The sequence below is a fragment of the Bradyrhizobium nitroreducens genome (assembly GCF_002776695.1).
GTDB lineage: Bacteria > Pseudomonadota > Alphaproteobacteria > Rhizobiales > Xanthobacteraceae > Bradyrhizobium > Bradyrhizobium nitroreducens.
This window is the reverse complement of sequence record NZ_LFJC01000003.1, coordinates 2135124-2191602: the sequence shown is the minus strand read 5'-3', so window position 1 is coordinate 2191602 and position 56479 is coordinate 2135124. Positions and strand designations below refer to the sequence as shown.

Sequence of the window (56479 nt, the reverse complement as noted above, 5' to 3'; positions counted from 1 at the left end):
ACCTCGCGGCGCTGGTACTTGTGGCGGTTGCGCGTCCAGTTGACGTAGCCGAGCGCGCGCTTGCCCGCGAGCTCGATCAGCCGCGGCTTCGGCAAGGGCGCGAGATGCGGATCGGACAGATGGGCGAGCGTGAAGGGGGCCAGTGTGTTGGGAGTCATGGCGCGCGATTGCCTCGCTATTGCTCTGCTGTAATGGCAAGGTCGCAGGGAACGCGCAAGCAGGGCCTGAACCGGGGCATCGAGGAAGCCTGATGGGAGAACGTCTGAACCGGATCCGACGGAAATGCGAGCCGCTGCTGCGGCGATTCTTCCACGCCTATTTCCTCGTCGTCCGCGGCATGACCCTCGGCGTCCGCGCCGTGGTGCTGGACGCCGAAAATCGGGTATTCCTGGTCAGGCACAGCTATGTCAGCGGCTGGCACCTGCCCGGCGGCGGCGTCGATTTCGGCGAGACCATGGAGCAGGCGATGCGGCGCGAGCTCAAGGAGGAGGGCGATATCGACCTCACCGGCGCGGCCGAGCTGCACGGCATCTTCCTCAACAGCCACGTCTCCCGCCGCGACCATGTCGCCATCTACGTGGTCAGGCAGTTCAGGCAGGACCGCCTGCCCGCGCCCAACCGCGAGATCGTCGAATGCGGGTTCTTCGCGATCAATGCGCTGCCGGAGGGGACCACATCCGGTACGCGGCTGCGGATCGCGGAGGTGCTGGACGGCCAGCCGCCGATTGCGACGTGGCGCTGAGGGCGGCCTGTGCTAGTAAGCTGCCCGAAAGAGCGCCACCGGATGAAGATTGCCAAGCTCGCCTTCGGCCTGATCTGCCTTGCGATCCTCGCCAGCAACATCGTCACGATGTCGCGCTGGAGCGAGGCGCGCGGGGTCTATGACGACATCTGCTATCTCCGGCAGGCGCATCTGTTCCAGCGCCTCGGCGTCGGCGGGCTCAACACCAATGTCGCGCTGGATTACGATCATTATTTCGAAGGCAAGCTGAAGGAGATCGCGTTCGCCGAGTGGAGCGACCAGATGCGCTGGCCGTGCCACAATCCGATGCCGAATGGCAAGATCGTGATGCAATATCCGCCGGGCACCGGATTCCTCTTGGCGTTGTTTCCGGAAGGCCATCAGGTTGTGCCGCTCTATGTTGCTGCCAGCCTGATCGTCTGCGGCCTCGCGCTATCGGGCATCGCCATGGCGCGCACGCTGCCGTCGGTCGTCGTTGCCGGCCTGTTCGGCGCGCTCACGGTCTATCTCATGATCAACCCCGCGAAGGCGAGCTATTCGGTCGCGCCGACCATGGCCTTGTGCGCCGTCACGGGCTTCCTGACGGCGCTGTGGCTGAGCAGGGACAAGCGCAGCGTCCTGCTGATTGCGCTGATCGGCCTTCTGCTCGGCGCGTCCGTCAATTTCAGACTGCCGAACACGCTGCTCGCGGCCGGCTATTTCCTGTTCCTCGGCATTCCATTCCTGTGGACGCGTTCGCTCGCGACGTTCGTGCAGGGCCTCGGCTTCGGTGCCGGCGTGATCGTCGGCATGATGCCGACATTGATCGCCCAGGCCATCAATGCCGGCAGCCCGCTGGCCACCACCTATGGCAGCGTCGACGTGGTCGCGCCGGCCTTCGATCTTGTCGTGCTCGGCCATTATCTGCGCGACATGCAATTCGTGCTGATCGTGCTGGCGATCGGTTCTACGGCCTGGCTGCTGCGGGTGGGTGAGGGCAGCGTGCGGCAGGTGGCCCTGGTCGTCGCCGGCAATCTCGCCGTCAACCTCGTCTTCTTCCTCAGTCATCCGATCTTCACGTCCTATTACATCGTGCCGATCGCCATGCTCTCGCTGTGGAGCGTCTCGTTCGCCTGGCTGATGCAGCAGGCCGCGCCGCTCGGGCGCGAGCCGGCAAGCCTCGAGGCGTCGTCGCGATGACCTCAACGCAACTCCGGATCGCGGTGCTGGTGCCCTGCTACAATGAGGAAGCGGCGGTCGGGACCGTCGTTGCCGATTTCCGCAAGGCGCTGCCGTCGGCCACGATCTACGTCTATGACAACAATTCGCGCGACCGCACCGCAACGCTCGCGCGCGACGCGGGTGCGATCGTGCGCAGCGAGCGCCGGCAGGGCAAGGGCCACGTCGTGCGCCGCATGTTCGCCGACGTCGAGGCCGACGTCTATGTGCTGGTCGACGGCGACGCCACCTACGACGCACCGAGCGCGCCGCGCATGATCGACAGGCTGCTCGACGATCACCTCGACATGGTCGTCGGCCTTCGCGTCGATCAGGTCCAGGCCGCCTACCGGCTCGGCCACCGCACCGGCAACCGCATGCTGACCGGCTTTCTGGCGTCGACCTTCGGTCACGCCTTCAAGGACATACTGTCCGGCTACCGGGTGTTCTCGCGCCGCTTCGTCAAGTCCTTTCCGGTTCTCTCCGACGGCTTCGAGATCGAGACTGAGCTGGCCGTCTATGCGCTGGAACTCTCCCTGCCCGTTGCCGAGATCGAGACCCCCTATTACGCGCGCCCGGAAGGCTCGTTCTCCAAGCTCAACACCTGGCGCGACGGGTTTCGCATCCTCGGCACCATGCTCAAGCTCTACCGCTCGGAGCGGCCGCTGCGCTTCTTCACGGCGATCGGAATCCTGCTGGCGGTGGCCGCGGTGATCCTTGCGATCCCGGTTCTGATCACCTTCATCGAGACCGGCCTCGTGCCGCGCCTGCCTACCGCGGTGCTGGCGATGGGCCTGATGATCATGGCCCTGCTCTCGGTGTCGTCGGGGCTCGTTCTCGACACGGTGACGCGAGGACGGCGGGAGATGAAGATGCTGGCCTACCTGTCCCAACCGGCGTTGAAAAGGAGCTGAGCGGCTTTGCTGCCCAATGGACCGCGCTGCGTTCAGGTGCTATCCCGCGATTGACATGACTGATCTTTCACTCACCATTCTTCCCGAAGCCGCCGGCGATGCTCAGGCGATCGAGCGGCTGCATGAACGTACCTTCGGTCCCGGCCGCTTCGTGCTCAGCGCCTACCGAATCCGCGAGCATGTCGACCATCTGCTCGAATTGTCGTTCACCGCCCGCATTGGCACGCTGCTGGTCGGCTCCGTCAGGCAATTGCCGGTGCTGGTCGGCGAGACGCCGGCGCTACTGCTCGGGCCGCTCACGGTCGAGCCGCCGTTCCGCGGCCGCGGTGTCGGCCGTCTGCTGATGGAGCGCGCGCTGAAGGACGCGAAGGCGAAAGGCCACCGCCTCGTGCTGCTGGTCGGCGACGAGCCCTATTACAGCCGGGTCGGCTTCAAGCCGGTCCCGAAGGGCCGCGTCACCATGCCGGGTCCGGTGGACGCGGCGCGCATCCTGGTGTTCGAGCTCGTCGATGGCGCCTTCGAAGGTGTGTCGGGAGCGGTGGGCCCCGACTGGAGCAAGGCGCGAGTCGGGTAGGCCGACCCGCGGCAGTGCGTAGCCCGGATGGAGCGAAGCGCAATCCGGGAAACCTGTTGCTCCTGAGGCGCTGCGCCCGGATGTCGCTGCGCTCCATCCGGGCTACGGCGCTCGCAATGACCTAGAACTTGAAGTTCGCGAACGCGCGCACGCCGATGCCGGGCATCAACACCTCGTCCTTGGTGTAGGACACGGAGTTGCGGATGTTCTCGTTGAGGAGATTGTTGCCGACGATGCCGGCCATCATCTCGCGCGCGCCGAACCAGTTGCGGTCGAGCTTGGTCTTGTAGCTCACCTCGGCCTTCAGCAGATTATAGCCCGCCGTCGGCGTCTCCGCGATCACGGCGACGTTGTTCTGCGCGAAGGCGTGCAGCAGGTTGACGCGCATCAGCCAGTTGTCGTCGCGCCAGAACACGCCGCCGCCCATCCGCATCGGCGGAATCCGCGGCACGTTGGTGCCGTCGCTGAAGGTGGCGCGGACCATGTCGAACTGGTTCTCGATGCCCCAGATGCCGCCCTGGAAGGCGGCGACGTCGAGCTGCGACTGGAATTCGCCGCCGCGGAAATTGGCATTGCGCTGCGAATACACTGCCTGGTTCAGCTCGGCACCCGGATTGCCGCAGGATGCGAAGTCGTCGTCGCAGGACACGCCGGTGAGGCGGCGGTAGATGAAATTGTCGAAATGCGTGTAGTAGACGGTCGCCTCGAAGCGGAACGGCCCCGTCGCCCTGCGCACGCCGAGCTCGACCGATTTGGCGGTCTCGATGGTGAGGTTTGGATTGCCGATGTCGAAGGTCGCCGTCGCATCGTGGCCGCCGCGGGAAAACAGCTCGGCCGCCTTCGGCGCGCGCTCGACATATTGCGCGGTGATGCTGCCGACCATGCCGCCCGGCAGGTCCTGCAACAGGCCGATGCTGCCGCTCTTCGGCGTGAACGATGGATTGCGCGCGATGCCCGCCTGCGGCGTGCCGTCGGGCAAATAATCGGTCGGGAAGTTTGGCGTCGTGCCGTGCAGCTCGACATGCTCGATGCGGCCGGCGATCTGCGCCCGCGTCGCCTCGGTAAACTTGAACTCGTTGAAGGCGTAGCCGGCAACGCGGTTGCTGTTGTTCGGGTCCCACAACCCGTTGAACAGCGTGCCGGGATTGTCCGGGCTCGGCGCGCTCAATTCCTGATGTCCGACCTGGAAGCCCAGCGCCGTCGTCACTTCGGCGAAGCGCGCGTTGAACGGCATCAGCTGCACCTCGGTGCGGATTTCCTGCTCCTTGTTGGTGAAGGTCTGGCGGATACCGTCGCTGTTGAGGTTGGCGGGATCGGCAAGGCCGATCTCGTTGTGCCGGTAGTCGGTCGCGCCGGCCCAGAAGCGGATCGTGTCGATCGCGAGCGCGTCGGGGCGGTACTCGCCCTTGACGTTGATCTTGGTCTGGTGGCCGTCGATCCGCGTGTTGTGGTCGGCGCCGTCGATGCCGGGGATGTGGTAGAGCGAGTCGTTCTGCGTGATCGACGCGCCGATATACCCGCCCTGGAAGAAATAGGAGCCGCCGATCGAGGCGCCGTCCGAGCGCGTCGCCGAGTTGGGCTGGCGCCCGTTTACGGAGCGCGACTGGTCGTTCAGATAGGGATAGCCGGGGATGGAGTAGTCGGAGGTCGTGCGGCCGTAGGCGTCGGCGTGGAAGGCAAAATTGCCGCCGCCGGTGTCGAGCAGCACGCCGCTTTCGACGCCGCGATCGACCGACGAGAACGCGGTGCGCGTCTCGGCGGTGACGCAAGGCGATGTCGCTGCGCCTGCGAGCGGCGCCTTGGTCGGCAGGCCGTAAGCCTGGAACGACGGTGCGCAGGACGGCAGCGCGTCCGGAATCCGGTTGTTGGTGGCGCTGACGACACCGCCGATCGAGGTCGAGCCGTAGCGCAGCGCCGCCGGCCCGCGCACCACCTCGACCTGGTTGGTCGCGAGCGGATCGATCGGGACGAAATGATCCTCGCCAAGGTCGGATGCGCCGCCGGAATTGGTGCCGTTCTCGACGATGCCGACGCGATTGACGTCGAGACCCCGGATGATCGGTCGGCTGGAGGCGCCGGGTGCGAAGCTCGATCCGGTGATGCCGGGCTTGGAGAACAGGAGATCGCCGAGCTGGCCGCCGCCCTCGCGGCGGATCTCCTCGTTCGGCACCACGGTGACCGTCGCGAACTGGTTGGTCACCACGGGCAGCACGCCCTGCTGGGGTGCGGCGGGCGCGGAGCTTGCCGGCGTTGTGTCCGCGGTCTGCTCGCGGTTGCGCGTCCGTGCGGTCCGCGTGCCGCGGCCTGCGTTACGGGACGGCACCACCGCTCTGCGCACGATCGGGCTCGGCGCCGTCACGGTGACGGCCGGGATCTCGGTCGACGATTTGTCTTGCGCAGGTGCTTGCGCGAACGCGGGGGAAGCGGCGGCGCCGAGCAGGAGCAGGCTTGCTCCGCCAAGACGCTGCGCGCGTCGCAATTGAAATGACATGGTCCTGATTCCAGTCAGGCGCCGTCCGGAAGATGCTTGCTGATCGGAGGCGGCCTGCCGTCGCGGTACGACGGAATTCGACTTCAACGGATCCCAGGCCATCGCCTGAAAGCGGCGAGGCTGGGTGTGATCAAGCGTTGGAGGTCAGGACGCGGGAGGCGCGCGCGGCTGGAACGCCGTGCCGGCCGATTTCAGATGGATGAATTCGGCATCGGTGGTGCGGTAGAGCAGGTCGATCGCCTGCGGCAGCTGCAGCAGAGGCGGCGTCGCGAACAGGATCGTGCCCGCCATCGCGACCAATGCGCAGATCGCGCAATTGTCCTCGCCCGGCTGCTCGCGGTCGGGGCTCGCGGGCGATTGCTTCTGGACCGCGGCGCGCTCGACCGCAGCAACGCTCCTGACGCCGTTCTTGGCGCCGTCGGTCTGCTGCAGCGTGGCTTGGGCCAGCGGAGCAGCCTGCGCGAACCAATGGCTGTGGCCGAACGTCAGCGCGAACTGCACCAGCATCGCGAAGATCGCGAGCCGGGCGCCGTGCCTGATATTCGACCGGAACCACTTCATCTGGAAACGCCACCCCACATCGCGAGGCACCGATCCCCTCGGCATTCTGCGATGTTATAATGTAACATCGCAGGAACGGCCGGCTTATGTCAACGGCGGTCAGGCGATCTCGCGCGGGTGGCCGCGCGATGTGTCGTCCGGGCAACTCAAGCTTAATGAGCTGAAGTCGAACCGCCGAGTGCGGGCTACATCGGTGCTCTCTCCGTTCCCTCCCCCCTTGTGGGGGAGGGGCAGGGAGGGGGGCCCACACGGGGACTCTTTCCGTCGCGCACCTGCACGCGATGTATCGCTAACAATCGGCAGCTTTTCCTGGGCCACCCCTCTCCCTAGCCCTCCCCCACAAGGGGGGAGGGAACGCACCGCCGTCGCAGCGCTAGGCGAGTCTCATCTCGTTGTGCCCCAAGACTTCACCGTCCTTCGCGCACCCAGGTCGCCGCAAACGCCCCGAGCAGCAGCAGAAGGCCGATCAGGCCGGCAAAGATCGGCAGCACGCCGACGCCCTTGACGACGCTGGCATCGCGCATCCGCACGCCCATCCAGCCGTCGCCGGCGAAGACGCTGGCCGAACGCACCGGTAGGATGCGCGGCAGCTCGACGCTGGCACTGTTCGCCACGCGCACGGCGCTGCCGCCGGTTGCCTGCGTCAGCGGCTTCAAGGTCTCGACCGTGGAGGTGACTTCCGAAAACTCCTTCGGATTGGTCGGGCCGACATTGATCAGCGCCTTCAGCGTGCCGTCGGTGGCTTGCCACAGCCCGAGCTCGCTCGCCGGCAGGTTGGCGCGCCATTCGCCGGGCTCGCCGGGGCTCAGCGTCAAATCGCGCGACACGCCGGACGGCGAGGTCACGCTCACCGGCTGGACGCTGTCCGCCATGGTCTGGCGCACCACGACGAGATCCTTGCCTTGCACCTGGAGACGCAGCGCCTCCTCGTCGAGGTCGGGCTGCTTCATCAGCCAGTGCGACATCCGTCGCAGTAGGTCGAGATGCGGCCCGCCGCCCTCATAGCCGCGCGCCCACAGCCAGATGTGATCGGAGAGCAGAAGCGCGACGCGGCCCTCGCCGAAGCGCGACAGGAACAGCAGCGGCTTGCCGTCCGCCCCCGTCATCACCGGCGGGTTGACGGAATTGCGGGTGTCGACGGTGCGGAAGAACCGGCTCCAGCGCGGCGGCTCGGAGGCCGAGCCCTCCAGGGCGCGCGTGACGGGATGGCGTTTGCCGATGTCCGACAGATGCGCATAGAACGGCTTCTCGGTCACGCCGACCGGCTCGGCCGGCAGCACCGAATCCAGCGGCGTGCGCCAGATGCTGGTGTTGGAGGCGTAGTCGGGGCCGGCCGAGACCAGCACGGCACCGCCCGAGCGCACATAGCGCGCGATATTGTCGAAATAGGCGATCGGCAGCACGCCCTGGCGGGCATAGCGGTCGAAGATGATCAGCTGGAATTCGTTGATCTTCTGCTGGAACAGCTCGCGGGTCGGAAACGCGATCAGCGACAATTCGTTGATCGGCGTGCCGTCCTGCTTCTCCGGCGGACGCAGAATGGTGAAGTGCACGAGGTCGACGCTGGCGTCGGACTTGAGCAGATTGCGCCAGGTGCGCTCGCCGGAATGCGGCTCGCCCGAGACCAGCAGCACGCGCAGCTTGTCGCGCACGCCGTCGATGGCGACGACGGCGCGGTTGTTCACCGGCGTCAGCTCTCTCTCCAGCGGCGAGGCCTCGATCTCGACGATGTTCGGGCCGGCGTGCTTGATGTCGACGTCGACGCTCGCGCTCTGGCCGCTCGAGAGCGTGCGCTCGTTGATGACCTCGCCGTCCCTGCGGATCGTGACCTTGGCGCGCTCGCCCGTCACGCCCTGGTCGTCGAGGCGGTAGGAGATGGTCTGGGTCTGGCCGACGATGCCGAAGCGCGGCGCGGCCGTGATCGCGATGCGCCGATCGCGCTCGTCCTTCTGGCCGGTGATCAGCGCATGCACCGGCGCCTGGAAGCCGAGCGCGGCGGCGTTCGCCGGAATGTCGTGGACGCGGCCGTCGGTGATCAGGAAGGCGCCGGCGACGCGGTCGACCGGCACGTCCGATAACGCCGAGGCGAGCGCGCCGAACAGTTTTGTGCCGTCGGTCTCGCCGTCGGCCTGCCCGGCATCGACGACACGCACCTCGAGCCCCTTGATCTTCTTCAGATTGTCGACCAGCGCTTCCTGCGCCTGCGCGGCCTCGCGGTTGCGGCTGCCGAAGTTCTGGCTCGGGCTCTTGTCGACGACGATTGCTGCGACCGAGGTGAGGGGCTCGCGGTCCTCGCGGGTGAAGGAGGGGTTGGCGAGCGCGAGCAGGAATAGCGCCAGCGCGGCCACGCGCACGGCGGCGCCGCGCGCACGTGCCACCAGCAGCACGATCGCAATGACGACGATCGCGGCGAGCGCGATCCACAGCACGATCGTGGGGACAAGCGGCGTGAATGCGATGCCGTAGTTCATCTCAATCCTATTGTCCCAGCCGTTCGATCAGGGCCGGTGCGTGCACCTGGTCGGCCTTGTAGTTGCCGGTCAGCGTGTACATCACGATGTTGGCGCCGGCGCGGTAGGCGAATTCGCGCTGGCGGGTGTCGCCACCGGTCACCGGCAGCATGGCCTGGCCGTCGGGCCGCACGGCCCAGGCGCCGGCAAGATCGTTCGAGGTGATGATGATCGGCGAGACGCCGTCGCCGCCGCGCGCCGGCCGCTGTGCGCTGTCCTCGTCCTCGTCTTCGCGCGGCAGGGTCTCGACCCAGGTCTGACCGGTAACGAAGCGGCCGGGGAAGTCGCGCAGCAGATAGAAGGTCTTGGTCAGCACGTGCTCGCGCGGCACCGGCTCGAGCTCGGGCACGTCGAGCGAGGACAGGATCTCGCGCAGCGTCTGCATGCCCGGGGTCTGCGCCGCGCCGTTGGCGCCGGGCGGCGCTTCGATCGCGTCGCGGGTGTCGAACAGCACGGTGCCGCCCTGCTTCATGTAGGCGTCGATCTTGTTGATGGCGTCCTGCGGCGGCTTGGGCGCGCCCGGCACGATCGGCCAGTAGATCAGCGGGAAGAAGGCGAGCTCGTCGCGCGCGGGATCGATCCCGACGGGGTCGCCGGCCTCGAGCGCGGTGCGCTGCGCCAAGAACAGCGTCAGTCCGGACATGCCGGCCTTGACGATGGAATCGACGTCGGCATTGCCTGTCACGACATAGGCGAGGCGGGTCTGCGCCGTCGCTCTCATCGCGAAATCGTCCGCGGCGCTGTCGGCGCGTGACGGCGCCGGGATGAGCGCGACGAGGCCCGCGAGCACGAGGCCAAGGACGATCATGGCGGGCGCGGCGCGGCGGCGCAGCAGCGCGGCTAGTCCGCCGCCGAGCACCGCGACGATGATGGCGTCGATCAGGAACAGCGCGAGCGCCGTCGACAGCAGCCAGCCACGCAGATCCCGCGGCTCGGCATTGGTGTAGGTGGCGTGCCGGGCGCGCAGGCTCGCGGTGTTGAGGGCCGCGATGCGGTCGGCGGCAGCAAGCGTGTTCACGGCGAGCGGTCCTTCGGCCGGCCCATAGAAGCCCGGCGGATGATCTGATGTGGCGCGGTCGCGGTAGTCCGCGGGCAGGGGCTTTGCAGTCACCGGCGGCGGGCCGAACGCACCAAAGCCGTCGAGGATGTGCAGCGGCGCCACCGTTTCAATGGTCGCTTCGCCGGCGACGCCTGCGCCGGGCTTGGACGTGTAGCCGGACATGTCGACCACCCGCCGCAGCATCTCGACGAAGGTGCCCGACATCGGCAGGTCAGACCAGCGCATGTCGGCGCTGACGTGGAACAGGCTGACGAGGCCCTTGCCGCGATGCTCGCCGGTGACGAGCGGCGTGCCGTCCTCCAGCGAGGCCCAGCTCTTGGTGGCGAGCACCGCGTCGGGCTCGGCCAGCACCTGGCGGCTCACGGTGACGTCCTTGGGGACCGCGACGCCGGCGAACGGGCCATCGCCGGCGAAGGAAGCCAGATGCTGCGGCTTCTCCCAGGTCAGGCTGCCGCCGAGCGTGCGGCCGCCCTTGCGCAGCTTGACCGGCACGAGGTCGTCCTCGGCCTGCGCCAGGCGGGGCCCAGCGAACCGCACCAGCACGCCGCCCTGGTCGATCCAGGCATTGAGGCGCTCGCGCAGCTCCGGCGCGATGGTGCCGACATCGGCGAGGATGATCATCGGCAGCTTCTGATCGAGGAATTGCGTGATGCCCTGCTGCGGCGAGCCCTTGTCGGCGAGCCTGACGTCGGCGAACGGCGCCAGCGCGCGGGTGAGATAGAAGGTCGGCGCCAGCAGCGGCTGCGCGGTCTCGCTGGTCGAGCCCGAGACGATGCCGATGGCGCGGCGGCGCCAGCGCTTGTCGAGCAGCTGCACCGCGCCGGCGGAGCGCTCGCCCGAGATTTCGAGCCGGGTGATGTCGTTGCGCAGCTCGACCGGCAGATCGAACGCGGCGTCGGTCTCCTTGTCCTGCGGGCCGAACGAGAAGCGCGCCTCGCCGATCGGCGAGGCCTTCTGGTCCAGCGCGCGCACGGTGCCGACCGCGATGCCGCTGTCGGTGCGCAGCACCTTCACCGTCATCCTGGCGGCGGCGTTCTCGGCCGCAACCAGCGCCAGCGGCGCGGAGGTGCCGCCTTCGAAGATGGTCAGGCTGCGCTCGCCGATGGTCTTGCCGAGGGCGGCCACGAAGTCCTCGCCGCGGCCGGTATCGACGCCGTCGGACAGCCAGGCAATCTCGCAATCGCCGGTCGCTTTGAGGAAGCGGTCGACCGCAGCCAGCGTCTCGACGCGGTCGATCGAATAGGGCTTTGGCGCGAGCTGGCGCAGCGCGACGCGGGCCGCACCCGCCGGCATCAGCGTGATGTCGCGGTTCGGCTCGGACAGCGGCACCAGCGCGATGGCGCGGCGGTCGTTGTCGGCGTTGGCGATCAGCTCGTCGGCGGCCCTGATCCTGACGTCCCAGTGCGAGGCTGCGCTCCAGCCGTCGTCGAGCATGATCATCAGCGGCGCCTTGCTGCCGGCTGCGCCGACTTGCGGATTCCAGATCGGGCCGGCGGCGGCGAAGATGACGAGCGCTGCGGCGAGCAGGCGGAGCGCGGTCAGCCACCACGGCGTTCGCGACGGCGTCTCCTCGCGCGGGGCGATGTCGAACAGCAGGCGCGTCGGCGGAAACTCGATCCGGCGCGGCCGCGGTGGCATCACGCGGAGCAGCCACCACAGCACCGGCAGGCTGACGAGGCCGATCAGGAGCAGCGGTTCGGTGAAGGCGAGCGGCAATCCCATCATGCGGCCGGCCCCGCCTTGATCGTGGTGGTGCGGGCGCCCGACTTGCTCACCTGCATGCCGGCATGCAGGAACAGCAGAAGCTCCGCCGCGGAGCGGTCGGTGGCGTGCGTGGTGAACAGCCAGTCGAGCTTGCTCGTCTCGGCGCGGATCTGGTCGCGGTGCAGTGCGAGCCGCGCGGTGTAATCCTGCGCCCAGCTCTCGGCGCGGCCGGCGGTGATCACGCCGAAGCCCTCGGGCTCGACGAACTCGACGCGGCCGGAATAGGGGAACGATTCTTCGGCGGGATCGACGACCTGCACCAGCGTGCCGTGCGCGCCGGAGCCGGAGAGTCCCGCGAGCGTCGTCCTGATCTCGGAGATCGGCGACCAGAAATCCGACAGCACGATGATCTCGGCGAGCGCGGAAGGCACGAAGGACGGCGGCAGGCTCAATCGGTCGGCATCGTCATGCAGCATCGCCTGCGCCATCTTGTCGATGACGCTGCGGCTCGCCGTCGGCGCCATCAACCCGGGAATCCCGACGCGTTCGCCACCGGAGACCAGCAGCTCGGCCAGCGCAAAGGCGACGATCAGCGTGCGCTCCAGCTTGGATTCGCGCGCGGTCTTCGAGGCGAATGCCATCGAGGGCGAGCGGTCCGGCCAGATCCAGACCGTGTGCGAGGCTTCCCATTCGAGCTCGCGGACATAGAGATGGTCGTCGCGCGCCGAACGGCGCCAGTCGACGTTCTGCGCCGGCTCGCCGGAAACGAAGCGGCGGTATTGCCAGAAATTCTCGCCGGAGCCGGCGCGGCGCCGTCCATGCAGGCCGTGGATGACGTTGGCGGCGATGCGGCGGGCCTCGAGCACCAGGCGCGGCAAGGAGGCTGCGAGCGTACGGCTTTCGCCATCGGCACGTCGGATCGCGATGATCTCCTTCGCCGTGTGCCCGGTCTCTGCGGCCATCAACCGATCCGTGTCTTGAGCTGCTTGATCACGTCCGGAATCGTGCGCCCCTCGGCACGGGCCTGGAACGTCAGCGCCATGCGGTGCTTCAGCACGGGCTCGGCGAGGTCGAGCACGTCGTCGATCGAGGGCGCGAGGCGCCCGTCGATCAGCGCACGCGCGCGCACCGCCAGCATGAGGGATTGGCTGGCGCGCGGGCCGGGGCCCCAGGCGATGAACTTGCCGGCTTCGCCGGCGTCCGGACCCGGGCGGGCCGAGCGCACCAGCGACAGGATGGCTTCGACCACGGAATCGCCGACCGGCAGGCGGCGGATCAGCCGCTGCGCGGTGATCAGCGCGTCCGCCGTCATCGCGCCCTTGGCGAGCGTCTCCTCCGCGCCGGTGGTCTCGAACAGGATACGGCGTTCGGCGTCGCGATCGGGATAGTCGACGTCGATTTCCATCAGGAAGCGGTCGAGCTGCGCTTCGGGCAGCGGGTAGGTGCCTTCCTGCTCCAGCGGGTTTTGCGTGGCCAGCACATGGAAGGGCTTTGGCAGATCGTGGCGCGCGCCGGCGACGGTGATGTGCTGCTCCTGCATCGCCTGCAGCAGCGCCGATTGCGTGCGTGGTGAGGCGCGGTTGATCTCGTCGGCCATCAGGAGCTGGGCGAAAACCGGACCCGAAATGAAGCGGAAGGCGCGCTTGCCCGCGGTGCTCTCGTCCAGCACCTCGGCGCCGAGAATGTCCGACGGCATCAGGTCGGGCGTGAACTGGATGCGCTTGGCATCGAGGCCGAGCGTGACGCCGAGCGTCTCGACCAGCTTGGTCTTGGCAAGGCCGGGCACGCCGATCAGCAGCGCATGTCCGCCGGAGAGGATGGTGACCAGCGTATTCTCGATCACCCGATCCTGGCCGAAGATGATGGACGCGATCGCATCCTTCGCAGCGCGAACCTGGCTCGACACCTGCTCGGCCGAACGGACGATCCCGTCCTCGAGTTTCTCGACACTCTCCGCCATCCGTTCGCTCCTTAAAGCCCGCCATGCGGCCTGGGCCGTCATGTCACCACATCGCGCAGGTCATCATTTCAGCTCATGGGCCTTATGCTAGACTTGCAGGAAGGCCATGTATTCGTTGAATTAACCTATCCCCACCTTATCGGCTTCGGGTTATGTACGGCATCACGAAGTGGCGACTTCCACACCGGGCTAATCCGGGGTGGAACCGTTGACCCGATTACAACGTAGACCTGCACCAATCGTGCCAAGGACAAAGTCAGGGCAAACCATGGCGAACCAAGGGCAGAGCGCCGATCGCGGCCTCGAGGGGCTGACGGTCGCTGCCAAGAATGCTGCCAACGCCGAGGGCGGGAAGAAAGGCCTGCCGCCGGTACATCTGTGGAATCCGCCGTTTTGCGGCGATCTCGACATCCGAATCGCCTCCGATGGTACTTGGTTCTACTTGGGGACGCCAATCGGACGTCCGGCGCTGGTGCGGCTGTTCTCGACCATCCTCAAGCGCGAGGGCGACAAGCATTTCCTGGTCACGCCGGTGGAGAAGGTCGGCATCCGCGTCGATGACGCGCCCTTCATGGCGGTCGAGATGCAGACGGACGGCGAGGGGAAGCATCGCGTGCTGCGCTTCCGCACCAATGTCGACGACTGGGTGACCTGCGATGCCGCGCACCGGCTGCGCTTCGAGCAGGCCGCGGACGGCGGGCTGACGCCGTACCTGCACGTCCGTGCCGATCTCTGGGCCAAGGTCACACGGGCGCTCTATTACGACCTGGTTGACATGGGCGAGGAGCGGATGGTCGATGGCCAGCCGATGTTCGGCGTCGAATCGTCAGGCGAATTCTTCGCCATGGCCGATGCGGAGCAGGTGAGGGCCGCGCTTTGAACAAGCCTATCCTGAAGAGTGATCCGGTTGCGCTCGGCGCGGCGGATTTCTTCGCCCGCTCGAAGGCGAAGCTCGGCTTCGACGTGCCGGCCGGCCTCTACGATCCCAACATCATTCCCGCCTCGGGCGATCCCGGCACCGACAAGATGCTCGAGATCGTCGCGCGCGAGCAGCCGGTGCGCCCGGCGGCTGTCCTGATCGCCGTGGTCGACCATCCCGAGCCCACGATTTTGCTGACGCAGCGTTCGGCGCATCTGAACGACCATGCCGGCCAGATCGCCTTTCCCGGCGGCAAGATCGACGCGACCGATTCCTCGCCGCTCGACGCGGCGCTGCGCGAGGCCGAGGAGGAGGTCGGGCTCTCCAGGGATTTCGTCGAGCCGATCGGTTATCTCGATCTCTACGGCACCGCGTTCGGCTTCCGCATCCTGCCGACGGTCGCGCGGGTGCGGCCGGGCTTTTCGCTCACCATCAACCAATCCGAGGTTGATGACGCCTTCGAGGTGCCGCTATCCTTCCTGATGAACCCGGTGAACCATCAGGTGCACAGCAAGGAATTCCGCGGCATGGAGCGGTTCTACTACGCCATGCCGTTTGCGGAACGTTACATCTGGGGCGCGACGGCCGGAATGCTGCGTGTGCTGTATGAGCGGATCTATTCATCATGATCCGGCCGGTTCTGACCGAGATCGGAATCTTCCTCATTCCCTTTGCCGTCTATGCGCTGTTCCTGGCCGCGACGCGGTCCGGCCTGTTCGCACGTTCGTCCTGGCCGGTCACCATCGTCGCGCGCCTTGTCCTGGCTGCGCTCGTGCTTGTCATCGCGGGACTGATCGGCTTTGCGCATTTCTCCGGCGCCGCCCCGGATTCGACCTACGTTCCCGCCCATATCGAGAACGGCAGGCTGGTGCCGGGCGTGGAGAAATAGGGACAGCACGATGAGCGCGGAGCCGATACTTGCGCCGATTCTTGCCGATGCCCCCTGGCTGACCGCAGGCGGGACCGCGCGCGTCCTGGCGCTGCTCAATGCCGGCGGCGAGGAGGCGCGGGTGGTCGGCGGCGCCGTGCGCAACGCGCTGCTCGGTCTCAAACCCGGCGACATCGACATCGCGACCACGGCGCGGCCCGAGGAGGTGATCCGGCGCGCCAAGGCCGCCGGCATCAAGAGCGTGCCGACCGGCATCGATCACGGCACCGTCACGCTGGTCATCGACAGCCATCCCTATGAGGTCACGACGCTGCGCGAGGACACCGAAACCTTCGGCCGCAAGGCCAAGGTCGCGTTCGGCCGCGACTGGGTGAAGGATGCCGAGCGGCGCGACTTCACCATGAACGGCCTGTCGGTCGACGCGCGCGGCGTCGTCTACGATCATGTCGGCGGTATTGCCGATGCGAAAGCGCGCCGCGTGCGCTTCATCGGCGATCCCGACCAGCGCATCGCCGAGGATTATCTGCGCATCCTGCGCTTCTTCCGCATCCACGCCGCCTTCGGCGCCGGCGATCCCGACCGCGACGGTACTCTCGCCTGCATCCGCGGACGCGCCGGCCTTGCCAGCTTGTCGGCCGAGCGGGTGCGGATGGAGATGCTGAAGCTGCTGGTGACATCGGGCGCATCCGCGGCCGCGCTGGCCATGGCCGAGGGCGGCTTGCTGCAGGCGCTGGTCGGCGGCGTCGTCTACACCGGGCCGCTGACGACGATGATCGCGATCGAGCGCGAGCTCGGCCTCACCGCGAGCAGCACGCGGCGCCTCGCCGCGCTGACCGTCGCCGTAACTGAAGATGCCAAGCGCGTCGCCGCGCGCCTGCGGCTCTCAAATGCCGAGACCAAGGCGCTGGATTCGATGGGCCACCGCTGGTGGCGCCTCGCCGCCAAGGACGAGGCCAATGCGCGGCGGCTGCTCTACCGGCTCGGTGCCGAGCGCTATCACGATCGCGTGTTGCTCGGCTGGGCGAGGAGCGGCGGCGACGTCACTTCAACGCACTGGCGTGCGCTCGCCGAGCTGCCGCAGCGCTGGATTGCGCCGAAATTTCCGCTGAAGGCCGCCGACTTCATCGCGCGCGGCCTCGCCGAAGGACCCGCGCTCGGACACGTGTTGACGCTCGCCGAGGACGCTTGGCTTGCGGCGGATTTTCCCTTAGAGGAAGCCGCGCTCGCTTCCATCGCCGATCAAGCTGCGGCCCGCATCAGCCGCGACGAGAGAACGTGACCATCGTCTCAGCCTTCGCCGACATCTCGATCTTTCAGCTTCTGCTGGTCGCGTTGATGGCGTTGTTTGCTTCGATCATCGGAGGTCTCGCCGGCTACGGCACCGGCGCGCTGATGCCGCTGGTGCTGGTGCCGCTGGTCGGCGCCGAGCCCGTGGTGCCGATCATCGCGATCTCGGCCATCTTCACCAATTGCAGCCGCGCGGTTGCTTACCTGCGCTACGCCGACCGCCGCCGCGCGCTGATCGTGCTCGCCTGTGCCGCGCTGACGACCGCACTCGGCGCCTACGGCTACACGCGGCTGACCAATGCCGGCGCCGCCCTCGTGATCGGCACCATGCTGATCCTGAGCGTGCCGTTGCGCCGCGTGCTCCGCCGCCGAAGCGTGCGAATCGGCGATGGCGGTCTTGCCGCCGGATCCGTCGGCTACGGCGTGCTGGTCGGCGGCACCTCCGGCTCCGGCGTCATCCTGCTCTCGCTGTTGATGGCCGCGGGCCTCGAGGGCGCCGCCGTGATCGCGACCGACGCCATGATCTCGCTCGGCACCGGCCTCATCAAGATCTCGGTGTTCGGGCTCGCCGGTGCCGTCACGGCGCAGGTGCTCGCCTTCGCGCTGCTGATCGGAGGGATCGCGATCCCCGGCGCCTTCCTCGCAAAGGCTTTCGTCGAGCGGATGCCGGTGCACATCCACACCGCGATCCTGGATGTCGCGGTGATCACGGGCGGGCTGGTGATGATCTCGGCGGCGGCGAGGCAGCTCCTCGGGTAGGTGCTTCCGGCCTACTCCGCCTTGTTTGCACCCACGGGCTCCGCGGCGACCGGAGCACTGCTTGCCCAGGTGAGCAGCGCGTCGATCGCAGGGCATGGAGCCTGGCTCCACTCCGTCAGAGCATACTCGACCTTCGGGGGCACCTGATGATGTGCGATAAGTCGGACGATCATGCTCGAGCAAGGCTCGTGCGCAGGCGCTTTAGCCGTGCCTACTCTTCATCGTCGTCGTCGTCCTCGTCTTCATCCTCTTCCTCTTCCACTTGCACAAGCACGGCAAGCGGCAGCGTCTCGCGGAACAGGTCGCCTTCCATACCCATCCAGAGGCAGAGCGCCTCGTCCTGCTTGACTTCCGCAACCGTCAGCGGCTGGCCGCCCGATTTCAACATCACGACGTCGCCGGCTTTCAATTCCATGGAGTGCTCCTCTCGAATGATCGACCCGGAGGAACCTAGCAAGCGGTCATGACATCCCGATCACGCCGCCGGCCGCGTCGGGCTCCGCCGCCAGCATGCCGCAGCTAGCTGTTCGTCAGCAGCAGAAGATGCGGCACGGCCTCGGTGTCGGGGGCCGCGCCCAGGCGTTGGTAGAATTGCATGGCCGACGCGTTGTGCTTCCAGACATCCCAGCCGAGCTTCGTGACACCCTGGCCGGAGGCCCACTCCTTCGCCTTCATCATCAAGGCCTTGCCGACGCCTTTCCGGCGCGCGTCGGCATGCACTGCGATGTCGCTGATGTAGAGGCCTGCCTGAGCGCTGTAGAGCTCGTGGGTCAGGATCCAGGCGATCATGCCCACGACGCGATCTTCGAGCAGCGCGACAAAGAGGTGCATCGGCGCGTGCTCGCGGACATAGAAGGCGACATAGCGGTCGAGCGTCAGGGGTGGCGGCGGCTCTTCGATATGGGCCGCCAATGTCTCCGCGAGGCTACGGACGGCGGCATAATCGCTCGCCTGAGCTCTCCGGATGCTCAATGCTTCCCTCACGATACCGTGCCCTCCCTTGCGCCTTGCTTGAATCTTCCGCGGGTGCTGAAAGCATCCGCAGGGTCATCTACGTGCAAGGTCGAGCGGTCGTTACGTCAGCAGGTGGAATAATTTGTGACGCTCGATGCCGCACAATCCGGCGCTTCGCCTGTCCTCGCTCATCATGATCTGCGATGCCGTCCGCGCCGGGGTCGGCGACGCGCGCCTTCCCGTGTCGCTCGTCAGTCACGACCTCCACGCCGGCAGGCTCGTCCATTGGGGCGATGTCGAGGGCCCGCCAATCGCGCTCTGGGCGCTTTACCCCTCGCGTAAACTTCTGAGCGCTCGCGTCTCGGCGTTCCGCGACTTTCTGAAGGAAGCCTTTCCCGCCGGTACGCCCGAGGAACTTGCGGCTTTTATCGATTAGGGCGCGTCTTCGGCACCATCAGGCAATGCGCGTCGGATGACGACGCGTCACGATAAACTTGCCGCCATCATTTCGCATTCATCCTACTGCTCACTTAGGCTATGCTCGCCTCCGAAAGAGTTCGCCCCTAGTTAACCGGCAGAGCGATCGGATGTGGCCGAGGCGGCTTGGAGCGTCGGTTTCTCCTTCGCAATCTCCCACGGAAGACGTCGAAACCGGGAACGTCAATGTCCGCCGTCAATCCGCGCTCCAAGCATCTCCACGCCGTGTTGTATGTATCTGGCGCTGTCGCACTGTTCGCGGCTGCTGACGCGTTGGCCAAATATCTCGGTCAGCTATACCCAATTCCGTTCGTCGTATGGGCGCGATACGTCTCTCAGTGCCTCGCAATGGTCTTGATATTTGCACCGAGACTCCGTTGGGATCTGGTCCAGAGCGAGAACAGAAAAGTTCATCTAATTCGCGGTCTTCTCTTGTGGGCTACAACCGCACTGTTCTTCGCTTCGTTGAACTTCATGCCGCTGGCCGATGCGTCGGCCATCGCCTTCATGTCGCCTCTCATCGTCGTCATCCTCTCGCGTACCATGCTTGGCGAACCGGTTTCTTCCAAGATATGGCTTTGTTGTTTCGTCGCTGTTCTGGGGATGATCGCCATAATTCGACCAGGCACCGGATCTTTCTCGTTGGCTGCTCTACTCCCAGCGGCGTCAGCGCTTTGTTATGCAGTCTACCAGATACTCACCCGAACGGTTTCTGCACGGGACAGCATCGTCGTGGTCCTTTTCTTGCCTACCCTTGTTGCAAGCTCGATCAGCACTCTTTCGGTCCCGTTCTTCTTTCATGCTCCGACGGCAACAGGTGCCATTGCATTGGCTGGCCTCGGAGCCCTTGGCGGTGGCGCTCATCTCATGCTGACCAAAGCCCTTCGTTCTGCTCCGGCGTCGCTGATTGCGTCGCTGATGTATAGCCAGCTTGGTTGGGCCGTCCTCCTTGGCTACGTTGTTTTCAACGATCTACCCGACCGGATCGCCGTTTTCGGTATTCTCATGATCGGCGCTGCCAGTTTTTATGCTGTTAAAGACCATGACGCCGTGAAAGCCCATGATTGATCAGGGGGCGTTCACTTCGTCGCTTGCGGATTCCAGTATCCCTTTATCCAATCCCAACGAAGCCGCCGTCCACGTCAGTGTCGACCAGGTCTTATCGTCGATCGAGATGCCGGTCTTGCGGCGTTGAATACGTTGCATGCTTGCGTTCTCGCCGGGCAGTCGAACGGCATTTGGACCGACACGAGGCGAAGCCTTGACGAACTGCGAGAACCGCTCGATCTCCGTCCGCCAAGCCATTTCGCTACCGACGATATCTCGGCTTATGTAGATCGAAAGCATGTTCTCGCCCTGTCGCGTGGTATCACTACTGGATCCACCACCGGTGACGAGCCCGGTCAAAAGGTCAACCAGGACGTTGAGGCCGAAACCCTTGTGTCCGGACATCGGCAGGAGCGCGCCCCCCGCGAAAAAGTCCTCTGGGTTGGTGGATGGTCTGCCGCTGGCGTCCACGATCAACGATTCGGGAAGGGAAGCGCCCATGTTCTTGGCCAGCTGGACTTTTCCGACGGAGGTCGCGGAAGTGCTCGCATCGAATACGAGCGCATTGCCTGCATCGATCGGTAATCCAATGGCTATTGGAGTCGTCCCCAGGCGCCGGTCACTTCCCCCGAACGGGACCATGACGCGAGCCGCCGGCCCGTTGACGAAATGGAGCGATGCCATTCCGTGTGCGGCAGCAATCTCCGCCCATGCTCCGATGCGTCCCAGATAACCAGCATTGCGGATGCCAACCAGTGCCAGGCCACTCTTCGCCGCTTTTTTCGTACCGGCGAGGACAGCGGTCTCTGCCGGCATTTGCCCGAGCCCAAAATTGGCGTCGAGCAGCAGGATGGAACTCGTTTCCAGCAATGAGACGGCCGTGCGATTTGGAAAATATGTGCCCGAAGCTATCCATTCGACGTAGTTCGCAAGGCGTATCACTCCGTGCGAGTCGTGACCGCAAAGATTCGCATCGATCAGATGCTGCGCGATGGCGGCAGCCTCGTTTTCGCCGCACCCCGCTGCCTGGAGGATAGTCGTGGTGGCCGACAGTAACGGGTCACATCGAACAACAGGCATCGCAAGCCCTCTTTGATTGACACTAATGTTGCAGCAGTCGTTAGGGCGCGTGAACATCAAGTCTGGTTATCGCGCCCCGCTGCACGAGTTGACTGAAATACTCGACTTCCCGAGTGTAGGCGTGATTGTCGTACTGGTCGGCTCGCTGCGGATCCCAATAGTAGGTACTGGACTGAAAGCCATCAAAACCCAAAGCAAGCAGCTCCGCACTTGGGTAAAGATGGCGCGCGAGCGAAAGGGCTTTCAAACCCGTCGTTGGCTGTACGACCTTGCCGTCTTTGCCGATCATGATCCCCGCGCGTTCAAACTCCATCGCGCGCACCAGATCGATCATCAATGACTGGCTGAAATACTGCATGGGACGCGAAACGAAGGATTCCAGTGCGCGGGCGTGGATTTCAGGAGACGCCTCCTCCGGAAGAAGATCGAGATGCCACCTCGTAAGGTATTCCAGCTCGAAGCCCGCGTACTCCGTTGCCATCCTTGTCCATGACTTGGGATCCGGAAAGGCGAACCACAAACACTGGCCAGTTCGCCATTCGTTGTCCCGGCCGGAAATCCTGGTCCAACTATTGACCATGTGGATATCGAGGCGCGAGCCGACCGATTCCTCGTAGCCGCTGGTTCGGAACTCGTTGATACGAACGACTCGATCGCACCTGTCAATCAATGGCCCCAGCTTCATCTTGAGCGGACCGCCGCCATTTCCGACAATTGCGATCCTCATTCATAGTACTCCTTGAAGGCGTCATACGAAGCTTTGCCATGCAAGGTCCCGATGACGTCGCAAGTGTTGCATGGCGTGAGGCTCCGCCGCTCTTCGAGCAATTCTCTGCGGTACGCTTCCATGGAAGGTGACAGCCAAAGTTCGCGAATGGACTGCTCGTTCACATTTCCGGCTACGCTTGCGCGGCGCCCCCAATCGTTGAAGCACAGAAGATGGTTGCCATTCCAATCAATCATCATCTTGTAGAAGGGCACATAACATGCGCGCTCGGCAGGTTTTGCCAAAGGGCCGCGGATACCAACCAAGCCGGTACGGTTGTTGAGGGTCAGCCCGTAACTGTCTTCCGCGCCGAGGTAGTGATGGCGTAGGATGTATCGTGCCGGTGGGATGCCCCTGAACCGCTCTTCAAAGTCCGCTATTTGATGCGCGCCGTCGTAGAGGTTGACGAGGATTGTATTTACGCCGCGATTCAGCAGCGATCGAATCAGCTCGACCGAGAGGAAGTCGCCGTTGCAGATCAGTTCAATGTAAACGCCGGGAAGATGTCGCCGGAGCTTGGCGATGATCTCCACGATGTCGTCGTTGAGCAAAGGCTCGCCGAAACCGGAAACGGAGATCTGACCCCTGTAGCCAAAGTTGATCTCGGCGAGGCCTTCTGCGATACGCTCTGCCGTCGCCAAGGACATGAAGCGCTTGCGATTCTTATATACTTGCGGATCAGCGCGCGGACAAAATACACATGTCCTGTTGCATAGTTCGGTTGGGTTCAGCTCGATGACCGTGAGCGTTGAAAGGATATTCGACGCATCCGCGTCAGATTCGAGCGATTTGCGATGGTGAAAGATGGGATCAACGAAGCTTGCCATCGATAACTCCCACGATTGCGCGAACCGAATGAGGATCAGTCGCCGTGACGCGTACGAAGTCAGCGTCATCGAGAGCGAACGAGCGAACGGCAGCGATCTCTTGCAGATGCGAGATCACTCGGGATCCGCTCGCGAAGAGTGAATAGTTTCCCCAGGAAGGAATTGACGTAGCGCCTCTCGCAACCAGCTCGCTCTCAAGCTGCGCCTTCCCCTCACGGAGAGACGCGATCGTCGCCTTTACGAGGTCGATGTTGTCTGCGACGAACTTGAGGTAGGTGCATGCCAAGCCGCTCACCTCGTACATGGGCTTGTCTTCGTAGAGGCGTTCGATATTCGAAGCTTGACTGTATACGGCACCAAGTCGCAGGCCCGCAGCCGCGCCCATCTTGCTGAAACTCAGCGTAATAAACACGTTGGCGTAACGATCTACGAGCGCTTGCTGGGTCACGACGTCGGCATCCGCAAAGTCGACGTATGCGTGGTCGACTATGACGGTTGGACCTGAAGCAGAAATGCATTCGAGAGCTGCGGACTCCAGACATGTTCCCGTCAAGTTGTCCGGGCCGGCAAGATAGACGATGTCGTCGGGGCCTGCGGTGAGAAATGCGGACCAGTCGAGCAAGAAGCCCGGAACTGAAGGATCGTAACGATAGGGGATCGGCGCCAAATCGTAGCCAAAAAGCTGACCGTAGACCGCGACCATCGCATAGGTAGGCTCCGCATAGAAAAGCCGAGGCGCAACGCGGTGAGAAAGCTTCATGGGCGAATGTGCGTACAGCACGGCGCGGATTGCCTGCTCCGAGCCGGCAGAGAGCAGAAACCGCTCCGCCGGCAAGTGCGCTATCTCAGCGAGCTTCTGATATGCGCCATGTAGATCGGGATATTGCCACAGCACGTCCGATGCCAAGGTAGGGAGAAACAATGCCTCCAACTTGGCGTGGTATCCGGCATCGCAATTCTCGTTCCGATCCAAGCGAAACGCATGAGTGCTGCTGATCTTTTGGTCGCTCCAATGCGTGCGATGAACCAAGCGGCGCATCTGGATCACTCCTGCAGGAGACGCGGGTTATCTTACGGAGACGGGTTATCTTACGGAGAGGCCGCTTGGTGGAGGAACAGCAGGGCTTTGGCCGAGTGCAGTTCGTCCCGCTGCATTCGGCCAACCGTCTGTCGTTGGTCCTCGATATACCTACAGATCAAATCGCGCCGTAATTGTGACAGCAGGCAAAATGCCGCAGTAGTTGTAGTTGATCGCAGGTTGTGTTCGAATCGCGGCCCGGACACGCGCCGTCCATGGCGGGCGTCGTTGCCGTTAAAAGGAGGATGGAGGAACGCAAGACGACTGAATCGGCTTCGCAGTGCCGGGAACCGCGGCTCATGCGTTGCGCGAGAGCTGGAAGCATTCATACGCGAGGAAGTGATCAGGCGGATCTGTGTAAGTCGGCCGGCCTGGCAAGCCAACAAGAAGAACAAGGTGAGGAGGAAGTCCGTGAACGTTAGGGATAGAATGACTGCAGTCATCAATGCCGAGGCGAAGGCAATTCAATCGGTCATTATCGATGATGGATTCGAAAAGGCGGCAAATGCGATTGTAGTTGCCAGGGGAAAGATCGTTACGACGGGAATTGGAAAAGCCGGACATATCGCCAACAAGTTCGCTGCGACTCTTTGCTCGACGGGAACCCCTGCTGTCTTCCTTCACGCGGCGGACGCCGCGCATGGCGATTTGGGCATAGTTGAGCCGAGAGACGTACTGGTCGCGTTCTCGACAAGCGGAAAATCAAGAGAGGTTCTTGAACTTCTCGAATTGGCCACAAGCATAGGAGTGAACAACACGATCGGAATCACCTCTCATCCTGACTCCTCGTTGCGGAAGTTATGCTCGATTATTCTCAATATGGGGCCGATACAGGAAAGTGCTTGTCCGATCGGGCTCACCCCGACGTCGACCATAGCAGTCATGCTGGCGATCAGTGATGCGATTGCAATGGCTGTTATGGAGGTCAAGGGGATAACGAAGATGGATTATGGCCTTCGGCATCATGCCGGCTATTTAGGTCGCGCCGCACGAGGCGAACTGCTGTAGCACAGCATGAGATAAGGTCGCTGCCGAGTCCGTCACCATATGAGCTGGAAGTCTTCACCCGAGGGAAACGCGATGAAAGCATCCGCAAATCTCGCCGAGAAGCTCGCAACGTTCACCGATCGCTTCTCCCCGCGCACGGTGGCGACCTATAACGACAACGACATCATGGTGGCCAAGCTCGAGGGGCCGTTTCATTGGCACAAGCACGAGGACACGGACGACTTCTTTCTCGTGCTCAGCGGGACGCTCGACATCGAGCTGCGGGACCGCACGGTCACCCTCAACCCCGGCGACGTTTTTGTCGTGCCGAAGGGCGTCGAGCACCGGCCGGTGGCCCGTGGGAACCGACCGGGACACCGAATTCCGGCGACAGAGCCGCCGCGGCGCCTCGTATCCTCGTCTGATCAACCGGCGCCCGCCATCAGTGCCGCGGTGAGGCCGTCGACGCACGCCAGGCGGGCTGCCGGAAATCGCGCAGGCCGAGCCGTGAGCGGCTGGCTATGGCTCAGGCAAAAATCCGTCCATCGCGGCTTTCGACGATGACATCATACCCCCGTTTTGCCCGACGGATCGAAGCCCGTTTCGTAAAATCAGCAAGCCCTTGATTCTGCTGGGGCCGTCTACTGTGCATGGGGTTGTTTTCGCGTTTTTTGTTTTGGACCCTGCTCAGGACCGGCCCGGCACCAGCTCGGTCAGCGAGCGGATGATGCGGTCGGGCTTGATCGTCGAGCCTTCCGGCAGGCCCTCGCCATGCACGTCGATCCAGATCGAGTAGATGCCGAGGCGCTGCGGCGTCACGACTTCCCATTCCAGATTGTCGCCGATCATCCAGGTGTCCGCAGGCGTGACGCCGAGCGCCTCCATCGCATGCAGATAGGCGCGCTCCTCGGGCTTGCCGAAGCCGTGCTCGCCTTCGATCTGGATGTGGTGGAAGCGATGCGCCAGCTTGAAGCGCTCGACCTTGGCGCGCTGCATGTCGGCGGCGCCGTTGGTGACCAGCGCCAGCTTGATGCCGAGTGCCTTCAACTGGTCGATCGCTTCATGCGCGCCTGGGAAGACGAACATCTCCTCCTCGCGATAGGCGGTGAAGCGGTCGGCGAGGCGGATGGCGAGATCGTCCGGCAGGGCGCGATGGCCGGCGGCGGCGAGCGCGGCAAAGCCGCCCTTGACCGTGAGGTGCCGCGCCTCGGCAAGCCTCATCCGCCATGCAGCTTCCGCGTTCGCCCAGAAGTTTCGCGCGAAAGCGAGGACTGTCGTTGCGACCAGCTCGGGCGGTAGCGGCGCAAGCTCGTCGGCGAATTCCTTCGCGATCGTGTTCCAGGCGATCTCGGGCCGGCCATAGGCCGACAGGATGGTGTCGTCCATGTCGATCAGCATGGCGCGGGGGAGGGGCTTCGGGGCGGGCTTCATCGTCGTCACGGCCATTTCACCTCGGGCGGCATCGACGACAGGATCGAATCGACATTGCCGCCGGTCTTGAGCCCGAAGATGGTGCCGCGATCATAGAGCAGGTTGAACTCGACGTAGCGCCCGCGCCGGATCAACTGCTCCTCGCGGTCGGCCGCGGTCCAGGGGCTGGCGAAATTGCGCCTGACGATCTCGGGATAGATCTTCAGGAAGGCGCGGCCGACGTCCTTGGTGAAGGCGAGATCGGCCTCCCAGTCGCCACTGTCGTGCCAGTCGTAGAAGATGCCGCCGATGCCGCGCGCCTCTTTCCGGTGCGGCAGGTAGAAATACTCGTCGCACCACTTCTTGTACTTGTCGTAGTCGGCAACGCCGTTCGGACCGGTGCAGGCCTCCTTCATCGCGGCGTGGAAGGCGATGCTGTCGGCATCCTCCTGCGTGCGCCGTCGGTCGAGCACCGGCGTGAGGTCGGCGCCGCCGCCGAACCAGGCTTTGGTGGTGACGACGAAGCGGGTGTTCATGTGCACGGCGGGCACGTTCGGATTGCGCATATGCGCGATCAGCGAGATGCCCGAGGCCCAGAATTTCGGATCGTCCGCGGCACCGGGAATCTGGGCCCGAAATTCGGGCGCGAACTCGCCGTGCACGGTCGAGCAATGCACGCCGACCTTCTCGAACAGCCGGCCGTGCATCATCGACATCACCCCGCCGCCGCCGGGCGCGCCGGTATGATCAGTGCGCTGCCAGGGCGTGCGCTTGAAGCGGCCGGCCTCGCCGGGATAGAGACTCTGCGGGGCGTCGTCCTCGAGCTTCTCGAAGCTCGCGCAGATGTCGTCGCGCAAGGCCTCGAACCAGGTGCGGGCGCGGGCCTTGCGGTCTTCGATCATCGACATGTCCATCTGCATTCGAGGGTCGCGTCCTATCTGATGCCGAGCGATTTATGCGTCTGCACGCTGAGCCGCCATTGCGGATGGCGCAGACAATAGTCGATCGCGCGCGCGGTATTCTCGATCACCCCGGGGCCGTCCATCGGCTGCAGTGAGAAGCGCTCGAAGGCGAGGTTCTCGAACGTCTCGGGCGCGGCGAGGGCCTGCGGATACACCAGCTTCAGCTCGTGGCCCTGACGCAGCACCAGCTCGCTGCCGCCCTTGGGGCTGACACAGATCCAGTCGAGCCCCTCGGGCGCGGCAATGGTGCCGTTGGTCTCGACGCCGATCTCGAAGCCGCGGTCGTGGAGCGCCTCGATCAGCGCAGTGTCAACCTGGAGCAGCGGCTCGCCGCCGGTGAGCACCACGTAGCGGTTGGCGTCCGAGGCCGTCCACTGTGCGGCGATGGTGTCGGCGAGCTCCGCGGCGGAGCCGTAGCGGCCGCCGAGGGTGCCGTCGGTCCCGACGAAATCCGTGTCGCAGAACTTGCAGGTGGCCTCGAGGCGGTCGGCCTCGCGCCCGCTCCAGAGGTTGCAGCCGGCAAAGCGGCAGAACACGGAGGCGCGCCCGGCATGGGCGCCTTCGCCTTGCAGGGTCAGGAAGATCTCCTTGACCGCGTAACTCAATGGTCTCTCCTCAACCTGTCAGCCTTGAACCTGTCAAACGTGCGGGTTCCGGGTCTGCCGCAGCGCCTCGCCCGCGGCCATCGCCGCCGACATGGCGACATTGAGCGACCGCAGCCCGGCCTTGATCGGGATCACCAGCCGCGCATCCGCGGCCTCGACCACCGCGTCGGTGACGCCGGCGCTCTCGCGCCCGAATAGCAGGATGTCCGACGTCTGGTAACGGAAATCGCGATAGTCGGTGGCGGCCTTGGTGGTGAACAGCAGCAGGCGGTAGCCATGGCCTGTGCGCCACTCCTCGAATTTCAGCCAGGAGTCATGCCTGACGATGCTGACATGGTCGAGGTAATCCATTCCCGCCCGGCGGAACGCGCGGTCGGAGACCGGGAACCCTGCCGGTTCGATGATATGGGCGGCCAATCCCAGGCAGGCGCAGAGCCTGAGAATCGTGCCGGTGTTCTGAGGGATGTCGGGCTGGAAAAGCGCTATCTGCATCGAGGCCGGCGGGTTGGTTGCTGGGCGGAAATGTCTCAATAAAACATCGCCTGCCCGGGAATTCGTGCATGGCACGCTCCCGCGCCGATAGCGGGCTTGCGCTCGCCGGGCAAGGGTGCCAATAGAACGATTCTGGACTGCTGTTTCGCCTGTTTAGAGGCGAATGAGCGAAGTTCTGCCGCCGCGGGGGGCCGCGGGCGCCGGCAGACTGTTCCGGGGACCTTGGGGGCTCCTGGAGCGGTTCCACCGGTGGCATAAGAAGAAAGGGTTGGAATCGTGACGACAGCGTCTTCGGCGGACCATCCGACACGCCGTGATTTCTTATTCGTTGCAACCGGGGCAGCTGCAGCAGTAGGGGGCGCAGCTGCGCTCTGGCCCTTCATCTCCCAAATGAATCCTGACGCCTCGACCATCGCCGCCGGTGCGCCGATCGAGGTCGATCTCAGCCCGGTCGCCGAAGGCCAGGACATCAAGGTGTTCTGGCGCGGCAAGCCGATCTACATCAGCCACCGCACCAAGAAGCAGATCGACGAGGCGCGCGCCGTCAACGTGGCGAGCCTGCCCGATCCTGAGACCGACGAGGCCCGGGTCAAGTCCGGCCACGAGCAATGGCTGGTCGTGATCGGCATCTGCACCCATCTCGGCTGCATCCCGATCGCCCATGAAGGCAATTACGACGGGTTCTTCTGCCCCTGCCATGGTTCGCAGTACGATTCGTCCGGCCGCATCCGCCAGGGGCCCGCGCCCGCGAACCTGCCTGTGCCGCCGTACCAGTTCGTTTCCGACACCAAAATCCAGATCGGCTGAGCCTCGGACCTTCATCCGAAGCTTCGCGCCGTCTCGTCGTATTATTTCCTCAGGATCGCATCATGAGCGGACCATCCGACTACCAGCCGAGCAATCCGGCCCTGCAATGGCTCGAGCGGCGCCTGCCGATCCTCGGCCTCATGCACTCTTCCTTCGTCGTTTATCCCACCCCGCGTAACCTGAATTATTGGTGGACCTTCGGCGCCATCCTCTCCTTCATGCTGGGGATGCAGATCCTGACCGGCGTGATCCTGGCGATGCACTACACGCCGCATGCCGACCTCGCCTTCAAGTCGGTCGAGCTGATCGTCCGTGACGTGAACTACGGCTGGCTGCTGCGCAACATGCACGCCTGCGGCGCGTCGATGTTCTTCTTCGCGGTCTACGTCCACATGCTGCGCGGCCTCTATTACGGCTCCTACAAGGAGCCGCGCGAGGTGCTGTGGATCCTCGGCGTCATCATCTACCTCCTGATGATGGCGACCGGCTTCATGGGCTACGTGCTCCCCTGGGGCCAGATGAGCTTCTGGGGCGCCACCGTCATCACCAATCTGTTCTCCGCCATTCCCTATTTCGGCGAGAGCATCGTGACGCTGCTCTGGGGCGGCTATTCGGTCGGCAACCCGACGCTGAACCGCTTCTTCTCGCTGCACTATCTGCTGCCGTTCCTGATCGCGGGGGTCGTCGTGCTCCACGTCTGGGCGCTGCACGTCGCCGGCCAGAACAATCCTGACGGCGTCGAGCCGAAGACGGAAAAGGACACGGTGCCGTTCACGCCGCACGCGACCATCAAGGATGGCTTCGGCGTTGCCTGCTTCCTGCTGCTCTACGCCTGGTTCATCTTCTACATGCCGAACTATCTCGGCGACGCCGACAACTACATTCCGGCGAACCCGGGCGTGACGCCGCCGCACATCGTGCCGGAATGGTATTACCTGCCGTTCTACGCGATCCTGCGCTCGATCCCGAACAAGCTCGCAGGCGTCATCGGGATGTTCTCGGCGATCATCATCCTGTGCTTCCTGCCCTGGCTCGACGCCGCGAAGACGAGGTCGTCGAAGTACCGCCCGCTGGCCAAGCAGTTCTTCTGGATCTTCGTCGTGGTCTGCATCCTGCTCGGCTATCTCGGCGCGCAGCCGCCGGAAGGCATCTACGTGATCGCCGGCCGCGTCCTGACGGTCTGCTACTTCGCCTACTTCCTGATCGTGCTGCCGCTGCTCGCGCGGATCGAGAGGCCGCGGCCGGTGCCGAACTCGATCTCGGAGGCGATTCTCGCCAAGGGCGGCAAGGCTGTTGCTTCCGTTGCGGTCATGCTCGTCGCCGCCGGCGCGCTGTTCCTCGGCAGCATGCAGGATGCCCGCGCCTCCGAAGGCAGCGACAAGCCGCCGGGGAACAAATGGTCGTTCTCGGGCCCGTTCGGCAAGTACGATCGCGGCGCGCTCCAGCGCGGCCTGAAGGTGTACAAAGAGGTCTGCGCCAGCTGCCACGGCCTGTCCTACATCGCCTTCCGCAACCTCGCCGAAGCCGGCGGACCCGGCTATTCCGTGGCCCAGGCGGCAGCGTTCGCCTCCGAGTACAAGGTCAAGGACGGCCCGAACGATGCGGGTGACATGTTCGAGCGTCCCGGCCGGCCGGCGGACTATTTCCCCTCGCCATTCCCGAACGAGCAGGCCGCTCGCGCGGCGAACGGCGGTGCGGCGCCGCCCGACCTGTCGCTGATCACCAAGGCGCGCTCCTACGGCCGCGGCTTCCCCTGGTTCATCTTCGACTTCTTCACCCAGTACCAGGAGCAGGGCCCGGATTACGTCTCGGCCGTGCTTCAGGGTTTTGACGATCACGTCCCCGAGGGCGTCACGATCCCGGAAGGCTCGTACTACAACAAGTACTTCCCGGGCCACGCCATCAAGATGCCGAAGCCGCTCAGCGACGGGCAGGTGACCTATGACGACGGCTCGCCGACCACGGTCGCGCAGTACGCCAAGGACGTCACCACGTTCCTGATGTGGACCGCCGAGCCGCACATGGAAGCGCGCAAGCGCCTCGGCTTCCAGGTCTTCGTGTTCCTGATCCTGTTCGCGGGGCTGATGTACTTCACCAAGAAGAAGGTCTGGGCCGACTCGCACTGAGCGGCGCTTGCCGAGACTAGAAATGGAAAAGCCCCCGCAAGGGGGCTTTTTTGTCGCCGTCATTCCGGGGCGATGCGCAGCATCGAGCCCGGAATCCATTCAGCGACCGACTCTGCCGCCCGATGGATTCCGGGTTCGCGCTATCGCGCGCCCCGGAATGACGACAGTGTGGATTGCGCCGCGTGCCCGCACCGGCGAAGATACCACCAACCGCTCCCCAGAAACTCATCGGAGGACACCATGGGAACCGCCATCACCTTCAAGCGTCCGGACGGCAAGGACGCCTCGGGCTATCTCGCCAATGCCGCGCGCGGCAACGCACCGGGCGTCGTCGTGATCCAGGAATGGTGGGGGCTGTCGGACCAGATCAAGGGCCTGTGCGACCGCTTTGCGCTGGCCGGCTTCGATGCGCTGGCGCCCGATCTCTACAAGGGCAAGGTGGTGCCGTATCACGACACGGACAGCGCCAACAAGGAGATGAACTCGCTCGACTTCATGGACGCCACCACGCAGACCGTGCGCGGCGCCGCGCAATATCTGTCGCGCAACGGTGCCAAGGTCGGGCTGACAGGCTTCTGCCTCGGCGGCGCCGTCACCATCATCGGCGCGACCAAGATCCCGGAGCTCGCGGCCGGCGTCGTGTTCTACGGCATCCCCCCGGAGCAGGCGGCCAAGCCAGCCGACGTCAAGATCCCGCTTCAGGCCCATTTCGCCAACAAGGACGATTGGTGCACGCCGGAGCTGGTGGGCGGCTTCGAGACGGCCATGAAGGCCGCCGGCAAGTCGCTGGAGCTGTTCCGCTATGACGCCGAGCACGCCTTCGTCAACGAGCAGCGCCAGGCCGTGCACGACCGCGAAGCCGCCGAGCTCGCCTGGGGCCGGGCGACGGAGTTTTTCAGGAAGCATCTGGGTTGAGACGGGACAATCGACCAGGGGCAGCGAGCGAATGTCGACATCGTCTCTCACGCGCCGCGTGCTCGGCTCGATCGTCCGACCGGTGATCGTCCTTGGCGCCCTGCTGCTGACGGCAGCTCAGGCGCCGGGACAACAAGCCTTCGTCACGCTGAACGGTAATCTCAAGACCGAGGCCTGGTGGGTCATCGCGGACTTCCAACCGTTCACGACGGAGGTTCGCGGCATCCCCGCAAGCCAGATCCGCAAGAGCTGGTGCAAGGCGACTGAATTCCGCAAGGACCTGATCCCCAAAGAGCTGATGTTCGAGAACGGCGCCGACGCGATGAAGGGCGCCGGCATGTCCTTTGCCATCGAGGGGCGCTTCGACGGCGGCGCCACGAAGCAGATCGCCGTGGTCGGCGTGTTTCAGGAATGTGCGGGTCAAAAGGGCAGGTTCATGCTGGTCCTCGATCAGCCCGACGGCGAGAAGCCGAGGATCCGCTTTGTCGACGCCGTACGCACGAACCGCCAGTTCGCCGCTCTCTCGAAGGGCAAGGGCGGCAAGCTCGTCCTCTGGGGATGCATGGAATGTGACGGCTATTCCGTCCTCAAATGGGATCGGAAGAAGAACAGGTTCGGCTGGGAGCCGCAGGCCGAGGAGCCTTGAACCAGGCAGGGGCGGCAGCCGGACGCTGTGCGTCCCGGCCGCGAGGAGCGGGTTTTCTCACCTTGACGCCGCCCCCGCGCCATGGTGAGTATCCGCCCCATGAGCATCGTAGCCCGCCCAGCCCGTCTTTGGTGGCGCACCTCCTAAAGAGGTGGCCGGTGCGATTTTCCTTTCCCAAATCGTCTGAGGTCGCCTGCACAGTGCGGCGGCCTTCTCGTTTGTCCTGTGTGGCGTTCCCTCGGCAAGTTTCGTAAGAGGACCACATGAACAGGACAGTCTTTGCCCTCCCGGCCAGAAGCGACTACGCGACCCGCGCGGGTCTGGCGATTACGCGCGTCGCGGAGCAGTTCACCGGCGGCGCCAACAGGCTCGACGACCTGATCAACCTGCTCGACCGTCGCCGCGGCGTGGTGTTGTCCTCGGGCACGACCGTGCCCGGCCGCTACGAGAGTTTTGACCTCGGTTTCTCAGATCCGCCGCTCAAGCTCGAGACATCAGGCGTCAACTTCAAGCTCGAAGCACTGAACGAACGTGGAGAGGTGCTGATCGCCTTCCTCGGCGATGTCCTGCGCGAGCCCTGTGTCGTGATCTCCGAGAAGACGACGACCAGGCTTGCCGGCCACATCGTCCGCGGCGATGCGCCGGTCGAGGAGGATCAGCGCACGCGGCGCGCCAGCGTGATGTCGCTGGTGCGCGACATCATCGCCGCCTTCTCCGCCAATGACGACGGGCTGCTCGGCCTGTTCGGCGCCTTCGCCTACGACCTCGTCTTCCAGATCGAGGACCTCGTGCAGAAGCGCCCGCGCGAGCAGGACCAGCGCGACATCGTGCTGTACGTGCCTGATCGCCTGCTGGCCTATGACCGCGCCACCGGCCGCGGCGTGGTGCTCTCGTACGACTTTGCCTGGAAGGGCAAGTCCACCGCTGGCCTGCCGCGCGAGACCGCCGAGAGCCCGTATCTGAAGACGCCGCGCCAGGGCTTTGCCGATCACGCGCCCGGCGAATATCAGGCGACGGTCGAGACCGCGCGCGCGGCCTTCGCCCGCGGCGATCTGTTCGAGGCGGTGCCCGGCCAGCTGTTCGCCGAGCCTTGCGACCGCTCGCCGGCCGAAGTGTTCCAGCGCCTCTGCGTCATCAACCCATCGCCCTATGGCGCGCTGATGAATCTCGGCGAGGGCGAATTCCTCGTCTCGGCTTCGCCGGAGATGTTCGTGCGCTCCGACGGTCGCCGGGTCGAGACCTGCCCGATCTCGGGCACGATCGCGCGCGGCACCGATGCGATCGGCGATGCCGAGCAGATCCGCCAGCTCCTGAACTCTGAGAAGGACGAGTTCGAGCTCAACATGTGCACCGACGTCGACCGCAACGACAAGGCGCGCGTCTGCGTGCCCGGTACCATCAAGGTGCTGGCGCGGCGGCAGATCGAGACCTACTCAAAACTGTTTCACACCGTCGACCACGTCGAAGGCATGCTGCGTCCCGGCTTCGACGCGCTCGATGCCTTCCTCACCCATGCCTGGGCAGTCACCGTCACCGGCGCGCCAAAGCTCTGGGCGATGCAGTTCGTCGAGGATCACGAGCGCTCGCCGCGACGCTGGTATGCCGGCGCGATCGGCGCGGTGAACTTCGACGGCAGCATCAACACCGGCCTCACCATCCGCACCATCCGCATGAAGGATGGCCTTGCTGAAGTGCGCGTCGGCGCCACCTGTCTGTTCGATTCCGATCCGGCCGCGGAAGATCGCGAGTGCCAGGTCAAGGCCGCAGCCCTGTTCCAGGCGCTGCGCGGCGATCCGCCGAAGCCGCTGTCGACCTTCGCGCCGGACGCGACCGGCAGCGGCAAACGCGTGCTGCTGATCGACCATGACGACAGCTTCGTGCACATGCTCGCCGACTATTTCCGTCAGGTCGGCGCCGAGGTCACCGTGGTCCGCTATGTGCATGCGCTCGCCATGCTCAAGCAGAGGACATGGGATTTGCTCGTGCTGTCGCCCGGACCAGGCAGGCCCGAAGATTTCGGAATCAAGACGACGATCGACGCGGCGCTGGAGAAGAAGCTGCCGGTGTTCGGCGTCTGCCTCGGCGTGCAGGCGATCGGCGAATATTTTGGCGGTGAGCTCGGCCAGCTCACCCATCCCGCGCACGGCCGCCCCTCGCGGGTGCAGGTGCGCGGCGGGCGCTTGATGCGCAACCTGCCGAACGAGATCGTCATCGGCCGCTATCACTCGCTCTTCGTCGAGCGCGACAGCATGCCGGCGGTTCTATCCGTCACCGCCAGCACCGAGGACGGCGTCGCCATGGCGCTGGAGCACAAGACCCTGCCTGTTGCCGGCGTGCAATTCCACCCGGAATCGCTGATGTCGCTCGGCAACGAGGTGGGATTGCGAATTGTTGAAAACGCGTTCCGGCTGGATGCGCGTGTCGATTGAGAGGTACCAATGACCTTTGACCACGACATCAAGGCGAGCGTCCGCACCATCCCCGATTATCCCAAGCCGGGGATCATGTTCCGCGACATCACGACCTTGCTTGCAGACGCGCGCGCGTTTCGCCGCGCGGTCGACGAGCTCGTCAATCCCTGGGCCGGCAACAAGATCGACAAGGTCGCAGGCATGGAGGCGAGGGGCTTCATCATCGGCGGCGCGGTGGCGCACCAGCTCTCGGCCGGCTTCGTGCCGATCCGCAAGAAGGGCAAGCTGCCGCACACCACCGTGCGCATCGCCTACTCGCTCGAATACGGCATCGACGAGATGGAGATGCATGTCGACGCGATCGCGCCCGGCGAGCGCGTCATCCTGGTCGACGACCTCATCGCCACCGGCGGCACCGCGGAAGGTGCGGTGAAGCTGCTGCGCCAGATCGGCGCCAACGTGGTCGCCGCCTGCTTCATCATCGACCTGCCCGAGCTCGGCGGCGCCGCCAAGCTGCGTGCCATGGACGTGCCGGTGCGCACGCTGATGACGTTCGAAGGGCACTGAGCCGCCGCGGCGGCGGTTAGATCGCCTCGGCCTTCAGCTCGTCCCGCCAATGCAGCAGACGCTCCTTCAGGAGCGCGTTCCTGACATAGGCGCTCTCCTCGTCCTCCAGCCGTTCGCATTCGCCAAAGCTCAGGCCGGCCTCGCCATGCGCGTTCCAGGCCGCCTGAAGGCTGCGGCAGGTGTGGGCGCCCTGGCGCAGCGAGAACCAGATGCGGTTCTGGATGGTCTCCAGGTTCGGCGCCTGGCCGACCCAGGCCTGCCCAGACGCCGCGCAGCGCACGACGTAGATGCCCGCAATGGTCTTGCGGTCCTTGTAGGCGGAGATTGCTGCTTTCCTGTCGATGCTCATTTGATTGGACCTTGCCGCGGGACGCCGTTGCGCACGCTCAATAACGGCGGGTCCGCGGCCAGTCAATATTACCCGGATAAAATAATCAGGATCGCTGCAGGATCAAGCTGAGCTCGAGCTCGCGGAAGGCGAGGTAATTCCGTCGGGTCCATTGGTGCAGCTCGGTGGACGAGTCCTTCTCCTGGCGCAGATAGCGGGTGAAGGAGAAGTTCAGGCGGTCGACATAGGTCTTCAGGAAGCCGGGTAGCGCGGGCAGGCGGAACAGCCGGCCGCCGGCCATCGCGGCCGGCAGCTCGCCGCGCACGACATATTCGTTGTCCACCGTGATCAGGTTCATGCGGGGGATCTGTCCGCGCAGCATCTCATGGGCGCGCGCCGAGACGCGGTCGGTATCGGCGATGAACAGGATCTGGGGCGCGACATGGCGGCGCGCGGCCTCCTTCAACAGGCCGATCTCGTCGGTCATCTTGAAGAACTCGTCGAAGGCGTGGAAGCCGAGGTCGATCACCTTGGCAACCCCGTCGTCGACGATGACGCGGTCCATCAGCTGCATCTTGCCGAAGGTGTCGATCACGTCGGCGGTCTCGGTGACCCCGGGCAGATAGTCGAGCAGCGACGGCTCCTTCAGATTGACGTCGAAGGCCGCGACATTGCCGTTCTTGAGCAGCAGGAATTCGCTCAGAAGCCGCGCCAGCAGGGTCTTGCCGACCTGCGGGCGGGGCGAGCAGATGATGTAGACGGGCGTTGCGGGCATCGACAGCCATATCAGTCGAACTTCGCGACCAATCCAGCCGTATCAGCCCGGCTTGCGCAACTATTTTTCGCTGTTGCGGGTGACCGGCTTCGAGCCGACGATGTCGGTCAGCCGGATGCGGTCGAACTCGCTCCAGACATTGGCCAGCCAGTGCCGGACATAGCCGCGCAGCACGAAGGAGTAATTGGCGGCCTCGTCGTTGATGCCCTTGTTGGCGACGAATTTCAGGAACGGGACGGAGGAGACTTCGACCTGCTCATAGGCCATTTCGTTGAGCTTGGGGATGGTCAGCTCGGTGGCGTCCTTGATGCGGTGGAAATAGGAATTGTAGGTCGCCTGGTCCCACTGGAAGAACTGGGTGTCGTTGATGAAGTTCTTCACCAGGAAATATTTCGCACCGGTCATGAAGCCCGCGGTCTCGGCGATCTCGTCCAGCGAGGCGATCGAGGGGCCGAGGATGTGGAACACCGCGAAGGTGATCTGGCCGGCCTTGGCGGCGTCGAGGAAGCCGATGTCGCGCAGCGAGGCGAGCGCAGGCGAGAGCAGGCCCGCGCGGACGTCGATCACGGTCACCGACGGGCTTGTCGCGTTGAGCGTATCGAAGATCTTCATCTGGTCGGCCGTCGTCGTCATGTCGACGATCTCGGTGATATCAGGGTGGAAACGCTTCAGGGTTCCGCGCGGCGACTCGGTGTCGAAGGCGCGCGTCGGCACGTTGTTGGCTGAGAAATAATCGAGCAGGGTGCGCGATACCGTGGTCTTGCCGACCCCGCCCTTGTCCGCGCCCACCACAACCACTGCCGGCTTTGCCATTGCTGTCCCCTAACGCGCCCTCCGATCGCGAGGTCGCAATCGGCCGGGCCCCAAATCGATGTCCCAAAGGACGTCCCGAGTCTGCTGTTGGGCGCGAACATGGCAGAAACAAGGGAGAATTCAATTCCTCGACATGTCGATACGGCAATTCCCGAAGTTTTTCCCAATCGCGGCAAAACCGGCCGCGATTGGCGGGACATCGCGCGCTCAATGGCGGCCCCAAGGACCCATCGGATTGCCCATGGGATTGCCAATGGGATTTCCTGTGGGATTTCCTGGGGGATTGCCCACTGGATTGCTGTCCGCGGTTCCGGAGGGGCCGGGTACCGGCGGCGGAGTGGCCGGGCCGCTGGCATCGTCCCAGGGGCCGTGACGTAGCGGCGGTGGGCCGTCCTGCTGGTCGGCTTGGGCCTCGGGCTCGTCCGCTTCCTCAGTCGGCGGCAGCGGACCCGGATCATGGCCGCCGGCAAACTTGACCAGCGCGTCGACCCGGGACTGCACCGAGGGGTGGGTGGCGAACAGGTCGGCAAAGCCCTCGCGGGGATTGTCGACGCAGAGCTCCATCACGGCCGAGGTCGCGCCGGGCAGCTCGCCGCGATTCTCGATCTTGCGCAGCGCCGAGATCATGGCGTCAGGATCTTTCGTCAGCTCCACGGAGCCGGCGTCAGCGAGATATTCGCGCGAGCGGGACAAAGCGAGCTTGACCACCTGGGACAGCAGCCAGGCCACCACGATCAGTACGATCGCGATGATGATTACGATCACCGCGCCGCCGCCGGAATTCTTGCTGTCGCTCGACGACGAGGACGACCGCGACGACGAGGAGGAGCCCGAGGACCACGAGCCGCCGGAGCCGGAGCTCCAACTGAAATTCGTGAACAGGCGGAAGAACAATTCGCCGAAGAAGCCGACCACGCCGGCGATGATGACGGCGACCACCATCAGCTGCACGTCGCCGTTCTTGATGTGGGTCAGCTCGTGGCCGAGTACCGCCTCGATCTCCTTGTCGTTGAGCGCATCGAGGAGACCCGTGGTGACGGTGATGGAATATTGCCGGGGATTGAGGCCGGTCGCGAACGCGTTCAGCGCCGGGCTCTCCATGATCTTCAGCTTCGGCATGGTGATGCCGCGCGAGATGCAGAGGTTTTCCAGCAGGTTGTAGAGCCGCGGCTCCTCCTTCCTCGTGACGTCGTGGCCGCCGGTCACCGCGTCGATCATCGACTGGTGGAAGAAATAGGCGATCACGATCCAGACCGCCGCCACGACCGTCGCAACGGGCGCGGCGACCTTCAGGTCCTGGAAGGCATGGCTCAGGTAATAGGCGACCGTGCCGTTGCCGTTGATGACGACCTCGGCGACCAGCGCGCCGGCATAGACCAGCACGTAGACCAGTGCGAACAGGCCGGCGAGCAGCAGCATCGAACGAAACTTGTTCGAGGCGATGTGCGTGTAGAGACCATACGCGGCCATGGCTGCTTCCGTTTAATCACCGTCATTCCGGGGCGGGCCGGAGGCCCGAACCCGGAATCCAGAGATTGGTGATCTCGATGAGATTCCGGGTTCGATGCTGCGCATCGCCCCGGAATGACAGCATCTGTTGTGCAAGCTCAGATCAGAACTTCACCTGCGGCGCAGCCTCGACCTCGGTACGGCTCGCGCCGAGATCGAAGAAGTCCTTTTTGGTGAAGCCGAACATGCCGGCGAACAGGGCCGCAGGCAGCTGCTGGATGCCGGTGTTGTATTCCTGGACCGCGTTGTTGAAGAAGCGGCGGCTCGCCGCGATCTTGTTCTCGAGGTCGGAGAGCTCGGATGCGAGCTGCTGGAAATTGGCATTGGCCTTGAGGTCGGGATAGGCCTCCGACAGCGCGATCAGCCGGCCGAGCGCGCCGGACAGCTGGTTCTCGGCCGCGGACACCTGCGCCGGACCCTGTGCCGACATTGCCGAATTGCGCGCCTTGATGACGTCGTCGAGCGTGCCGCGCTCATGCGAGGCATAACCCTTCACGGTCTCGACGAGGTTCGGAACGAGGTCGTGACGCTGCTTGAGCTGCACGTCGATATCGGCAAAGGCCTGGCCGACGCGCTGGCTGAGCGCCACCAGGCGGTTGTAGGCGCTGAACGCCAGGAATGCGAGGACGACGATGACGCCGAGAACGATCCAGCCGGTCGACATGGAGAACTCCTGAAGGGGGAAGAAGGCGGGCTAGGTTAGACCAGATTGGCGCAGGACGAGAGCCCCGGCGCAGAGGAAAGGTAAGACTTGGTCGGATCGGGCGCCATCCGCGTTCAAGGCAAAAGCGTGAACGAGCGTTAACTTTCGGACAGGACGGCCGGGTCGGATGGGTGCCTCAGAACTTGGTATCGAGCTTTGGTATCCCGGTCGCTTCGGAGAGCCGGGCCGCGACGCTGCCAGCTTCCTGGATCGTACTTTCCTGGATCGGAATGTCATGCCGTCTTCCGGTCACCAGCTCGACATAGACGCCATACGAGACATGGCCGTCGCTCTCATATTCGATCCGACCAAGTGCGCGGCACTGGTCGAGCGGACAATCGACGACCGTTTTGATCCATGGCCCGATTAAACGGCGGAAGATCTTCAGCCTGCGCGCGCGAAGGTCGATTTGAGCAGTCGTTCGCTTATATGCGATCCAGAACAACGCCAACAGCAGCAGCATTGGCAGGCTGTCGCCGATCTGATTCAAGCTGGCTGTACACACGGCCACAATGACAAAGAGGTACGGAACAAGCACGATAAACGTCGGCTGCTTCTTCTCAAAGATCAGGACTGCTGAGGTGCCTCTTGCCAAAGACGATTCTACCTCAATTCGCGGTTGCACCCCAGCGCCATCGCCTTGCTTCTGCATAAGCTTCCTTATCACGTCGCGGGACTTTGGCGACTTCGACACCGTCCTCGGTGCAAAGCTTGGCCGTGGTCTCGCCCTTGCCGACATCCGGCGGCGCCAGCACGCGCGCGGCGCGCGTTGTCGGCGGCGTGCGGGTCAGCGCGACATAGATGAAGCGCTCGTCCTCGAATGGTACCTCGGCGCCCTTGATCTGGCGGTGCGCCTGCGAGCGCGGCAGGCGCTGGGAGAAATGGCACCAGTCGGGCGCTGTTAGCGGGCACGGTCTTTCGTGCGGGCAGGGGGCCGCGACCAAGGCGCCGGCTTCGATCAATTGCTGGCGCAGCGCGAGGATGCGGGCGTAGCCGGCGGGCGTGCCGGGCTCGATCACGACCAGCGCGTGGCGCGCTTTCGCCCACATCGCGTCGGCGAGCTTGCGCTGATCGGCTTCAGCGAGCTCGCCGATGATGTAGCTGGCGATCACGAGATCGGCCTGCGAGACTTCAGCGAGGTTGCCGCCGGCATCGCCGGGCAGGTAGCGGCACTCCGCAAGGCGGGTGCTGTCGCGTGCCAGTTCGAGTGCTAGCCGGCTCAGCGTGGCGTTGGCGTCGAGCAGGGTAAAATCCTGTAGCGAGGGGAACGCCTCCGCCGCCGCCCAGCTCGCGGTGCCCGGCCCTGCGCCGACGTCGAGCAGCGTTTCCGGGGCGAGGCTTGGCGCGATCTCCGCCAGCGCGTTCAGGCTCGCGGCTACCGCCGCGTAGGTCGCCGGCATGCGCGCCAGCGCATAGGCGAGCGCATCAGCCTCGGACTTGATCGTGCCGGAGGTGCCGCCCGCGCGGTAAGCCGTCGAGATTTTTTGCGAGCGCTGCGCCGCGTCGGTGCGGGAGAAGCCCTGCAGCTTGCCGTCGAGGGCTGCTTTCAGTTCGGCGGGGAGGGTGGGGGAGATCATCTTTGCCCACCGTCATCCCGGGGCGCGACGCAGTCGCGAACCCGGGAGTTCGAGATTGTTGTGCGAGATTCCGGGTTCTCGCTTCGCGAGCCCCGGAATGACGCGAGCCGTCTCACGCCACGTTCTGGTCGAGAATGTCCACAGCCTCTGACAGGCTGACCGACACCAGCTGCGACACGCCGCGCTCGGCCATGGTGACGCCGAACAGCCGGTTCATCCGCGCCATCGTGATCGGATTGTGGGTAATGATGATGAAGCGCGTGTCGGTCGAGCCGGTCATTTCGTGCAGCAGGTTGCAGTACCGTTCGACGTTGTGGTCGTCGAGCGGCGCGTCGACTTCGTCCAGCACGCAGATCGGGGACGGGTTGGTCAGGAACACCGCGAAGATCAGCGCCATCGCGGTCAGGGCCTGCTCGCCACCCGACAGCAGCGACAGCGTTTGCGGCTTCTTGCCCGGCGGCTTGGCGATGATTTCGAGGCCGGCCTCCAGCGGGTCGTCGCTCTCGATCAGGTGCAACGCGGCTTCGCCGCCGCCGAACAGCTCGACGAACAGGCGCTTGAAGTGGTTGTTGACGACCTCGAACGAGGTCAGCAGCCGCTCGCGCGCCTCCTTGTTGAGGCTCTGGATGCCCTGGCGCAGCCGCTTGATGGCTTCCACGAGGTCGTCGCGTTCGGTGACGAGACCGTTGTGCTGGGCCTCGACCTCGCGCAGCTCTTCCTCGGCGCGCAAATTGACGGCGCCGAGACGCTCGCGGTCGCGGCGCATCTTTTCGAGATCCTCCTCGATGTCGTGCAGCGGCGGCAGCTCGGCGCCGGGCTCGATCTCGGCGAGGCCGGCGACGGCCTGCGGCTCGACTTCCAGCATGTCGCGGATCTCGCGCTCGATGTCTTCGAGACGGCGGCGGGCGCTTTCCATGCGTTCCTCGGCGCGGGCGGTGGCCTCGCGTGAGCTGGAGAGGGCCTCCAGCGTCAGCTTGGCGACGCGGTCGGTCTCGGCCATCGCGCTTTCGGCGGTGGCGAGCGCGTCGGCGGCCATGCGGCGGTCGTTCTCGGCGTATTCGATCTCGGTGATCAGCGCGCTGCGTTTCTCGGCGAACACGGCCGGTGCGTTTTCGAGCTCGCTGCGCTCGATCGTGAGCTCGGCGATGCGGGCCTGGATGGTGTCGATGTGGGAGGCCGCGCTCTCCTTGCGGTTCTGCCACTCGGTGCGCTCGGCAAGGATCGCCTGCACGCGGCGGTCGGCGAGCTCAGCCTCGCGCGCCAGCGCCTGCGCCTCGGCGCGGACCTGGGCGGCCATGCGGCGGTGGGCTTCGATGTCGCTGCGGACAGCGGCGAGACGGGTCTCGGTGTCCTCGCTCGACGGCAGCTCGCTGATGCCGGCTTCGGCATATTCATAGGCAGCTTCGGCTTCGGCGCGGTCGGCGGCGAGGCGGCTGTGCGCTTCGGACAGCGTCGCCTTGCGCGCGGCATGGCGGCTGATCTCGCGCTCGGCATTGGCGTGGCGCTCGCGCGCGACGTTCAGCTCGCGCTGCGCGGCACGCCAGGCCTCGCGGCTGGCCCCTTCGGTGCTCGCCGCCATCTGCAATTCGGACTCGGCGTTCTCCAGCGCCTGACGCTTGATCTGCGCGTCGATGCGGGCCTGCTCCAGCTCGTTCTCGATATCGACGAGGCGGGCGCGCTCGGCGAGGCGGCGGGCAGCGCCGGTCGGAGCGTGGGCCGCGGCGACGAAGCCGTCCCAGCGCCAGACGTCGCCCTCGGGCGAGACCAGCCGCTGGCCGGTCTTGAGCTGCGAGACCAGCTCGGCACCGCGCTCGCGCGGCACCACGCCGATCTGGGCCAGGCGGCGGGCCAGCTCGGCCGGCGCCTGCACGTGATTGGCGAGCGGCACGGCGCCTTCGGGCAGCTCCGGATCGCCCTCGGTGTGGCCGACATTGGTCCAGCGCATCGGCGCCGACGGATCGATCGGGGCGTCGAGGTCGTCGCCGAGGGCGGCGCCGATCGCCTTTTCGAAGCCCTTGTCGACCGTGATGCCGTCGATGATCGGCGGCCACAGATTCTTGGTCTCGCCGTTGAGGATCTTGGAGATCGTACGTGCTTCGGTTTCGAGCCGCTGCGCGCGCTTGTCGGCTTCGACCAGCGGCGAGCGCAAGGATTCCAGCGTCTGGCGCGCTGCGACGTGGGCGGCTTCGCTGGCCTGTGCTGCGGCTTCCGAGGCTGCCAGCGTCTCTTCCGCGGTTTCGACCAGCGCCGTCAATTCGTCGAGATCGCCGAAGCCGCCGGTCGCCTCGGTGAGCTTCTGCTCCTCTGCGGCGACGTTCGCGATCTCCTGATCGAGCCGGGCGAGCTTGTCGCGATGGGTGCGGACGTTGGCTTCCAGCTGGTTGCGCTTGGCGGTGAGGTCGGCGAGGGCGGTAGTGAGCTCGGCGAACTGCTGCTCGGTCTCGGTCAGCACCGCCTCGGCTTCGGCGACGCGCTCGTCGACGCCGGAGCGCTTCTCGACGCGCGACTTGATCTCTTCCTTCAGCTCGGCATCTTCGGCGTCGAGCCGCTGCAGCGCGACGTCGGCATCCATGGTTTGCTGCTGGGCACGGGAGATGTCACCCTCGAACTGGGCGAGGCGACGCTCGAGCTCGGCGACGCGCTCCTTGGCGCGCTCTTCCTCGCGGTCGAGCAGCTCGCGGGCATTGGTCAGGCGCTGCAGGCCAGCCGCGGCGCGTGCTTCGGCGTCGCGCAGCGCCGGCATCTCCGCGGCACGGATCGCCTGGATGCGGGCAGCCTCGGCCTGATGCTGGGTGCGCTCGGCCATCTCGCGCACGGCGAGGTCATGGGTCTGGCCGGACTCGTTGACGTCGGCATGGGCGCCGATCCAGCGCAGGTGGAACAGGGTGGCTTCGGCTTTACGGACTTTGGCGGCAACCTCGCGATAACGCACGGCTTGGCGGGCCTGCTTCTTCAGGCCTTCCATCTGGCCTGAGAGCTGGCCGATCACGTCCTCGACGCGGGTGAGGTTGGTTTCCGCCGCCTTCAGCCGCAGCTCGGCCTCGTGGCGGCGGGCATGCAAGCCCGCAACGCCCGCGGCGTCTTCCAGCACGCGGCGGCGCTGCTCGGGCTTGGCCTGGATGATCTCGCCGATCTTGCCCTGGTGGACGAGGGCGGGCGAGCGCGCACCGGTGGCGGCATCGGCAAACAGGATCTGCACGTCGCGGGCGCGTACGTCGCGGCCGTTGATGCGATAGACAGAGCCGGCCTCTCGCTCGATGCGGCGGGAGACCTCCAGAAGCTGGCTGTCGTTCATCGCCGCCGGCGCGGTGCGATCGGCATTGTCGATCGTCATCGTCACTTCGGCGTGGTTGCGCGCGGGGCGGTTGCCGGAGCCGGCGAAGATCACCGCGTCCATGTCGGCGGCGCGCAACGACTTGTACGAGGTTTCACCCATCGCCCAGCGCAGCGCTTCGACGAGATTCGACTTGCCGCAACCGTTGGGGCCGACCACGCCGGTCAAGCCGGGCTCGATGACGAAGTCCGTGGGCTCAACGAAGGACTTGAAGCCGTGAAGTCGCAGGCGGGTGATTTTCATAAGCACGCATCTCTGTTGGCAGGCGCGAATCCCCTGCCGGGACAATACCATGGAAGGCAGTGTCGCTATCCGGGGCGAGTCGCGCGAGGCGCCTCATGCGGCTGGACAATGGCCGCGGTGCGCCGCGAGGGCAACCGGCGAAAGCCGCTTTTCCCAAGGGATTTATGCCGGGAAAGATACGGCTTTCGAGATGCGAATCAGGATCTTGACGAGCGAATCAGCTCTTCAGCAGCGGATTGATCTTCTTGGCGAACTCCTCGAACGAGGCCTCGCCCTTGATCTTCTCGCCGTTGATGAAGAAGGTCGGCGTCGAATCGACCTTGAGCACGTCGCTGGCATATTTCTGGTCGGCGGCGATCTTGTCGAGCAGCGCCTGGTCCTTCAGGCAGGCCTCGACCTGCTGCTGGGTGAGGCCGGCCTGCTTGCCGATCCGCGTCAGCGTCTCGGTGGTGTTCTTCACCACCCAGTCGTTCTGCTGGCGGAACAGCATGTCGGTGACCGCGAAGTATTTCGGCGCGTCGTCCTTGGCGATGCAGCGCGACAGCATCGAGCCGGCGGCGGCTTTGATGTCGAGCGGGAACTCGCGGAAGATGTAACGCACCTTGCCGGCGTCGATGTATTCCTTCTTGATCTTGGGAAACACCTGCTCGTTGAAGGCCGCGCAGTGCGGGCAGGTCATCGAGGCATATTCGGTGATGGTGACGGCGGCATCTTTCGGGCCGAGAGCCATGTCGGGCAGCGACACCGGCTTGGCGACGTCGGCGGCCGACTGGGCCATGGCGTCGGAGATCAACCGCAGCGGCGAGAGCCCGGCAAACGCGGCAAGCCCGGTCAGCGACAGCATCGTGGTGAAGGCGCGGCGGGTGATGATCAAGGTCGGCTCCCGGATTGGTGTGGTCTTGCCCCAAGGACTTATGGCGGTTCCCGTTCGGGCGGCCTGTCGCTAGCTCGAAACGTCGATTGAGGCAATGGCGCGCGGCGGGACAGGTCCAGATTGGCCGCGAAATAAGGCTCAATTTCGCTTGATGGCGGCCCCAAGTCGGGCCAGCGCCGTCTTCAGTTCTTCATCTTCGATGGCCCCCAGGCTCTCCGCCACCTTGGCGACGCTCTTGGGGTCTGGCGGGCTGGGGCGCTTCCGGGCCTGGGGCCGTGACAGCGGGGCTTGGCGGAAGGCGAGCTTGCCGACCGCGCTCCAGCCGAAGAAGCGGTTGACCCGCTCCAGGATCACGTCGGCGGAGTGCTGGATTTCCAACGCCATCGGCCCCTCGACCCGCAGCACCAGGGTCGCCGGCTCCTGCGGCTGCCCCTCCACCGGCCGCGGCCATTGCATTTTCAGGGGCTCGGCATGGGCCGCGATCTCCGGTCCGGCAATCTGCGCCCACCGCGTCACCAGTTCGCGCGCCGCAAAGCCCTGCTTGGCATAGGCCTCGGCAAAGACGTCGTTGAGCAGGATCCCGAGCGGCTTGGCGCTGATGGGGCCGGGTTTGAAGATGGGGCCGGATTTGGACATGGTCGGCTTTATAGCACTTCGGGCGAACCGCCACGAAGAAAGACGTGGATGCCCCGCGACGCGCGCGGGCATGACATAGAGAGATCGGCGCGACGTCGTTAGGGTGACGACATGAGCCCCAGATCTGCCCGCAAGGCCAGGCCGGAACCCGCGCCGTCGACAGCATCATCATCGCGCCCAACACTCCTGCTCGCTTGGTACGACCGCCATCGCCGGCGGCTGCCCTGGCGCGCGATGCCCGGAGAGGCGTCGGACCCCTACCGGGTCTGGCTGTCCGAGATCATGCTGCAGCAGACCACGGTGAAGGCGGTCGGCCCCTACTTCGAGAAATTCGTGGCGCGCTGGCCTGACGTCACGGCGTTGGGAAGCGCCTCGCAGGACGACGTGCTGCGGATGTGGGCCGGGCTCGGCTATTACTCGCGTGCGCGCAATCTCTACGCCTGCGCGGTCGCGGTGACGCGGGACCATGGCGGCGTGTTTCCGGACACGGAGGAGGGGCTGCGCGCGCTGCCGGGTATCGGGCCGTACACGGCGGCGGCGATCGCAGCGATCGCCTTCGACCGTCACACCATGCCGGTCGACGGCAATATCGAGCGCGTGGTGTCGCGCCTGTTCGCGGTCGAGGAGGAACTGCCGCAAGCGAAGCCTCTAATCCAGCAATTGGCAACGACGCTGCTGGCGAACGCGCGCGCCGGCGATAGCGCGCAGGCGCTGATGGATCTCGGCTCTTCGATCTGCACGCCGAAGAAGCCGGCCTGCTCGCTCTGCCCGCTCACCGAGGATTGCGCGGCGCGTGCGCAAGGCACGCAGGAGACGTTCCCGCGCAAGGCGCCGAAGAAGAGCGGAACGCTGCGGCGGGGCGCCGCTTTCGTGGTGACGCGCGGGGACGAGCTGCTCGTCCGCAGCCGGCCCGAAAAGGGGCTGCTCGGCGGCATGACCGAGGTGCCCGGTTCGGACTGGCTCGCCGGCCAGGACGACGACGAGGCGAAACGGCAGGCGCCCGCGCTGAAGGGACTGTCGCGCTGGCAGCGCAGGGTGGGCGTCGTCACCCACGTCTTCACGCATTTTCCGCTGGAACTGGTGGTCTACACGGCGAAAGCGGAGGCCCGCACGCGCGCGCCCGCAGGCATGCGCTGGGTGCCGATCGCGACGTTGGCCGGGGAAGCACTGCCGAACGTCATGCGCAAGGTGATCGCGCACGGATTGGGTCTCCCGCCGGCGGCATCCTCCTGACACCATGCTGGCAGCAGGCCCGCGCTAACAGAGGCGACACGGAGGCTTCCCGGATGGTCAAGACAGCGCTCGACAACTTCAAGAGGCCGCCTTGTGCCGAACTGCTGGGCTGGCGTCTGCTCGATGCCCGTCCCGAGGAGGGCTGGATCAAGCTCGGCTTCGAGGGCAAGCCCGAATTCTGCAATCCGGCGGGCTTTATCCAGGGCGGCATGCTCTCGGCCATGCTCGACGATACCATGGGCCCCGCGGTGCTGGTGATGAGTGAGGGGCGGCTCTACACCACGACCATCAGCATGACCGTGAATTTCCTCAGCCCCGCCAGGCCCGGCCCGATCATCGGCGAGGCCCGGGTGACGCAGCTCGGCAAGACCATTGCCTTCGTCGAGGCCAAGCTGATGACGGAAGACGGCACGGTGCTCGCGACGGCAAGCGCGAGCGAGAGGTTGTTGGAGGCGGCGAGGGTGGTGGGGAAATAAGCCGGGCGTCACACTCCTCTTCCCTTCCCCCCTTGTGGGGGAAGGTGGCGCGAAGCGCCGGATGAGGGGTTGTCTCAGCGAATTCAAATGAGAGTTGGTCTCGCGGAGAGAACCCCTCACCCAAGTGAGCCCGCGTCTACCGGTGTCGCTGCCCTCTCCCACAAGGGGCGAGGGCGCATCAATATGCATCTCGTTTCGAGTGCAAGCTCACGCCTTCGCCCGCGCGCCCTTGCTCACGATCGGCGGCTTCGCATTCAGCGCTTCCACCTGGAAACCCGCCACGCGCTTGTAGTTGGCGGCGATGTCTTCCAGTTCTTTTTGCGACAGCACGTCGGTGACGACCTTGTAACCATCCGGCGCGCGCTCCTCGACCAGCTGCATCACCTGCTCGGGGCCGTTCTTGCGGTTGAGCAGGACGAGGTCGGTGGTCGCGGGCCGGCGCTCGGCCTCATAGGCGAGCAGCGCGGCCGTGGTCGGGCCATGCGCGAGAATCTCGCGGGTGATGGTGCGGGCATCGAGGATCGCCTGCGAGGCGCCGTTCGAGCCGATCGGGTACATCGGATGCGCGGCATCGCCCATCAGCGTGACCCTGCCGAAGGTCCATTGCGAGACCGGGTCGCGGTCGACCAGCGGATATTCATAGGCGTGCGGGCAGTTCCGGATCAGGCCGGGCACGTCGAGCCAGTCGAACTGCCAGCTCTCGAACCAGGGCAGAAACTCCTCCAGCCGCGCGGTGCGGTTATAGTCCTCGCGCCGCCACTGATAGGTCGGCGGCATATGCCGCTCGGCGACCCAGTTGATCAGATGGTTGCCGGCCGCGTCCGGCTCTTTGCTGATCGGATAGCAGACGAATTTCAGGATCTCGTGGCCGGCCATGATCATGGTGCGGCCGGTGAGGAAGGCTTTCGCCGGCGTGACGCCGCGCCAGAGGATGCGGCCGTTCCAGATCGGCGGCCCTTCGTTGGGATAGAGCTTTTCTCGCGCGGCGGAATGAATGCCGTCGGCGGCGATCAGGATGGCGCCTTCGTAAGTGCCGGCGGCCTTGCCGGTCGCCCGGTCGATGAAATCGGCGCGCACGCCGTTCGCGGTCTCGTTCCAGCCGGTCAGATGACGGCTGGTGAGGATGTTGTCACGGCCGAGCCGCTCGATCGCGGTGTCGAGCAGGATCTGTTGCAGCGTGCCGCGATGGATCGAGAATTGCGGCCATTTGTAGCCGGCCTCCAGCCCGCGCGGCTCGCTCCAGATCGGCTTGCCGTGCTTGGAGAAATAGGCGAGCTCGCGCGTCCGCACGCCGCTGGCGTCCAGCTTGTCGAGCAGCCCGAGCTCGATTAGCTCGCGGACCGCATGCGGCAGCACGTTGATGCCGACGCCGAGCGGCTTCAGTTCGGCGACGCTCTCGAACACTTTTACGGGAACGCCGATTTCGTGCAGGCTGAGCGCAAGCGTCAGCCCACCGATGCCGCCACCGGCGATGAGTACCGTCATGACCAATCCCCCTCCGATTGACGGCGTCTTCGCACAGCCGGGCGGCGGTGGGCAACTGCGAAGAGGTCCCTATGGACGGCGCGGCGGAGGACCGTTAACCTCGGGTTTTCCCCCATGAGGTCCGACATGCTCAAGCTCTACTACGCAACCGGCACCTGCGCGCTCGCCACCTACATCACCCTGGAGGAGGCCGGCGCCGACTACACCGCCGAACGGCTGAGCTTCAAGGACAACCAGCAGAACAGCCCCGACTATCTCAAGATCAATCCGAAGGGCCGCGTGCCGGCGCTGGTGACCGATCGCGGCATCCTGACCGAGACGCCGGCGATGCTGGCTTACGTCGCCCAGACGTTCCCCAAGGCGAAGCTCGCGCCGCTCGACGATCCCTTCGACTTCGCCCAGGTGCAGTCGTTCAATTCGTATCTCTGCTCGACGGTGCATATCAACCACGCCCACAAGATGCGGGGCGCGCGCTGGGCGACGCAGGAGAGCTCGTTCGCCGACATGAAGGCGATGGTGCCGAAGACCATGGCTGCCTGCTTCGCGCTGATGGAGCAGAAGATGTTCAGGGGCCCCTGGGTGATGGGCGAGCAGTACACGATCTGCGATCCCTATCTCTTCACGCTCTCCACATGGCTCGAAGGCGACAGCGTCGACATCAACGCCACGCCGAAGATCGCCGACCATTTCAAGCGCATGTCGGACCGGCCCGCCGTGGCCAAGGTGATGGCCGCGCAGAAGGCGTAAGGCCGCTGCGACTTATTCCCCTGTCGTCCCGGATCGGCGCTCCGCTTTGCTGCGCTTGTCCGGGACGACACCGGGTTTGTTGAAGCCGCATCCTACTCAACGCGCCGTTCCTTCTTCTCCAACTCCCGCCCCGTCTGAAGCATCAGCCGCCGCAGCCAGATCGAGCCGGGGTCCATCTGCGCCCGCGTCGGATGGAACATGAATTGCTCGTCGATGCCGGGGTCCAGCGGCGGCGTCACCGCGACGAGACCGAGCCGTTTCGAAAGGGCCGCGATCAGCCGGCGCGGCACGAAGGCGACGAGGTCGGTGCGGGCGGCGACGTGCAGCGCTTCGAGATAGCCTGAGACCACCAGCGAGACGTGCCGCTCGATGCCCTCGGTGCGCAGCCAGGTGTCGATGAGATCCTCGGCGTTGCCGCGGATGATCACGCCGACATGGCGCGCCGCCAGGAACGTCTCGCGCCGCTTCAGCTTCGTCGACTGCGGATGGCCGCGCCGCACCGCCAGGGCGTCGCGGTCGGTGTAGAGCAATTGGCGGTGGAAGCCCTTGAAGGCATTGCCGATCGAGATCACGAGGTCGATGGTGCGGGCGAACTCGGCGTGGAAGATCGCAGGCCCTCGCCACGGCACGACGTCGATGCGGACGTTGGGCGCAAGGCGCGTCACCTTCTCCATCAGCGGCGGCATCAACAGCTCGACGGCGAGATCGGGCATCATCAGGCGAAACTGCCGCTCGCTGCGTGCCGCATCGAACTCATCCGGCACGAACAGCCCGCGCACCTGGTCCAGTGCCTGCGCCAGCGGCGCGCGCAGGGCCTGGGCCCGCGGCGTCAACTCCATGCGGGCGCCGGTGCGCACCAGCAGCGGATCGCCGAAGATGTCGCGCAGGCGTTGCAGCGCGTGGCTGGTCGCGGGCTGTGACAGGCCGATCCGCATGGCCGCGCGGCTGACATTGGCCTCGCGCAACAGCGCATCGAGCGCGGTCAGAAGATTGAGGTCGAGCGAATTCAAATTCATGAGGCGAATAGATATCATACCAGTTATCGATTTGAAGAATTATCCGGGCGCGGCGATGATCCCTGACGTTCTCACCAAAGGAGATGCCGCCATGAGCGCTGCCGCCAACAAGAAACTGATGCAGGACATTTTCGCCGCCGCCGCCAATCCCGATCCGGCCGCGCGCGATCGCGCCCTGTTCACCACAAGCCTTGCCGATGATGCCAAATGGATCGTGACCGGTCAGTATTCCTGGTCACGCACCTTTTCGGGCAAGGAGGCGATCCTCAACGATCTGCACGGCTATGTGCGCACCCGCCTGCGCGACCGCACGCGCACGGTCGCGCATCGCTTCATCGCCGACGGCGATGTGGTCGTCGTGGAAGCCAAGGGCGACAACGTCACGCCTGAGGGCGTGCGTTACGACAACGACTATTGCCTGGTGTTTCGTCTGGAGGACGGCAGGATCAAGGAGATCCGGGAATATTGCGACTCGGTCTTGACCGAAAAGGCGCTCGGACCTTTTCCGCAGGCACCGGTGAAGGCCGCGAGCTGAGGGGAGTGAGCGCCATCTCCGCCGGCCCATGTCATCAGGCCGAGCCGGCGAGGATCGTGCGGGCGTGGCAGGCCCTGATCGAGATGGTCCGTGTCAGGCGCGAACGGTCCCGGGCCCGGGATCGACTCGCCGCCATGACGGAGCGGGAGCTTCTGGACTGCGGGATGACCAGGGCGGAGATCATGTACGAGTTGCGCAAGCCCCGCCGACGGAAATAGGAGGCCGACGGTCCCGGCCCGCCGCTTCCCCGGATTTTCCAGTGCCGGCGGAACCTTTTCGGTTCCGCCGGCGTTTCCTTCGCTTCCGGGGCAATTGCGCCTCCGGCATCGCGCGTTTGGGAATTTCATGCTGGCTGGGGTTTCGGACGTTTCGACACAGGTTGGCTGCAGCTTTCCCGGACTCCGTGAACGATTGAGAGATGCGACCGCGGCTGTGCACCGGGAGCTCGATGCGCAACTATCGTCATTCGATCTCACCGTCGTGGCGGGCTATCGCCGTTTTCTCCAAGCCAGCGCCGGCGCGCTTCTTCCGCTCGAAGCCGCGCTTGTCGAAGCGGGTGTCGCCGGCATGTTTCCGGACTGGCCGGAGCGGTCGCGCGGTGCCGCGATCGCGGCTGATCTCGGACGGCTCGGCAGCGCCGCGCAATCCACCGTATCGGTACCGCCGCTGACGCCCAGCGGAATGCTCGGTACGATGTACGTGCTGGAGGGCTCCCGGCTCGGGGCCAAGTTCCTGCTGAAGGAGGTCGTGGAGGCCGGCGACCCGCGCATGACGGAGGCCACCAGCTATCTTCGCCACGGGGCAGGCAAGCGGCTCTGGCAAAGCTTCCTGTCAAAGCTCGAAAGCGAAGAGGTCTGCGACGAGGATGAGGTGATCGCGGCGGCGCGCGTTGCGTTCGCTGCGTTCGAGCGTGCGGCGGACCGCGCATGAACGAGGCGGTCAATCTCACCAATTGCGATCGCGAGCCGATCCACGTTCCCGGCAGCGTGCAGCCGTTCGGCTTCCTGCTCGCCGTGCTCTCGGACTTCACGATCTGCATGGCCTCGGACAATGTCGGCAGCTTTCTCGGAAGCGAGGTTGCCGACCTGCTCCAGCAGCCGTTGTCGTCCGTCATGTCCGAAGCCGCCGTCCAGGTCATCCGCAGCCGCGTCGACCATTTGAGCGGGCCGGACGCGACCGAGCGCCTGTTCGAAGTCGAGCTCCAACCCGGCAAGCCGCTTTACGATCTCTCGATCCATTTCTCCGGCGTCTACCTCATCATCGAGGCCGAGCCGAGCGCCCACCAGCCGGGCATCAATTCAGGCGAGCTCGTCCGCCTGATGCTCGACCGAATCCGCAAGACGCGGGGCATGACCGATCTCGCGCGCGAGGCGGCGCGCCAGCTCAAGGTGCTGACCGGCTTCGACCGGGTCATGGTCTACCAGTTTCATCCGGACGGATCGGGCGAGGTCATCGCGGAGACCGCGGAAGCCGGGCTCGAATCCTTCCTCGGCCTGCATTATCCGGCCTCCGACATCCCCCGCCAGGCCCGCATCCTCTATCAGCGCAACTGGCTGCGCATCATCGCCGACATCAACGCCGTGCCGGCTGCGCTGACGTCCACCCCCACGCACAATGCCGGGCTGCTCGATCTTTCGATGAGCGTGCTGCGCTCGGTCTCGCCGATTCACATCGAATATCTGCGCAACATGGGCGTCGCCGCCTCGATGTCGGTGTCGATCCTGCGCGATGGCAAGCTGTGGGGGCTGTTCGCCTGCCATCATTATTCGCCGCGTTACATCTCGTTCGACAGACGCACGGCCTCGGAGCTGTTCGGGCAGATGTTCTCCTGGATCGTCGAGGGGCGCGAGCGCGAGGGCGACGTCGCCTATGAGGCCCGCGCCCATCAGGTTCAGGAGCGGTTGATCGAGATGGCGGCCGCGCACGAGCACAGTCGCCGCGCGATCATCGACTTCCTCGGCGACTATCGCAGGATGATCGACTGCGACGGCGTCGCGGTGTGGTCCGACAACAAGATCGCGCTCCAAGGTGAGACGCCGACGGAGGACGAGGTGAAGGACCTCGTCGCCTTCATCAACCGGACCTCGCCGGGACGGATTTCCGCCAGCGCCGAGATCGCCAAGGTCTATGCCGCCGGCCAGTCCTTCCGCGACCGTGCGGCCGGTTTTCTCGCCATTCCGATCTCACGGACCCCGCGCGACTGTCTGATCTTCTTCCGGCGCGAGGTGACGCGTTCGGTGAACTGGGCCGGCGCTCCCGACAAGGTCTACGACGAGGGCCCGAACGGGTCACGACTGACGCCGCGCAAGAGCTTCGAGGTCTGGCAAGAGACGGTGGCGGGTCAGTCGAAACCGTGGTCGGCCGCCGATATCCGCATCGCCGAGAGCCTGCGCGTCACACTGCTGGAAGTGATCCTGCAATTGTCCGACCTTGCCGCGCGTGAGCGCCGCGGTGCCCAGGAGCGGCAGGAGCTGATGATCGCCGAGCTCAATCACCGCGTCCGCAACATCCTCAGCCTGGTCCGGGCGCTGGTGGCGCAGAGCAAGGACACCGCGACGAGCGTGGAGGAGTTTGCCGGCGTTCTCGGCGGTCGCATCCAGGCTCTGGCCCGCGCCCACGACCAGATCACCAATCTGAACTGGGCGCCGGTGGCGCTGCGGACCCTCGTCGAATCGGAGGCCGGCGCCTATCTCGGGGCGCGTGCCGGCCGCGTGAAGATGGGCGGGCCGGACGTCGCGCTCGATCCCAAGGCGTTTGCCACGCTCGCCCTCGTCGTCCACGAGATGATGACGAACTCCGCCAAATATGGCGCGCTCGCCGATTCCACGGGCAGCGTCGAGGTGGTCTGGCGCCTCGATCCCTCGTCGAGCCTCGTGATCGAATGGAAGGAAAGCGGCGGCCCGCCGGTGCAGCCACCGACGCGGCGCGGCTTCGGCACCACGATCATCGAGCGCTCGGTGCCGTTCGATCTCAAGGGCGATGCCGAAATCCGTTTCGATCTTCTGGGCGTGCAGGCGAAGTTCGTCATTCCCCCCAATTTCGTCGAGCTGGTGCCGTCAATAGCAGGAGCCGCCATGCGTATCGAGGAGCAACAGTCCAGCCGTCCCCGGATCTCCGAGACCGCGCTGATCGTCGAGGACAACCTGATCATCGCAATGGCGGCGGAGGTCATCCTGCTCGATCTCGGCGCCCGCCATGTCGACACGGCCGCAACCGTCGACCAGGCGCTGCGCTCGATCGAACGCACGCGGCCGAGCTTTGCCCTGCTCGATCTCAACCTCGGCAACGAGAGCAGCATCAAGGTGGCGCAGAAGCTCAAGGAGATCGGCGTGCCCTTCATCTTCGCAACCGGCTATGGCGAACGCGCCCCGATCCCGGAGCAACTGGCATCGGCTCCGGTCGTCCAGAAGCCGTATACGCTCGAAGTGGTCGAGAACGCGCTCGGCAAATTGCAGCAGGCCAGCGCCCAGTGAGGGGGCGCATGCGACGCTATGCATGTCGCTGCGGATTCTTGCATGACTTCGCATGGCTGCCGATAAAATCAGCAGCTCTCGCGTGCGCCGATGCGCGCGAGCGCGAGAATTTGAAGGTTCAATTAACGAGTGTCCTCCATTGTGTCGCAGTGCAGCGTGGGTCGCAAGGACGCGAGCCGCGGCTGCCGGGGTGGCCGGTGACGATCGCCGGAATCGTTCGGCCGCTCGAAGTGGAATGCATCTGGGTGGACAGTGGGAATGCCGAACTTTCGTTTGCGGATCAGGGGACGCCTGTACGCAGGCTTCATGGCCCTGGTGGCGGTCGGTCTCGTGATGGCGGTGGTTGCCGTCTGGAATTTGCGCTCGGTGCAGGATCAGGTCGCACGACAATCCGCACTTTCGGACAGCACGGCGCGGGTATTGGAGATATCGACCCAGCTGCAGGCGATCCAGCGGGCCAATCTGCGCTACGTCTACGATGCCAACGAGCCCGCGATGAAGGAGGCGCAAGAGTGCGAGGCCGCCGCGATCGAGCTGCTGCGGGTCGGCGCCAAGGGGACGCTCTCGGACGAGCGGCGTGCGCTCTACAACGGCCTGATCGACGACATCGGCAAGATGCGAAGCCTGCGTGACAACCTCGGTGACGCCGTCAACGAGGCGCGAACGGGCAAGGCGACCTTGTTGCCGGGCGGCGAGGACCTCGCCGTCAAGACGGCCAAGCTGGTCGATGTGGCGCGCGCGGCCGTCGACGAGGACACCGCAGCCCTGGTCGCCGACCTCGAATCCAGGATCCTGCTCGTTCGAATCGCAAACTGGCGTTTCCTGGCCTTGCGCGACGTGCAGGGGCCGGCGAATTTCCGGGCCAGCGTCGACCGGGCCGCACAACGGCTCGCGGCGCTCGAAAAGAGCCCGCAGGCGACGGAACTGCGCTCGACACTGGCGCCGGTGAAGACCGCGCTCGGCGTCTACAAATCCGCCTTCGAGACGACGTCCGCCGC

At 65.2% G+C, this 56479-nt stretch carries 52 protein-coding genes and 4 pseudogenes (2 of these 56 only partly in view); 26 read left to right on the top strand and 30 right to left on the bottom strand.

The features are described from left to right. On the bottom strand, positions 1-143 hold the start of the coding sequence (locus tag TSA1_RS10790) for a metallophosphoesterase family protein (protein WP_100181075.1). The gene continues 739 nt to the left of window position 1, outside the view; the window shows 143 of its 882 coding nt (coding positions 1-143); the start codon lies at positions 141-143; its stop codon lies off the left edge, out of view. A gap of 107 nt (positions 144-250) precedes the next feature. Here TSA1_RS10790 and TSA1_RS10785 point away from each other — a divergent pair, with 107 nt between their 5' ends. The 4 genes from TSA1_RS10785 to TSA1_RS10770 are packed head-to-tail and all read left to right on the top strand — an operon-like array spanning position 251 to position 3427. Continuing rightward, positions 251-742: an NUDIX domain-containing protein gene (locus TSA1_RS10785; protein WP_100176333.1), complete on the top strand. Its 492-nt coding sequence runs from the start codon at positions 251-253 to the stop codon at positions 740-742. Positions 743-784: 42 nt separating this feature from the next. After that, on the top strand, positions 785-1921 hold the full coding sequence (locus TSA1_RS10780) for a hypothetical protein (protein ID WP_100176332.1): 1137 nt from the start codon (positions 785-787) through the stop codon (positions 1919-1921). Next, entirely contained in the window at positions 1918-2853 is a 936-nt protein-coding gene (locus TSA1_RS10775; RefSeq protein WP_100176331.1) for a glycosyltransferase family 2 protein, read from the top strand. Before TSA1_RS10780 ends, TSA1_RS10775 begins: the two co-directional genes overlap by 4 nt. A gap of 55 nt (positions 2854-2908) precedes the next feature. Next, positions 2909-3427, top strand: coding sequence for a GNAT family N-acetyltransferase (locus TSA1_RS10770; protein WP_100176330.1), 519 nt, complete (start codon positions 2909-2911; stop codon positions 3425-3427). A gap of 121 nt (positions 3428-3548) precedes the next feature. Here TSA1_RS10770 and TSA1_RS10765 read toward each other — a convergent pair whose 3' ends face one another. The 6 genes from TSA1_RS10765 to TSA1_RS10740 all read right to left on the bottom strand — a co-directional run bounded on the left by TSA1_RS10765 (position 3549) and on the right by TSA1_RS10740 (position 13713). Continuing rightward, positions 3549-5918 carry a TonB-dependent receptor gene (locus TSA1_RS10765; protein ID WP_100176329.1) on the bottom strand — a complete coding sequence of 790 codons (2370 nt, stop codon included), beginning with the start codon at positions 5916-5918 and terminating at the stop codon, positions 3549-3551. Between the two features lie 144 nt (positions 5919-6062). Next, on the bottom strand, positions 6063-6479 hold the full coding sequence (locus TSA1_RS10760; RefSeq protein WP_100176328.1) for a DUF2946 family protein: 417 nt from the start codon (positions 6477-6479) through the stop codon (positions 6063-6065). 407 nt (positions 6480-6886) lie between these two features. Next, positions 6887-8950 (bottom strand): hypothetical protein, encoded by a 2064-nt coding sequence (locus TSA1_RS10755; protein WP_100176327.1) that lies wholly within the window; start codon positions 8948-8950, stop codon positions 6887-6889. 7 nt (positions 8951-8957) lie between these two features. Next, a complete protein-coding gene (locus TSA1_RS10750) occupies positions 8958-11774 on the bottom strand; it encodes a DUF4159 domain-containing protein (protein ID WP_100176326.1) in 2817 nt (938 codons plus the stop codon). After that, positions 11771-12715: a DUF58 domain-containing protein gene (locus TSA1_RS10745; protein ID WP_100176325.1), complete on the bottom strand. Its 945-nt coding sequence runs from the start codon at positions 12713-12715 to the stop codon at positions 11771-11773. Before TSA1_RS10745 ends, TSA1_RS10750 begins: the two co-directional genes overlap by 4 nt. Then, complete coding sequence (locus TSA1_RS10740) at positions 12715-13713, bottom strand: AAA family ATPase (RefSeq protein ID WP_100176324.1); 999 nt, start codon at positions 13711-13713, stop codon at positions 12715-12717. The genes TSA1_RS10745 and TSA1_RS10740 overlap by 1 nt, the downstream gene beginning before the upstream one ends. A 268-nt stretch (positions 13714-13981) precedes the next feature. Between TSA1_RS10740 and TSA1_RS10735 the strand changes: the two genes are divergently transcribed. The 5 genes from TSA1_RS10735 to TSA1_RS10715 are packed head-to-tail and all read left to right on the top strand — an operon-like array spanning position 13982 to position 17567. Further along, positions 13982-14593: a DUF1285 domain-containing protein gene (locus TSA1_RS10735; protein ID WP_100176323.1), complete on the top strand. Its 612-nt coding sequence runs from the start codon at positions 13982-13984 to the stop codon at positions 14591-14593. After that, positions 14590-15261 carry a CoA pyrophosphatase gene (locus TSA1_RS10730; RefSeq protein WP_097666124.1) on the top strand — a complete coding sequence of 224 codons (672 nt, stop codon included), beginning with the start codon at positions 14590-14592 and terminating at the stop codon, positions 15259-15261. The genes TSA1_RS10735 and TSA1_RS10730 overlap by 4 nt, the downstream gene beginning before the upstream one ends. Beyond that, positions 15258-15521, top strand: coding sequence for a DUF6111 family protein (locus TSA1_RS10725; protein WP_097666125.1), 264 nt, complete (start codon positions 15258-15260; stop codon positions 15519-15521). The genes TSA1_RS10730 and TSA1_RS10725 overlap by 4 nt, the downstream gene beginning before the upstream one ends. A gap of 10 nt (positions 15522-15531) precedes the next feature. Next, the gene (locus TSA1_RS10720; RefSeq protein ID WP_100176322.1) at positions 15532-16800 is read left to right on the top strand and encodes a CCA tRNA nucleotidyltransferase; all 1269 of its coding nucleotides are present in this window, start codon (positions 15532-15534) and stop codon (positions 16798-16800) included. Beyond that, positions 16797-17567 (top strand): sulfite exporter TauE/SafE family protein, encoded by a 771-nt coding sequence (locus tag TSA1_RS10715; RefSeq protein WP_100176321.1) that lies wholly within the window; start codon positions 16797-16799, stop codon positions 17565-17567. Before TSA1_RS10720 ends, TSA1_RS10715 begins: the two co-directional genes overlap by 4 nt. A gap of 11 nt (positions 17568-17578) precedes the next feature. On the opposite strand, the pseudogene TSA1_RS10710 reads toward TSA1_RS10715, so the two are convergent. The 3 genes and pseudogenes from TSA1_RS10710 to TSA1_RS10700 form a co-directional block, all read right to left on the bottom strand. Continuing rightward, a pseudogene (locus TSA1_RS10710) lies at positions 17579-17737 on the bottom strand (winged helix-turn-helix transcriptional regulator); the annotation flags it as partial. Between the two features lie 41 nt (positions 17738-17778). Then, positions 17779-17982, bottom strand: a complete 204-nt coding sequence (locus tag TSA1_RS10705; RefSeq protein ID WP_100176319.1) for a DUF2158 domain-containing protein — start codon at positions 17980-17982, stop codon at positions 17779-17781. A 104-nt stretch (positions 17983-18086) separates the two neighbouring features. Continuing rightward, complete coding sequence (locus tag TSA1_RS10700) at positions 18087-18539, bottom strand: GNAT family N-acetyltransferase (RefSeq protein ID WP_161497215.1); 453 nt, start codon at positions 18537-18539, stop codon at positions 18087-18089. Between the two features lie 145 nt (positions 18540-18684). Here TSA1_RS10700 and TSA1_RS10695 point away from each other — a divergent pair. Both TSA1_RS10695 and TSA1_RS10690 read left to right on the top strand, forming a co-directional pair. Continuing rightward, positions 18685-18957: pseudogene (locus TSA1_RS10695) on the top strand (LysR substrate-binding domain-containing protein); the annotation flags it as partial. Positions 18958-19184: 227 nt separating this feature from the next. After that, the gene (locus TSA1_RS10690; RefSeq protein WP_100176317.1) at positions 19185-20066 is read left to right on the top strand and encodes a DMT family transporter; all 882 of its coding nucleotides are present in this window, start codon (positions 19185-19187) and stop codon (positions 20064-20066) included. Here the strand turns inward: TSA1_RS10690 and TSA1_RS10685 are convergent, their stop codons facing one another. From TSA1_RS10685 to TSA1_RS10670, 4 genes are read right to left on the bottom strand one after another with little or no spacing between them, the layout of a single operon-like run. Further along, positions 20067-21125 carry an Ldh family oxidoreductase gene (locus tag TSA1_RS10685; RefSeq protein ID WP_161497214.1) on the bottom strand — a complete coding sequence of 353 codons (1059 nt, stop codon included), beginning with the start codon at positions 21123-21125 and terminating at the stop codon, positions 20067-20069. A 40-nt stretch (positions 21126-21165) separates the two neighbouring features. Then, the gene (locus TSA1_RS10680) at positions 21166-21852 is read right to left on the bottom strand and encodes a glycosyltransferase family 29 protein (RefSeq protein WP_100176315.1); all 687 of its coding nucleotides are present in this window, start codon (positions 21850-21852) and stop codon (positions 21166-21168) included. Continuing rightward, complete coding sequence (locus TSA1_RS10675; protein ID WP_161497213.1) at positions 21849-22718, bottom strand: radical SAM/SPASM domain-containing protein; 870 nt, start codon at positions 22716-22718, stop codon at positions 21849-21851. The genes TSA1_RS10680 and TSA1_RS10675 overlap by 4 nt, the downstream gene beginning before the upstream one ends. Beyond that, positions 22702-23757, bottom strand: coding sequence for an aminotransferase class I/II-fold pyridoxal phosphate-dependent enzyme (locus TSA1_RS10670; RefSeq protein WP_100176313.1), 1056 nt, complete (start codon positions 23755-23757; stop codon positions 22702-22704). Before TSA1_RS10670 ends, TSA1_RS10675 begins: the two co-directional genes overlap by 17 nt. A gap of 468 nt (positions 23758-24225) precedes the next feature. Here TSA1_RS10670 and TSA1_RS10665 point away from each other — a divergent pair, with 468 nt between their 5' ends. Both TSA1_RS10665 and TSA1_RS10660 read left to right on the top strand, forming a co-directional pair. Then, the gene (locus TSA1_RS10665; protein ID WP_210421891.1) at positions 24226-24804 is read left to right on the top strand and encodes an SIS domain-containing protein; all 579 of its coding nucleotides are present in this window, start codon (positions 24226-24228) and stop codon (positions 24802-24804) included. Between the two features lie 72 nt (positions 24805-24876). Then, positions 24877-25208: pseudogene (locus TSA1_RS10660) on the top strand (cupin domain-containing protein). Between the two features lie 262 nt (positions 25209-25470). Here the strand turns inward: TSA1_RS10660 and TSA1_RS10655 are convergent. The 4 genes and pseudogenes from TSA1_RS10655 to TSA1_RS10640 all read right to left on the bottom strand — a co-directional run bounded on the left by TSA1_RS10655 (position 25471) and on the right by TSA1_RS10640 (position 28252). After that, a complete protein-coding gene (locus tag TSA1_RS10655) occupies positions 25471-26229 on the bottom strand; it encodes an HAD family hydrolase (protein ID WP_100176312.1) in 759 nt (252 codons plus the stop codon). After that, a pseudogene (gene hemF, locus TSA1_RS10650) lies at positions 26220-27017 on the bottom strand (oxygen-dependent coproporphyrinogen oxidase); the annotation flags it as partial. The pseudogene hemF and the gene TSA1_RS10655, both read right to left, overlap by 10 nt. Before the next feature lie 110 nt (positions 27018-27127). Continuing rightward, entirely contained in the window at positions 27128-27760 is a 633-nt protein-coding gene (gene queE / locus TSA1_RS10645; protein ID WP_100176311.1) for a 7-carboxy-7-deazaguanine synthase, read from the bottom strand. A gap of 33 nt (positions 27761-27793) precedes the next feature. Beyond that, positions 27794-28252, bottom strand: a complete 459-nt coding sequence (locus TSA1_RS10640; protein ID WP_100176310.1) for a tRNA (cytidine(34)-2'-O)-methyltransferase — start codon at positions 28250-28252, stop codon at positions 27794-27796. Between the two features lie 276 nt (positions 28253-28528). Between TSA1_RS10640 and petA the strand changes: the two genes are divergently transcribed. From petA to TSA1_RS10610, 6 genes are all read left to right on the top strand, one after another. Further along, positions 28529-29059, top strand: coding sequence for a ubiquinol-cytochrome c reductase iron-sulfur subunit (petA, locus tag TSA1_RS10635; RefSeq protein WP_100176309.1), 531 nt, complete (start codon positions 28529-28531; stop codon positions 29057-29059). 62 nt (positions 29060-29121) lie between these two features. Continuing rightward, positions 29122-31185: a cytochrome b/c1 gene (gene fbcH / locus TSA1_RS10630; protein WP_100176308.1), complete on the top strand. Its 2064-nt coding sequence runs from the start codon at positions 29122-29124 to the stop codon at positions 31183-31185. A 240-nt stretch (positions 31186-31425) separates the two neighbouring features. After that, the gene (locus tag TSA1_RS10625; protein WP_100176307.1) at positions 31426-32100 is read left to right on the top strand and encodes a dienelactone hydrolase family protein; all 675 of its coding nucleotides are present in this window, start codon (positions 31426-31428) and stop codon (positions 32098-32100) included. A gap of 31 nt (positions 32101-32131) precedes the next feature. Next, positions 32132-32746: a hypothetical protein gene (locus TSA1_RS10620; protein WP_245448200.1), complete on the top strand. Its 615-nt coding sequence runs from the start codon at positions 32132-32134 to the stop codon at positions 32744-32746. A 263-nt stretch (positions 32747-33009) separates the two neighbouring features. Beyond that, the gene (locus TSA1_RS10615) at positions 33010-35175 is read left to right on the top strand and encodes an anthranilate synthase component I (protein ID WP_100176306.1); all 2166 of its coding nucleotides are present in this window, start codon (positions 33010-33012) and stop codon (positions 35173-35175) included. Between the two features lie 9 nt (positions 35176-35184). Further along, positions 35185-35724 carry an adenine phosphoribosyltransferase gene (locus TSA1_RS10610; protein ID WP_063196579.1) on the top strand — a complete coding sequence of 180 codons (540 nt, stop codon included), beginning with the start codon at positions 35185-35187 and terminating at the stop codon, positions 35722-35724. Positions 35725-35740: 16 nt separating this feature from the next. On the opposite strand, the gene TSA1_RS10605 is transcribed toward TSA1_RS10610, so the two are convergent. The 10 genes from TSA1_RS10605 to TSA1_RS10560 all read right to left on the bottom strand — a co-directional run bounded on the left by TSA1_RS10605 (position 35741) and on the right by TSA1_RS10560 (position 46516). Next, positions 35741-36073, bottom strand: a complete 333-nt coding sequence (locus tag TSA1_RS10605; RefSeq protein WP_100176305.1) for a GIY-YIG nuclease family protein — start codon at positions 36071-36073, stop codon at positions 35741-35743. 85 nt (positions 36074-36158) lie between these two features. Next, positions 36159-36827: a hypothetical protein gene (locus TSA1_RS10600; protein ID WP_100176304.1), complete on the bottom strand. Its 669-nt coding sequence runs from the start codon at positions 36825-36827 to the stop codon at positions 36159-36161. 60 nt (positions 36828-36887) lie between these two features. After that, on the bottom strand, positions 36888-37640 hold the full coding sequence (locus tag TSA1_RS10595; protein WP_100176303.1) for a P-loop NTPase family protein: 753 nt from the start codon (positions 37638-37640) through the stop codon (positions 36888-36890). Between the two features lie 207 nt (positions 37641-37847). Then, positions 37848-39110 (bottom strand): M48 family metallopeptidase, encoded by a 1263-nt coding sequence (locus TSA1_RS10590; RefSeq protein WP_100176302.1) that lies wholly within the window; start codon positions 39108-39110, stop codon positions 37848-37850. Positions 39111-39252: 142 nt separating this feature from the next. After that, positions 39253-39813 carry a LemA family protein gene (locus TSA1_RS10585; protein WP_100176301.1) on the bottom strand — a complete coding sequence of 187 codons (561 nt, stop codon included), beginning with the start codon at positions 39811-39813 and terminating at the stop codon, positions 39253-39255. 175 nt (positions 39814-39988) lie between these two features. Next, a complete protein-coding gene (locus TSA1_RS10580; protein WP_245448198.1) occupies positions 39989-40504 on the bottom strand; it encodes a hypothetical protein in 516 nt (171 codons plus the stop codon). Further along, positions 40461-41429 carry a small ribosomal subunit Rsm22 family protein gene (locus TSA1_RS10575; protein ID WP_100176299.1) on the bottom strand — a complete coding sequence of 323 codons (969 nt, stop codon included), beginning with the start codon at positions 41427-41429 and terminating at the stop codon, positions 40461-40463. The genes TSA1_RS10580 and TSA1_RS10575 overlap by 44 nt, the downstream gene beginning before the upstream one ends. Positions 41430-41541: 112 nt before the next feature. Then, on the bottom strand, positions 41542-45006 hold the full coding sequence (smc, locus tag TSA1_RS10570) for a chromosome segregation protein SMC (protein ID WP_100176298.1): 3465 nt from the start codon (positions 45004-45006) through the stop codon (positions 41542-41544). A 217-nt stretch (positions 45007-45223) separates the two neighbouring features. Further along, entirely contained in the window at positions 45224-45880 is a 657-nt protein-coding gene (locus TSA1_RS10565; protein ID WP_100176297.1) for a DsbA family protein, read from the bottom strand. Positions 45881-46018: 138 nt separating this feature from the next. Next, a complete protein-coding gene (locus TSA1_RS10560) occupies positions 46019-46516 on the bottom strand; it encodes a DUF721 domain-containing protein (RefSeq protein WP_100176296.1) in 498 nt (165 codons plus the stop codon). A gap of 111 nt (positions 46517-46627) precedes the next feature. On the opposite strand from TSA1_RS10560, the gene mutY reads away from it, so the two are divergent. Together mutY and TSA1_RS10550 are read left to right on the top strand one after the other, a co-directional pair. Further along, positions 46628-47749, top strand: coding sequence for an A/G-specific adenine glycosylase (mutY, locus tag TSA1_RS10555; protein WP_100176295.1), 1122 nt, complete (start codon positions 46628-46630; stop codon positions 47747-47749). Positions 47750-47802: 53 nt separating this feature from the next. Next, entirely contained in the window at positions 47803-48225 is a 423-nt protein-coding gene (locus TSA1_RS10550) for a PaaI family thioesterase (protein WP_100176294.1), read from the top strand. A 207-nt stretch (positions 48226-48432) separates the two neighbouring features. Here the strand turns inward: TSA1_RS10550 and TSA1_RS10545 are convergent, their stop codons facing one another. Continuing rightward, the gene (locus tag TSA1_RS10545; protein WP_100176293.1) at positions 48433-49710 is read right to left on the bottom strand and encodes a flavin-dependent oxidoreductase; all 1278 of its coding nucleotides are present in this window, start codon (positions 49708-49710) and stop codon (positions 48433-48435) included. Between the two features lie 126 nt (positions 49711-49836). Here TSA1_RS10545 and TSA1_RS10540 point away from each other — a divergent pair, with 126 nt between their 5' ends. Next, on the top strand, positions 49837-50457 hold the full coding sequence (locus TSA1_RS10540) for a glutathione S-transferase family protein (protein WP_100176292.1): 621 nt from the start codon (positions 49837-49839) through the stop codon (positions 50455-50457). Positions 50458-50549: 92 nt separating this feature from the next. On the opposite strand, the gene TSA1_RS10535 is transcribed toward TSA1_RS10540, so the two are convergent. Then, on the bottom strand, positions 50550-51473 hold the full coding sequence (locus TSA1_RS10535) for a LysR family transcriptional regulator (protein ID WP_100176291.1): 924 nt from the start codon (positions 51471-51473) through the stop codon (positions 50550-50552). A 91-nt stretch (positions 51474-51564) separates the two neighbouring features. On the opposite strand from TSA1_RS10535, the gene TSA1_RS10530 reads away from it, so the two are divergent. The 4 genes from TSA1_RS10530 to TSA1_RS10510 all read left to right on the top strand — a co-directional run. Next, positions 51565-52008: a nuclear transport factor 2 family protein gene (locus TSA1_RS10530; protein ID WP_100181071.1), complete on the top strand. Its 444-nt coding sequence runs from the start codon at positions 51565-51567 to the stop codon at positions 52006-52008. Positions 52009-52419: 411 nt separating this feature from the next. Then, positions 52420-52938 (top strand): biliverdin-producing heme oxygenase, encoded by a 519-nt coding sequence (locus TSA1_RS10520; protein ID WP_347338530.1) that lies wholly within the window; start codon positions 52420-52422, stop codon positions 52936-52938. After that, entirely contained in the window at positions 52935-55481 is a 2547-nt protein-coding gene (locus TSA1_RS10515) for an HWE histidine kinase domain-containing protein (RefSeq protein WP_100176289.1), read from the top strand. The genes TSA1_RS10520 and TSA1_RS10515 overlap by 4 nt, the downstream gene beginning before the upstream one ends. 258 nt (positions 55482-55739) lie before the next feature. Next, positions 55740-56479: the 5' end (the start) of a methyl-accepting chemotaxis protein gene (locus TSA1_RS10510; protein WP_174718851.1), read on the top strand. The gene runs 1270 nt beyond the window's last position; 740 of the gene's 2010 nt are visible here — the first part of the coding sequence; its start codon is at positions 55740-55742; its stop codon lies beyond the right edge, outside the window.

Coding starts and splice junctions, on each gene's coding strand:
- TSA1_RS10785 (WP_100176333.1), top strand. CDS start 251: ATGGGAGAACGTCTGAACCGGATCCGACGGAAATGCGAGCCGCTGCTG.
- TSA1_RS10780 (WP_100176332.1), top strand. CDS start 785: ATGAAGATTGCCAAGCTCGCCTTCGGCCTGATCTGCCTTGCGATCCTC.
- TSA1_RS10775 (WP_100176331.1), top strand. CDS start 1,918: ATGACCTCAACGCAACTCCGGATCGCGGTGCTGGTGCCCTGCTACAAT.
- TSA1_RS10770 (WP_100176330.1), top strand. CDS start 2,909: ATGACTGATCTTTCACTCACCATTCTTCCCGAAGCCGCCGGCGATGCT.
- TSA1_RS10765 (WP_100176329.1), bottom strand. CDS start 5,918: ATGTCATTTCAATTGCGACGCGCGCAGCGTCTTGGCGGAGCAAGCCTG.
- TSA1_RS10760 (WP_100176328.1), bottom strand. CDS start 6,479: ATGAAGTGGTTCCGGTCGAATATCAGGCACGGCGCCCGGCTCGCGATC.
- TSA1_RS10755 (WP_100176327.1), bottom strand. CDS start 8,950: ATGAACTACGGCATCGCATTCACGCCGCTTGTCCCCACGATCGTGCTG.
- TSA1_RS10750 (WP_100176326.1), bottom strand. CDS start 11,774: ATGATGGGATTGCCGCTCGCCTTCACCGAACCGCTGCTCCTGATCGGC.
- TSA1_RS10745 (WP_100176325.1), bottom strand. CDS start 12,715: ATGGCCGCAGAGACCGGGCACACGGCGAAGGAGATCATCGCGATCCGA.
- TSA1_RS10740 (WP_100176324.1), bottom strand. CDS start 13,713: ATGGCGGAGAGTGTCGAGAAACTCGAGGACGGGATCGTCCGTTCGGCC.
- TSA1_RS10735 (WP_100176323.1), top strand. CDS start 13,982: ATGGCGAACCAAGGGCAGAGCGCCGATCGCGGCCTCGAGGGGCTGACG.
- TSA1_RS10725 (WP_097666125.1), top strand. CDS start 15,258: ATGATCCGGCCGGTTCTGACCGAGATCGGAATCTTCCTCATTCCCTTT.
- TSA1_RS10720 (WP_100176322.1), top strand. CDS start 15,532: ATGAGCGCGGAGCCGATACTTGCGCCGATTCTTGCCGATGCCCCCTGG.
- TSA1_RS10705 (WP_100176319.1), bottom strand. CDS start 17,982: ATGGAATTGAAAGCCGGCGACGTCGTGATGTTGAAATCGGGCGGCCAG.
- TSA1_RS10690 (WP_100176317.1), top strand. CDS start 19,185: ATGTCCGCCGTCAATCCGCGCTCCAAGCATCTCCACGCCGTGTTGTAT.
- TSA1_RS10685 (WP_161497214.1), bottom strand. CDS start 21,125: ATGCCTGTTGTTCGATGTGACCCGTTACTGTCGGCCACCACGACTATC.
- TSA1_RS10680 (WP_100176315.1), bottom strand. CDS start 21,852: ATGAGGATCGCAATTGTCGGAAATGGCGGCGGTCCGCTCAAGATGAAG.
- TSA1_RS10675 (WP_161497213.1), bottom strand. CDS start 22,718: ATGGCAAGCTTCGTTGATCCCATCTTTCACCATCGCAAATCGCTCGAA.
- TSA1_RS10670 (WP_100176313.1), bottom strand. CDS start 23,757: ATGCGCCGCTTGGTTCATCGCACGCATTGGAGCGACCAAAAGATCAGC.
- TSA1_RS10665 (WP_210421891.1), top strand. CDS start 24,226: ATGACTGCAGTCATCAATGCCGAGGCGAAGGCAATTCAATCGGTCATT.
- TSA1_RS10655 (WP_100176312.1), bottom strand. CDS start 26,229: ATGGCCGTGACGACGATGAAGCCCGCCCCGAAGCCCCTCCCCCGCGCC.
- TSA1_RS10640 (WP_100176310.1), bottom strand. CDS start 28,252: ATGCAGATAGCGCTTTTCCAGCCCGACATCCCTCAGAACACCGGCACG.
- fbcH (WP_100176308.1), top strand. CDS start 29,122: ATGAGCGGACCATCCGACTACCAGCCGAGCAATCCGGCCCTGCAATGG.
- TSA1_RS10625 (WP_100176307.1), top strand. CDS start 31,426: ATGGGAACCGCCATCACCTTCAAGCGTCCGGACGGCAAGGACGCCTCG.
- TSA1_RS10620 (WP_245448200.1), top strand. CDS start 32,132: ATGTCGACATCGTCTCTCACGCGCCGCGTGCTCGGCTCGATCGTCCGA.
- TSA1_RS10615 (WP_100176306.1), top strand. CDS start 33,010: ATGAACAGGACAGTCTTTGCCCTCCCGGCCAGAAGCGACTACGCGACC.
- TSA1_RS10610 (WP_063196579.1), top strand. CDS start 35,185: ATGACCTTTGACCACGACATCAAGGCGAGCGTCCGCACCATCCCCGAT.
- TSA1_RS10605 (WP_100176305.1), bottom strand. CDS start 36,073: ATGAGCATCGACAGGAAAGCAGCAATCTCCGCCTACAAGGACCGCAAG.
- TSA1_RS10600 (WP_100176304.1), bottom strand. CDS start 36,827: ATGCCCGCAACGCCCGTCTACATCATCTGCTCGCCCCGCCCGCAGGTC.
- TSA1_RS10595 (WP_100176303.1), bottom strand. CDS start 37,640: ATGGCAAAGCCGGCAGTGGTTGTGGTGGGCGCGGACAAGGGCGGGGTC.
- TSA1_RS10590 (WP_100176302.1), bottom strand. CDS start 39,110: ATGGCCGCGTATGGTCTCTACACGCACATCGCCTCGAACAAGTTTCGT.
- TSA1_RS10585 (WP_100176301.1), bottom strand. CDS start 39,813: ATGTCGACCGGCTGGATCGTTCTCGGCGTCATCGTCGTCCTCGCATTC.
- TSA1_RS10580 (WP_245448198.1), bottom strand. CDS start 40,504: ATGCAGAAGCAAGGCGATGGCGCTGGGGTGCAACCGCGAATTGAGGTA.
- TSA1_RS10575 (WP_100176299.1), bottom strand. CDS start 41,429: ATGATCTCCCCCACCCTCCCCGCCGAACTGAAAGCAGCCCTCGACGGC.
- smc (WP_100176298.1), bottom strand. CDS start 45,006: ATGAAAATCACCCGCCTGCGACTTCACGGCTTCAAGTCCTTCGTTGAG.
- TSA1_RS10560 (WP_100176296.1), bottom strand. CDS start 46,516: ATGTCCAAATCCGGCCCCATCTTCAAACCCGGCCCCATCAGCGCCAAG.
- mutY (WP_100176295.1), top strand. CDS start 46,628: ATGAGCCCCAGATCTGCCCGCAAGGCCAGGCCGGAACCCGCGCCGTCG.
- TSA1_RS10550 (WP_100176294.1), top strand. CDS start 47,803: ATGGTCAAGACAGCGCTCGACAACTTCAAGAGGCCGCCTTGTGCCGAA.
- TSA1_RS10545 (WP_100176293.1), bottom strand. CDS start 49,710: ATGACGGTACTCATCGCCGGTGGCGGCATCGGTGGGCTGACGCTTGCG.
- TSA1_RS10540 (WP_100176292.1), top strand. CDS start 49,837: ATGCTCAAGCTCTACTACGCAACCGGCACCTGCGCGCTCGCCACCTAC.
- TSA1_RS10535 (WP_100176291.1), bottom strand. CDS start 51,473: ATGAATTTGAATTCGCTCGACCTCAATCTTCTGACCGCGCTCGATGCG.
- TSA1_RS10530 (WP_100181071.1), top strand. CDS start 51,565: ATGAGCGCTGCCGCCAACAAGAAACTGATGCAGGACATTTTCGCCGCC.
- TSA1_RS10515 (WP_100176289.1), top strand. CDS start 52,935: ATGAACGAGGCGGTCAATCTCACCAATTGCGATCGCGAGCCGATCCAC.